The organism is Curtobacterium sp. MCLR17_051, assembly GCF_003234395.1.
Lineage (GTDB): Bacteria > Actinomycetota > Actinomycetes > Actinomycetales > Microbacteriaceae > Curtobacterium > Curtobacterium flaccumfaciens.
Map to the genome: position 1 here is coordinate 1 of NZ_QKTA01000024.1, position 47,932 is coordinate 47,932.

The window sequence follows — 47,932 nt, forward strand, 5'->3', positions numbered from 1 at the left end:
GCGCCCGCCGCCCCCTCCACCACCCACACGTCCGGCCGCGACGACGCGACCGAGGAAGCGAGAACCGCATGACCTCCACCCAGCGCACCAGCGTCCTGCTCGGCACCCAGGACCTCACCGTCGAGGACCGCCCCGTCCCCGCTGTCGACCCCGGCGACGTGCTCGTCCGGGTCGCCGCCGTGGGTGTCTGCGGCTCCGACGTGCACTACTTCCGCCACGGCCGCATCGGCGACTTCGTCGTCGAGGAGCCCCTCGTCCTCGGGCACGAGCTCTCCGGCACGATCGAGGCCGTCGGCGAGGGCGTCGACCCGTCCCGCGTGGGGGAGCGCGTGGCCATCGAGCCGCAGCGCCCCTGCCACCGCTGCGCGCAGTGCCTGGCCGGCCGCTACAACCTCTGCCCGCACATGCGCTTCTACGCGACGCCGCCGGTCGACGGGGCCTTCACCGAGTTCGTCACCATCGAGGCCGAGTTCGCGCACGTCCTGCCCGACGCCGTCTCGTTCGAGGCCGGCGCGCTCCTGGAACCCCTGTCCGTCGGCATCGCCGCCGTCCGCAAGGCCGGCATCGTCCCCGGTTCGTCGGTGCTCATCGCCGGCGCCGGTCCCATCGGCATCATCTGCGCCCAGGTCGCGAAGGCCTTCGGTGCCTCGCGCATCGTCGTCAGCGACCTGGTGCCGGAGCGCCGTGCGCGGGCTCTGGAGTACGGCGCCACCGAGGTCGTCGACCCCACCGCCGTGTCCGTCGCGTCGGACATCGTCCCCGTCGACGCGTTCATCGACGCCAGCGGTGCACCCCGAGCGGTGTCGGACGGCATCAAGGCGGTCGGCCCGGCGGGTGCCGCGGTGCTGGTCGGGCTCGGCAACTCCGAGATGACCCTGCCGGTCGAGCACATCCAGAACCTCGAGGTCACGGTCACCGGGATCTTCCGGTACACGAACACGTGGCCGGTCGCCATCGAGCTGGTCGCGTCCGGGCAGGTCGACCTCGACTCGCTCGTCACCGGTCGCTTCGGGCTCGACGACGTCCGCGAGGCCCTCGAGAGCGACACCGACCCGGAGTCGCTCAAGTCCGTCGTCTACCCCGGCGGTGTCCCCGCCTGAGCGGGCACGGTGCGGGCTTCGCCGGTCCGGGCCGCGTTGCGCGCCTGGTGCGGCGTTGCCGCCGGGCACGGTGCGCGGAAGCTCGCACCGGGTGACGACGCACGCACGGTGCGGACTGGAGGCGCGGGGCCGGGCCGCCCCGCGCCTCCCGTCCGGCACGGTGCACGGTCTGTCGGACGGTGCGGGCTGAGCCGCCTGGTGCGGCGTTGCCGCCGGGCACGGTGCGTGGAAGCTCGCACCGGGTGACGATGCACGCACGGTGCGGGCGGGAGGCGCGGGGCCGGCCCGCCCCGCGCCTCCCGTCCCGCACGGTGCACGGCTTGTCGGACGGTGCGGGCTGAGCCGCCTGGTGCGGCGTTGTAGCCGGGCACGGTGCGTGGAAGCGCGCACCGGGTGACGACGCACGCACGGTGCGGACGGGAGGCCCGGGGCCAGGCCGCCCCGTGCCTCCCGTCCGGCACGTGACCCGGAACGGGGCCACCGCCGCGTCACCGGGACGCGCTACGGTTCGCGCATGACCGCTTCACCGGCCGCCGTCGTGCCGCAGCGCACCGACCGGCGCGCGCTCGTCTCCTGGGCGCTCTGGGACTGGGGTTCCGCCGCGTTCAACGCGGTCGTCACCACCTTCGTGTTCAGCACGTACCTGGCCAGCCGGGCGTTCGTGGACCCGGCGCTCGTCGGCGACACGTCCGCGGCCGGCAAGGCGATCGTGGAGCGGGAGCTCGCGCACAACGCGGCCGTCGTGTCCACCGCACTGACCATCGCGGGGATCGTCGTGGCCCTGGTGGCACCGGCCATGGGGCGGCTCGCGGACTCGTCCGGACACCGCCGCCGCTCCGTCCTCATCGCCACCATCGGCGTCGCGCTGTCGATCGGGGGCATGGTCTTCGTCGCGCCGAGCCAGCCGTACCTGCTGCTCGGAGCGGCCCTGCTCGGCATCGGCACCGTCGCCTACGAGATCGCGAGCGTCGGCTACAACGCCATGATCGGGCAGGTCGCCTCCGGGGAACGCACCGGCCGCGTCTCCGCCATCGGGTGGGCGGCCGGGTACTTCGGCGGGATCGTGCTGCTCGTCCTGCTGCTCGTGCTCTGCATCCAGGACTTCCGGGGCGACGGGGTCGTCGGCGGGCTCCTGCAGTTGCCGGCCACCGTCGCCACGGGGCAGTGGGACGTCCGCGTCGCGATCGGCATCGCCGCCGTCTGGCTGGCCGTCAGCTCGATCCCGCTGTTCCTCACCGTGCCCGAGGCGGTGCCCGACCGCACCCGCGGCGGCGGCGTGTTCAGTGCCTACGCGGACCTCGGCCGGGACATCGCGCGGCTGTGGCGCGAGCGCCGCAACGTCCTCGCGTTCCTGCTCGCCAGCGCGGTGTTCCGCGACGGTGTCGGGGCCGTCTTCACGTTCGGCGGGATCGTCGCCGCGCAGGTGTTCGGGTTCACGCCGTCGCAGGTCATCCTGTTCGCCATCGCCGCGAACGTCGTGGCCGGCATCGCGACGTTCGTCTCCGGACGCCTCGACGACCGGTTCGGGTCGCGTGCGCTCATCATGGTCTCGCTCGTCGGTCTCGCCGTGTGCGGGGTCGGGGTCTTCGCCGCCGGCAACGAGACGCAGGGGTTCTGGGTGCTCGGGCTGACCCTCGCCGTGTTCGTCGGCCCGGTGCAGTCGTCGTCCCGTGCGTACCTGGCGCGGCTGACGACCCCCGGCCGCGAGGGCGAGCTCTTCGGCCTCTACGCCACCACCGGCCGGGCCGCGTCGTTCCTCGCGCCGGCGCTGTTCGGCGTCGCGGTGACCGTCGGTGGGTCGACCCGGTTCGGGATCCTCGGCGTGGTCGTCGTGCTCGTCGCCGGGCTGGTGCTGATGGCGTTCGTCAAGCGGGAACCGCAGGGCGCGCGGGCCTGATCCTCGGCCTGCGGGGTCCGCCAGAGCTCCCCGTCAGGCGGCCTGGAGGCGCGGTTCCCGTCCGTCCACAGGCTGCGGTTGTGCGCACGGTTCCGCACAGGGCCGTGGTCGCGTCGGGCGGCCCGGGTCGGGGTGCGCCAGGATGGGTGCATGACCGACCAGCGCATCGCCGTCGTCGTCCTCGCCGCCGGGCAGGGCACGCGCATGAAGTCGTCCACGCCCAAGGTGCTGCACCGGCTCGCCGGACTGCCGCTCATCGGGCACGTCCTGCGCACGGCGTCGTCGCTCAGCCCCGAGCACGTCGCCGTCGTCGTGCGGCACGAGCGTGACCTCGTCGCGGCCGAGGTCGTCGAGCGCGCCCCCGACGCGATCGTCGTCGACCAAGACGACGTCCCCGGCACCGGCCGTGCGGTCGAGGTCGCGGTCGAAGCACTGCCCGCCGACTTCGACGGCGCCGTCGTCGTGCTGTCCGGCGACGTCCCGCTGCTCGACGCCGCATCGCTCCGGCTCCTCGTCGACGCCCACGTCGGCGGCGGCAACGGCGCGACCTTCGTGAGTGCCATCGCCCCGGACCCGACCGGCCTCGGACGGATCGTGCGCGATGCCTCCGGCGCCTTCGTCAGCGTCGTCGAGCACAAGGACGCGACAGCCGAGCAGCTGACCATCACCGAGGCGAACGCGGGCATCTACGCGTTCGACGTGGCACGCCTCCGGGCGGCCCTGCCGTCGCTCACCACGGCGAACGCCCAGGGCGAGAAGTACATCACCGACGCTCCCGCGCTGATCAGCGAGCGCGGCGGGCGCATCGACGTGGTCACCCTGACCGACCCGTGGCTCGTCGCCGGCATCAACGACCGTGCCCAGCTCTCCGACGCCGCGCGTGAACTCAACGCCCGCATCGTCCGCCGCCACCAGCTCGCCGGCGTCACCGTGCAGGACCCCGCGTCCACCTGGATCGACCTCGACGTCACCATCGAGCCCGACGCCGAGGTCCTGCCCGGCACCCAGCTCATCGGCGCCACCGCGATCGCCGCCGGTGCCGTCGTCGGACCGGACACCACGCTGCGCGACACCGAAGTCGGCGCCCGCGCCACCGTGAACCGCGTCGACGCCACCCTCGCCGTGATCGGGGACGGTGCCTCGGTGGGCCCGTTCGCCTACCTGCGGCCGGGCACGATCCTCGGTGACGACGGCAAGATCGGCACCTTCGTCGAGACGAAGAACGCCCGGATCGGCCGGGGCAGCAAGGTCCCGCACCTGTCCTACATCGGCGACGCCGAGGTGGGCGAGGACTCGAACATCGGCGCGAACACCATCACCGCGAACTACGACGGCGTGCACAAGCACCGCACCGAGGTCGGCTCGAACGTCCGTACAGGCTCGCACAACGTGTTCGTCGCCCCCGTTAGGATTGGTGACGGTGCGTACACCGGCGCCGGGACCACCGTCCGCAAGGACGTTCCGGCAGGATCGCTCGCGATCAGCTACGCCCCACAGCGCAACACCGACGGATGGGTCGAGGAACACCGACCCGGCACACCGGCGGCCGAGGCTGCTCGGCTCGCGAACGGCGAATAGATCCCGGCGACCACCCGTCGCCGACATCGACCCCTCGTGGGTCAGGGAGTGAGCACCGCACTTGTCCGGAATCAAGACAACCGGCCAGAAACGACTCGTCCTCGTCTCGGGGCGAGCACACCCGGCGCTCTCTGCCGAGATCGCGGAGGAGCTCGGGGTCGACCTCGTGCCGACCGATGCCCGGACCTTCGCGAACGGTGAGCTCTACGCCCGCTTCGACGAGTCGGTCCGTGGCTGCGACGCCTTCGTCATCCAGTCGCACACCGCGCCGATCAACGAGTGGCTCATGGAGCAGCTCATCATGGTCGACGCGCTGAAGCGTGCCTCGGCGAAGCGCATCACGGTCGTGGCGCCGTTCTACCCCTACGCGCGCCAGGACAAGAAGGGCCGCGGCCGCGAGCCGATCTCGGCCCGCCTCGTCGCCGACCTGTTCAAGGCCGCCGGCGCGCACCGCATCATGAGCGTCGACCTCCACGCCGCGCAGATCCAGGGCTTCTTCGACGGCCCCGTCGACCACCTGTTCGCCATGCCGGTGCTGCTCGAGCGCTTCCGCCAGATCCTCGACCCGAAGACGCTCACCGTCGTGTCGCCCGACATGGGCCGCGTCCGTGTCGCCGACATCTGGTCCGAGAAGCTCGGCGCCCCGCTCGCCATCATCCACAAGCGCCGCGACCCGCTCGTGCCGAACCAGGTATCGGTGCACGAGATCGTCGGAGACGTCAGCGGCCGCGTGTGCCTGCTTGTCGACGACCTCATCGACACCGGCCGCACGATCGCCAAGGCTGCCGAGGCGCTGAAGAACGCCGGCGCCACGGGAGTCGTCGTCGCCGCGACCCACGCCGTGTTCTCCGACCCGGCCACCGAGCTGCTGCAGAGCGAGTTCATCGACCGCGTGGTCGTGACGGACACCCTGCCCCTGCCGATGGACAAGCGCTGGGACCGCCTCGAGGTCCTGCCGATCGCCCCGCTCATCGCCCGTGCCATCCACGAGGTCTTCGACGACGGTTCCGTGACGTCGATGTTCGACGGCGCCGCTTGACACATCCCGCGCGTGACGCCCTCGCGGCCCGGCTCCGGGCCGCGGGGAGCGTCTTCGCCGACGACGAAGCCGACCTGTTGCTCGAGGCAGGTGACGGTGAGCCGGTGCGACTCCGGAGCCTCGTGCAGCGTCGGCTGGCCGGTGAGCCGCTCGAGTACGTGCTCGGCTGGGCTGCCTTCGACGGGCATCGCATCCGGGTGACGCCCGGGGTCTTCGTGCCGCGAGCCCGCACCACCGTCGTCGTCGAGCAGACTGCGCGTCGGCTGCAGCGCTACGACCGCGTGGTCGACCTGTGCTGCGGTGCCGGTGCGATCTCGGTCGCCCTGTTCGGCCGCGTCGGCGCGCTCGACCTCGTCGCCACGGACATCGACCCCGACGCCGTCGACGTCGCAGCCGAGAACATCGGTGACCGCGGCATCGTCGTCGCGGGTGACCTGTTCGCGCCGCTGCCCGATCGGTTCCGCGGGGCCGTGGCGGTCATCGCGGTGAACGCCCCCTACGTGCCGACGGCCTCGATCGAGCTCATGCCGACCGAGGCCCGGGAGCACGAACACCGCGTCGCCCTCGACGGTGGTGCGGACGGCCTCGACCTGCACCGCCGGATCGCTGCGGGTGCGGGGGAGTGGCTCCGCCCCGGTGGTGCTGTCGTCATCGAGGTGTCCGAGGCCCAGGCCGAGGCGTCCGCCGCTGCGTTCACGGCCGCCGGCTTCTCCGCCGTGGTCGAGCGGGACGCCGAGGTCGACGGCACCTGCGTCGTCGCGACCCTGCCCGCCTGACCCCGGTCTGCCCGCCTGGCCCTGGTCTGCCTGGCCGTGGTGCCGAGTGGTCACGACATGCCGCTCAGGTCCACCGAGGTGGCACGAAGTGTCGCCTGCGCGCCCACGAACCGACGCTTTCTGCACCCCCGGCGTGACGCACGTGGCGTGTCGCGCGACCGGGGCGAGGGGCGAGGCGGGCCGGCACCGGGCCTCCAGGCCGTCGGGTGACCGGAGCGCGCCGGCGGCGGGCGGTCACGACATGCCGCTCAGCTTCGCCGAGGCGGCACGAAGTGTCGCCTGCGCGTCCGCGAACCGACGCTTTCCGCCACCTCGACGGCAGTCAGCGGGCGTGTCGCGGACCCGCTCCAGGACGGTCAGCGCGCGTCGACCGTCACCGTGTGCCAGCCCGTCGCACCGTTGGGCGCCGGCGGCCGGTCCACGCTCGTCTGCACCTCGCCGTCCGCACTGGTCGCGCGCACCTCGATGCGGTGCGAGCCGGCGGTCGGCGTCCACCGCACCACCCACTGCCGCCAGGTGTCCGCGGAGACCGAGTCGGCGAGTTCGGCGCGCTGCCAGTCGCCGCCTCCGACGCGGACCTCGACGGCCTTCACGCCCTTGTGCGGCTGCCACGCGACCCCCGCGATCGCGACCGGCTTGCCCGCGGTTACGGTCGACCCGTCCCGCGGGGTGTCGATGCGGGACTCGAGCTTGACCGGGCCACGCTCCGACCAGCCACGCGGGGTCCAGTAGCCCTGCGCGTCGGCGAACCGGGTGACCTCGAGCTCGGTGACCCACTTCGTCGCCGAGACGTACCCGAACAGGCCCGGCACGACCATCCGCACCGGGAACCCGTGCTCGGTCGGCAGGGGCTCGCCGTTCATCCCGACCGCGAGCAGCGCCGCGGTGCCGTCGTCCTGCAGCACGTCGAGCGGGGTGCCGGCGGAGAACCCGTCGATGCTCCGTGAGAGCACCATGTCGGCATCGCCCGTCGGACGTGCCCGGGCGAGGAGCTCCCGGATGGGGTAGCCCAGCCAGCGGGCCGTGCCGATGAGGTCACCGCCGACCTCGTTCGACACGCAGCTCAAGGTGGCCACGTGCTCCTCGAGCGGCAGTGCGAGCAGCTCGTCCCACGTCAGCGTGATCTCGTTCTCGACCGCACCGTGGATGCGGAGCGACCAATCGGCGGGGTCGACCTGCGGCACCCGCAGGGCCGTGTCGATCCGGTAGAAGTCGGCGTTCGGCGTGATGTACGGGGTGATGCCGTCGACGTCGACCGACGCACCCGCGGGGACCGCCGGTGCAGCGGTCGCCGCGGCGGGCAGCCGGATGGCCCGCCTGGCAGCGGCGGCCGCCTGTATCGCTGACGACCCCAGCCGGGAGGCGGTGCCCACCACGACCGCGACGGTCGCCGTCGCGACGCCCCAGACCAGGAACGTCCGCCGCTCCGTCGACGCCGGTCGCGGTGCCGCCGTCGGCACGGTCGCCGCGGCCTCCCACCGGCGCAGCCGCTGGAGCAGCAGGCGCAGGACGACCACCGCTGCCGCGATGCCGAGGACCGTCGGGGCGCCGTCGAGGGTCCCGCTGCCCGAGCGGGTGCTGACGGCAAGCAGCGCCAGCACACCACCGGCGGCGAATACGAGGGCACCGAAGGGCGGTCGTGCACGTTCGAGGACACCGGCACCGGCGCTGAACGCGATGACGATCACCGTCATGAGCACGAACAGGGCGACCTTGTCCCCGGTGCCGAACACGGCGACCATGAAGTCCTTCGCACCCGGGGGAGCGAGGTCGATGACGGCGGATCCGACGGCGACCAGGGGGCTGCCCGCTCCGCCGAGCAGCAGCGCGCCGAACTCGGCGACACCGAGGAACGCGGCGGCGGCCACGACGCCGACGATCGCGGCGATCAGCGTCCAACGTCGGGTCGAAGGGGCATCGGGCCCGCCCGGGCCGTCCGACGGACCCGCCGTCGGTTGGCCGATCGGTTCGTCCGTCGTCTCGGTGGTCACCGCCCGAGCGTAGGTCGCCCGGCCGCTCGTGGGCTGTGTGTGCGCGCTTCCCCGCGCGTTCATCGGGTTCGGCCAGCAGGTGGCGCGCGGCTCGTGGGAGGATCGGATCGTGCTGCAGCGTCCGGATGGTGTCCCGCGGTCCGGTCGTGCCCGCGGTGCACGGCGGACACCGATGTCTCCGGCACGTCGACTCGCCACCCTGCGCTGGGTCATCGTCGCCGTCTGGCTGGTCCTCCTGATCACCCGGATCGTCGTCGTCTCGACGGCGCCGGGCGTCGACCTCTCCTGGTACGGCATCGTGGAGTTCGGCGCGATCGCGCTCGGCGTCGTGGTCATCGTGGTCGCCGTCGTGCGGACCGCGACGGCACGGCGGCGGCAGGCGGACGAGGCCCTCGCGCTCGCCATCCGGCGGATCGACCCGACGGTGTGGCTCGTCCCGGCGGCGCCGACACCGGAACTCCGTGGCATCGTCGACGAGGTCCGCCCGGACACCCACCTCGGTTCGCGCGTGACGTGGGCCTTCGGCGCCACCGAGGCCTCCCTGTGGGAACTCGACGAACGGCGGGCGACCCGGCTGCTCGTGATCCGGTGGAGTCGTGTCGTGCACGTCGGACTGGAAGACGTGGCGGACGGCGTCGACGGCTCGGACGGCTCGGACGGCTCGAGGCGAGACGGTGGCTCCGAGCGCCCTGGCGGTTCCGCTGGTGCTCGCCGCGCGTGTGCGGTGGCGATCCACCACGTACGACCGGACGACACCCCCGCGGTGGCGACGTTCTTCGTCCGGACCGCCCCCGGTTCGCGTCGGCTGCTCGGGCGCGGTCCACGGCTGGACCGGCTCGTCGCCGACCTGGCACGGGAACGCATCGTCGCCTGACGCAGCGGAGGGCCCCGGGTTCAGCGAGGCCCTCCTTGCCGATCCCGCACCGACCTCCGTGGTCGGCAGCGGGTGCGGTCGTCAGTGCGTGGACGGCTCCTGCTCGACCTCGCGGCGGTCGTCGTCGGACCACAGCGTGTGGAAGGTGCCGTCCTTGTCGATGCGCTGGTAGGTGTGCGCGCCGAAGAAGTCGCGCTGGCCCTGGATCAGCGACGCGGGCAGACGGTCGGACGCGAGCGAGTCGAAGTACGACAGCGCGGACGAGAAGCCCGGAGCGGGGACGCCCGACGCAGCCGCGATGCCGACGATGCGGCGCCAGGCGGCTTCGCCCTCGGCCACCGCGTTCGCGAAGTACGGGTCGACCAGCAGCGACTCGAGCTTCGGGTTCTCGGCGTACGCCTCGACGATGCGGTTCAGGAACTGAGCGCGGATGATGCAGCCACCCCGCCAGATCTTCGCGACGTTGCCGAGGTCGATGTCCCAGCCGTACTCCTTCGCCCCGGCGATGATGAGGTCGAAGCCCTGTGCGTACGCGACGACCTTCGAGGCGTACAGCGCCGCACGCACGTCGTCGGCGAAGGTGTCCGGCACCTCGGCGATCTGCGGACGGTTCTTGACCGACTGCTGCACGGCGGCACGCTGCGTCGGCTTCGACGACACGGCGCGGGCGAACACGGCTTCGCCGATGCCCGAGACGGGGATGCCCAGGCCCACGGCGTTCTGCACGGTCCAGACGCCGGTGCCCTTCGAGCCGGCCGCGTCACGGATGACGTCGACGAGCGGCTTGCCGGTGTCGGCGTCGCGCTGCTTGAGGACCTCGCCGGTGATCTCGATCAGGTAGGACTCGAGGTCGCCCTTGTTCCACTCGTCGAAGACCTGCACCAGGTCCTCCACCGAGAGCCCGCCGACGCGACGGAGCAGGTCGTACGACTCGGCGATGAGCTGCATGTCGGCGTACTCGATGCCGTTGTGCACCATCTTGACGAAGTGCCCGGCGCCGTCGGTGCCGATGTGGGTCACGCACGGTTCACCTTCGGCCACCGCGGCGATCGACTTCAGGATCGGCCCGAGCGTCTCCCAGGCCTCCTTCGAGCCACCGGGCATGATCGACGGGCCCTTGAGTGCGCCCTCTTCTCCACCGGAGATGCCGGTGCCGACGAAGTTCAGGCCCTTCTCGCGCAGGTCGTGCTCACGTCGGATGGTGTCGTGGAAGTTCGCGTTGCCGCCGTCGACGATGATGTCGCCCGGTTCGAAGCGTTCGGCGAGCTGTCCGATCACGGCGTCGGTGCCCTTGCCGGCCTGCACCATGATGATGGCGGTCCGGGGCTTCGACAGCGAGGCGACGAACCCGTCGATGTCCTCGGACGCGATGAACCCGGCGTCGCCGTGCTCCTGGAGCAGCTCCTCGGTGCGGGCGTAGGTGCGGTTGTAGACCGCCACCGTGTTGCCTTCGCGCGATGCGAGGTTGCGGGCGAGGTTCGAGCCCATCACTGCGAGTCCGACGACTCCGATGTTCGCCTGACCGTTGTTGTCTGCCACGAGGGCCTCCTTTGTCCTGACGTTGGCGCCCAACCTACGACCGGCGGTCTGGGATCGCACAGGTGTTGCGGGAACTGGGGACCAGAGTTCACCGGATCAATACTGTGGAGGGATGAGCGAGCTCGCTGTCCACCCGCCCGTCCTCGTGATGGGGGTCTCCGGCTCCGGCAAGTCCACCATCGGCCAGGCGCTCACCGACGCCCTGGTCGCGCAGGGCGAACCGTGCGTCTTCGTCGACGCCGACGACCTGCACCCGGTCGCCAACAAGGAGAAGATGCGGCAGGGGATCCCGCTCACCGACGAGGACCGCTGGCCGTGGCTCGCCGCCTGCGCCGAGCGGATCGCCGCGGTCGAATCGGACGGCTCCCGGTGCGTGATGGCGAACTCGGCGCTGAAGCGTGCCTACCGGGACCGGCTGCGCGAGTCCGCGCCGGGTCTCGTCATCGCCTTCCTCGACGGGTCGCGCGACCTGATCGCCGAACGGCAATCCCACCGCCAGCACGAGTACATGCCGACGACGCTGCTCGACTCGCAGTTCGCGACCCTCGAGCGGCCGCAGCCCGACGAGGCCGCCGTCGCGGTGTCGATCGACGGCTCGGTCGACGACACCGTGCGGGAGATCCTCGCCGCGCTCGCGGTCACCACCGGCTGACGGACGTCGACGACCTGCGACTGATCCGGGCAGTTCCTCCACAGGGCGCAGCGCGGTCGTCGCCGTCCCCAACCGATCCCCGGTCCCGTCCGCGTCGAGGGGGACGCTCGTACCGTCGCTCCATGACCACGATCACTGCCGCCCGTTCAGATACCACTCTTGATACCATCGACCCCATGGCCATGACCCTCCGACTCGACGACGACGAGGCAGCGGCGTTGCGCAAGCGTGCTGACCTCGAGGAGCGCTCGATGCAGGACGTTGCGCGCGCCGCCATCCGCGAGTACGTCGAGCAGCACAGCCGCAGCGATCTGATCGACGGCATCCTCGACCGAGAACTCCCGCGCTACGCCGAGGCGCTCGAACGACTCGGCAAGTGATCCACCTCACGACCGACGAGGCGTTGCACGTCGCTCGTCGGACCCTGGGAACTGACTACGCGATCCGCGACGTCGGACTGCTCGAAGCGGCGGTCGCGCGACCCGCCGCGTCGGTGGGCGGGAACGACGCCTACCCGACGCTGGTCGAGAAGGCGGCGGCGCTCGTCCACTCCGCCGTCCGGAACCACGCCCTGGTCGACGGCAACAAGCGCCTCGGGCTGATGCTGCTCGTGGTCTTCCTCGGCGTGAACGGCGTCCGGCTCCACGCCTCGAACGATCAGGCGTACGACTTCATCGTCGCGATCGCCGAGGGGGAACTCGATGCCGTGCCGGAGATCGCTGCTGCTCTGACCTCGATGGTCTCGGACGCCTGATCGACAGGGCGGCGGCCGTCAGCCGTCGCCGATCAGCGGCGCACTGAACTGATCGCCCCGTGCGGCCGGTGCCCCGGATCCGTGCGGGTGTGGACGTCCACGGCGTCGAAGCCCGCTCCGTCCAGCAGCGCCGCCAGGGACGCGACCGGCCAGCGGTAGGCGGTGACGACCGCGTGGTCGAAGGCCTCGACCGCGGGACCCTCGAAGAACCCGAGCAGCAGCCCACCGCCGGGCGCGAGCACCCGACGGAACTCGGCGAGTGCCCCACCGATCTGCGACGGTTCGTGGTGGATCACCGAGTACCAGGCCAGGACCCCGTCGACGCTGCCGTCCGCGAGCGGGAGCGCGTCGAGCGACCCGACCCGGAAGTCGATGTCCGCGTCCACCGCGCCGTGCGTCCGTCGTGCGTGCTCGACGAACTCCGGCACCGCGTCGATGCCGCTGACACGGTGCCCCTGCCGTGCGAGGTACGCCGTCCAGTGACCGGGGCCGCACCCGGCGTCGACCAGGGGGCCGCTGCGACCGGCTGCCCAGGCGTCGACGAGGGCTCGGTCGTCGGGGTGGACGGTGTCCATCGACCCGAGCAGCGCCGCGTACTCGTCGGCCCGAGCGCTGTACGCCGCCGTCACCCGCTCCGTCATGCGCCCGACCGTACCGCCGCAGCGCCGAACCGTGCGAGGTTCCGTGTTCCGTGCGACCCGGCAACCCTCGCACCAGGCACGGAACCTCGCACCACGCGGCAGTGCGGCCGCCGCCAGCGTCAGAGCTTGAACGTCGCCTTCGGGATGTCGGACACGATCCGGCGGGCGGTGCGGACGGCGTCCTCCTCGGAGATCTGGTGCGTGACCACGAGCGACGCCAGGTACGCCGCGTCCGCCCGCCGCGCCATGTCGTGCCGTGCGGGGATGGAGCAGTACGCGCGGGTGTCGTCGATGAACCCGGAGGTCTTGGTGAACGACGCGGAGTCGGTGACGGCCGACCGGTAGCGCCCGATGGCCGCCGGGGTGTCGATGAACCACCACGGTGCGCCCGCGTACACGGCGGGGTAGAAGCCCGCGAGCGGCCCGATCTCGCGCGAGAAGACGGTCTCGTCGACAGTGAAGAGCACGAGGTGGAACCCGGGAGCGGTGCCGAAGGACTCGAGCAGCGGCCGGAGCGGCTCGGTGAAGGACCCGACGGCCGGCAGGTCGTGCCCGGTGTCCGGCCCGAAGCGCTCGAGCGTCGGGGTGTGGTGGTTCCGGATCACCCCGGGATGCAGCTGCATGACGAGGCCGTCCTCCACGCTCATCTCCGCCCAGCGGTAGAGCATGTCGTGCCGGTACGCCGTCGCTTCGGCCTCGGTGACCGACGACGCGTCGCGCAGCGCCGCGGCGTGGATGCGTTCCCGCTCGCTCGACGGCAGGGGAGCGGAGCCCGCGTCGAGCACTCCGGTGTCCGTGGCGGTCGCACCGTGCTCGATGAAGTAGTGGCGACGTGCGCGGAGAGCCGCCAACAGCCCTGCGTGGGTGCCCGTGTCGATGCCGGCGGCCTCGCCGATCGACGCGACCGCGGGCCTCCAGTCCGACCGCGTCGGGTCGAACACGGCGTCCGCGCGGAACGTGGGGAGCACCCGGCCGGTGAAGCCGGGATCCGCCGCGAGCTGCGCGTGCGCAGCGAGGTCGTCCGCCGGGCCGTCCGTGGTGGCGAGGACCTCGATGCCGAAGGCGCCGAAGAGCGCGCGTGGCCGGAAGGCGGGCGACGCCAGCAGGCCGGCGAGGTGGTCGTACTGGTCGTCCGCGTTCGCCGCGGACGGCGCCTGGTCGAGCCCGAACACGTCGTGCAGCTCCGTCTCGAACCAGTAGCGCACGGGGGTCCCGAGGAAGTCGTCCCAGTGCTCCGCCAGCTGCCGCCAGATGGCGCGGCCTGGCGGCGTCGGCTCAGCGGCATCGCGCCAGCGATGCGCCGACGCCGCCGGGCGAGCCTGCGAGCCCGGGCGGGGCCCCGACAGGTCCGCGCGTCCCAGCGCGGCCAGGTCCACCCCGTTCGCGTGCAGCAGGCGGAGCACGTAGTGGTCGGGCGTGATGAGCAGCGACGCAGGGTCGCTGAACGGCTGGTCCGAGGCGATCAGCGCCGCGTCGACGTGCCCGTGCGGCGAGATGATCGGGGCGTCCTTGACCGCCTCGTACACGGTGCGTGCCACGGCTCGCGCCCCAGGGTCGGCGGGGAACAGCCGGTCGGGGTGCGGTGCGAGCCGGGTGGGGGTGCTGGTGCGGGTCATCATCGACTCCTTCGGGGACGGCGAGTTCGGGTGGTGCGAGTGTGGGGCGGCGGGATTTCCGGATCAGGCGGTTCCGGCACGGGGCGCCGGTCCGGTCGACTCGCGCACGGTCAGGTGGGTGGGCAGGGCGACGGCGCCGGACATGTGCTCCCCGGGCAGTTCGTCGGCGGGTAGCGCGCCGAGCCGTCCGAGCAGCATCCGGATCGCGACCCGGCCGGCCCGCTCGATCGGCGAGGTCATCGTGGTGAGCGGCGGGTTGCAGAAGTCAGCGCCGAAGATGTCGTCGCAACCGACGATGCTCATGTCCTCGGGGACGCGGACTCCGCGCTCCCGCAGCCGGGCGAGCATCCCAATGGCGATCAGGTCGTTGAAGGCGATGCACGCGGTCGCACCGGCGTGCACGGCGGCGTCGGCGGCCGCGGCGCCGGAGTCGACGAAGGGTGCGTGCGGCCCCACTCGGGCGACGCGGATCCCCAGGCGCTTGGCGACCTGCACGAGCGCGCGCCACCGACGCTCGTTCGACCACGAGCTGTCCGGCCCGGCGACGTACAGGATCTCCCGGTGTCCCAGCGACACCAGGTGCTGCACCGCCTGCTCCACCCCGCCGGGGGTGTCGATGAGCACCGAGGGCACGCCGGTGGGTCGGCGGTTCACCACGACCAGGGGGATCCGCTCGGCGAACCGTGCGATCTGCGCGTCGGACAGTCGTGACGCCGTGAGCACGACCCCGTCGGCCTTCGCCCCCACGGCGGTGAGTGCGGCCATCTCGGCGTCGGCGGACTCCTCGGTGTCGACGAGCAGCTGCGTCCAGCCGGCCCCGGCGAGCTGGTGCTGGGTGCCGCGGATGACGTCGAAGTAGAACGGGTTCGTGATGTCGGACACGAGCACGGCGACGGCGCGGGTGCGGCCGGAGGTCAGCGCCCGTGCCTGCGAGTTGGCGACGTAGCCGAGCTCGCGGGCCGCCCGCTGGATGCGCTCCTGGGTGACGGGGTTGACCCGGTCGGGCAGGGACAGGGCGCGGGAGACGGTGGACGCGGCGACCCCGGTGGCGTCGGCGATGTCGCGGATGGTGACGCGACGCGCGGCACCAGCGGCGGCGCCGGCAGCGCGAGCACCAGCGGCGGCGCCACCAGCAGTGCCTGCGGCACCGCCCGTTCGCCCGCCGCCGTCCGTCGAGAGGTCCTTCACGAGGCCGAACGTATTCGCGTCTGGCAACAAGTGGCAACCGGTTGCCGCATGTTGCCAACGGCGGAACAGTGGTGCCACCGAGCAGCGCCGCTCGGAGGAGGTCTCGAGGAGGAAACCCCCGTGAAGACGCGAAGACTGCAAGTCCGCACCCTCGTCGGTGCCGTCGCCGTGGTCGCCCTCACCGCACTGTCCCTGCAGGGATGCGCTGTGGTGAACGGCAGCGGCGACGACCCGAACACCCTCCGCGTGATGATGGGCGCGGACACCACCTACCCCAAGGAACGCAAGCAGTGGCAGCAGGAGACCGCCGCCGAGTTCAAGCGCACGACCGGTGCGGACATCCAGTGGGAGACCTACTCGTCCGCGCAGGAGGAACTGACCGCGATCCAGACGAGCGTCATCTCCGGCCAGGGCCCCGACGTCTACGCGATCGGCACGACCTTCACCCCGACCGCGTACGCCACCGGTGCCTTCGTCGAGATGGGCACGAAGGAGTGGGACGCGATCGGCGGCAAGGACCAGTTCGACCCCGCGTCGTTCGGCATCTCCGGTCCGAGTGCGTCGAAGCAGATCGGGATCCCGTTCGCCAGCCGTCCGTTCGTGATGGCGGTGAACAAGGACCTGCTCGCCAAGGCGGGGATCACCGACGTGCCCACGACGTGGGACGAGCTCACCGCCGATGCGAAGGCCACCACGGGTGACGGACGCCACGGGATGGCGATCGCCTACGCCGACGGCTTCGACCCCTGGAAGTTCGTGTGGGGGATGGCCCAGAACGCCGGCAACACGATCGTCGACGGCTCGAAGGCCGAGATCGACAGCAAGGCCGTCGAGAACGCCTACCGCACCTACTTCGACTGGGTGACGAAGGACGGCGTCGTCGACCCGGCCGCGATCGGTTGGAACAACGCCCAGGCCCTCGCGCAGTTCACCGAGGGCAAGGCCGCGTTCTTCCCGATGACGACCACCACCGCCATCAACTCCTTCAAGGACACCAAGGTCGACGGCAAGTACGAGTTCGCCCTGCTGCCCACCGTCCCGCCGGGGGCGTCCGAGCGGCCGTCCGACGGCATCGAGGCCGCCAGCATCCTGTCCGGCGACAACTGGGTCGTCGCCGACTACGGCAGCAAGCAGGAGCTGTCGTTCGCGTTCGTCAAGCAGCTCAGCGCCCCGAAGGCCCAGCTCGAGTACTACGACCTGTTCGGCAACCTGCCGACCAACGCGTCGGCCGCCGCCGACCTTGCAGCCGACAACCCGCAGCTCAAGCCGATCATCGACGCCGGCCGCCTGTCCAAGCCGACCGCGTTCACCGGCGCCTGGTCCGACATCCAGCTCGCCCTGGTCGACGTGGTCGTGCAGTCGATCCCGTCGCTGAAGTCTGGCGAGGTCACCGACGACCAGCTCCGCAAGCGACTGCAGGACGCCCAGAAGGACGCCCAGGCCACCCTCGACCGTCAGAAGAACGGAGGTCTGTGATGACCAGCACGCAGACCAGGCCCCGCACGGACGCGGCGCCGCCCCGGCCGGTCCGCCCGGCCGGCAAGACGCCCCTCTACAAACGCGAGCGCCCGCTGTGGATGCTCCTGCCCGGCGGCGTCCTCATGCTCGCCGTCATCGTGGTGCCGCTCCTGGTGGGCTTCTGGATCGCGATGCTCGACCTCGACCAGTACACGCTCCGCCAGTGGTTCAGCGCCCCGTTCGTCGGGTTCGCGAACTTCACCGAGGCGTTCACGAACTCGCCGCTGCTGCACTCCATCTGGATCTCGGTGTCGCTGTCGGTGCTCGTCACCGCGGTGACCGTGCCGATCGGGGTCGCCGCCGCGATCTCGACGCAGAACCGGTTTCCCGGTCGCGGGCTCGTCCGATCGATCTACCTGATCCCGTACGTGCTCCCCGCGTTCGTCGTCGGTACGTTCTTCCGCACGATGCTCCAGCCGCAGGGGGTCGTGAACTCGATCCTGCACACCGACGTGCTGTGGCTGAACGGCTCGGCGTCGTACTGGGCGCTCGCCGGCGTGATGATCTGGACGAGCTGGCCCTTCGTCTACCTGCTGTCCCTGGCCGGACTGCAGGCCGTGGACAACGAGGTGCACGAGGCCGCCGCACTCGACGGGGTGACCTGGTGGGCGAAGCTGCGGTACATCATCTTCCCGTACCTGCGCGGACCCCTCAGCCTCGCGGTGATCATCTCGATCCTGCACAACATCAACAACTTCACGCTGCCGTTCGTGCTGTTCGGCATCCCGCTGCCGTCCAGCGTCGAGGTGATGCCCGTCCTGACGTACATCGCGAGCTTCCAGTCGTTCCGCTTCGGCCTGTCCGCGGCGATGGCGATCTGCTCGCTCGTGATCGTCGCGATCCCGCTGTTCGTCTACCTGCGGGCGGTCAAGCTCGACACCGGCGACGACGCCGGCCCCAACCGGAAGCAGCGTCGCGCCGACCGCGCCACGCTCGCCGCCGCCCCGACCGCCGCCGACATCGACGGAGCACGCGCATGACCACCCCGAGCACGTCCTTCAGTACCCGCACCCGCCCCACCGCGACGCTCACCGAGAGCATCACGACCGGCAGCGGCGGCCGACGGAGCAAGCGTCCCTACGACACCGACGTCACCCGGCTGCTGCCGCGCTGGCTGCTCGTCACCGTCATCGCGGTGATCATCGCGTTCATCGCCGTCCCGGTGCTCTACATCCTGTTCGGCTCGGTCAACTCCGACGTCGCGGTCGCTCGCGGCGAGTACTTCCCGTCCGAGTTCACCCTGTCGAACTACGTCGAGATCTGGTCCACCGTCGCCCTCGGCGAGGGACTGGTGAACTCGATGCTCACCGCCGGTGCCGTCGCCGTCGCGAGTGCCGCGCTCGCAGTGTCCACGGCCTACGTGCTCGTCCGGTTCCGGTTCCTCGGGCGCCTGACGATCCTGCGTGGGCTCCTCGCCCTGCAGTCGATCCCCGGCACGCTCCTGCTCCTGCCGGTCTTCGTGGTGTTCTCGAACATCGCCAGCGCCACCGGCGTGCAGATCATCGGCACCCGCTGGGGCCTGTTCGTCACCTACCTGACCTTCGCCCTGCCGTTCTCGACGTGGGTGATGGTCACCTACCTGCGCGGCCTGCCGAAGGAACTCGAAGAAGCGGCGCGCATCGACGGCGCAAGCTCGACGAAGATCCTGACGAAGATCGTCCTCCCGCTGTCGTGGCCGGGCATCGTCGTGTCCGCGATCTTCGCCTTCCTGCTCGGCTGGAACGACGTCCTGTTCTCCACGATCATGACGACCCCGAACACCCGGACGGTCGCCGTGGTCCTGCAGGTGCTCGGCACCACCCAGGAGGGCGGCGCCGTCCCGATCTACGGCCAGATGATGGCCGCCTCGATCGTCTGCGCCGTCCCCGTCGTCGCCCTGTACCTGATCTTCCAGCGCTACCTGGTCGGCGGGCTCACCGCCGGCTCCGTCAAGTAGCGCTGTGCAGTCTGCCGACTTGTCCACAGACTGCCTGGAGGCGCGGTGCCAGCCCGCCCCGCGCCTCCAGGCTGGTCGCATGAAGGGAATGCAATGACCCAGCCCAGTTGGGAACTCTCCGGTTTCGGCGACGAGATCGACGCCGATCCGGTCGTCCAGGTCGCGGTCCTCCAGGCGCTCGGCGCGAGCGCCATCGAGGTCCGCAGCGCCTGGGGCGTCAACGTCGTCGACCTCGACGAGGACCAGCTCGCCGAACTCCACCGGCTGCTCGACGAGCGGGGGCAGACCGTGTCCGCGATCGCCTCGCCGATCGGCAAGGTGCCCGTCGACGAACCCGTCGAGCACGAGGTGTCTCGGCTCGCCCGTGCGATCCGTGCCGCGCACGCCCTCGGCACGACGAACATCCGGATCTTCTCGTTCTACTTCGAGGGCCGCAGCCCCGAGGACGTCCGCGGCGACGTCCTCGTCCGGATGCGGGCGCTGGCCGACCTCGCCGAGCGTGAGGGCGTGACCCTGCTGCACGAGAACGAGAAGGACATCTACGGCGACGTCCCCGCGCGGGTGCTCGACATCGTCGAGAGCGTCGGTTCGTCCGCGCTCCGCCTGGCCTGGGACAACGCGAACTACGTGCAGTGCGGCGTCCGGCCCTTCACCGACGGCTGGGAGCAGCTCGCCCCGTACGTCGACTACCTGCAGGTCAAGGACGCCCTCGCCGCCGACTCGTCGGTGGTCCCGGCGGGCGAGGGTGACGGCGAACTCGTCGAGACCCTCACCGCGCTCCGCGACGCCGGCTACTCCGGGTACGCCTCGCTCGAGCCGCACCTCAGCGACTTCACCTCCCTCGGCGGGTTCTCCGGCCCCGCGGCCTTCGGTCGTGCCGGCCGGGCCTTCCGCACCCTCACCGACCAGATCGGAGTCACCCTGCGATGACCGAACCCACCAACCCGCTCCGCCTGGCCGTCGTCGGCGCCGGTGTCATCGGACGCCACCACGCCACCGTCGCCGTCCACCACCCCGACCTGCAGGTCGTCGCCCTCGTCGACGCCGTGCCCGAAGCCGCCACGAGCGCAGCCGACGCAATCGAGGCGATGGGCGTCGCCCGCCCGATCACGACGCCCACCATCGAGGAGGCGATCGACCAGACCGACATCGACGTCGTCGCGATCTGCTCGCCGTCCGGCATGCACGTGCAGCTCGCCGAGGCCGCCCTGGCCGCCGGCAAGCACGTCGTCATCGAGAAGCCGCTCGACACCACGATGCCCAGGGCCCGGCAGATCGCGGCGCTCGCCGCAGCCGCTCGTGACCGCGGGCTCGTCACGAGCGTCATCAGTCAGCACCGCTTCGACCCGGCGTCGGCGGCCGTCGCCCGGGCCGCGCACGACGGCGGGTTCGGCACCGTGACCTCGGGGCTCGCGAGCGTCGCGTGGTACCGGTCGCAGGGGTACTACGACTCCGGTGACTGGCGCGGCACCTGGGCGCTCGACGGCGGCGGTGCGGTGATGAACCAGGGCGTGCACACCGTCGACCTGCTCGTCTGGGCCCTCGGTCGTCCGGTCGAGATCTCCGCGCAGACCGGCCTGCTCGCGCACGACCGGATCGAGGTCGAGGACACCGCCGTCGCCACCGTCCGGTTCGCCGGCGGGGCGCTCGGGGTCGTCCACTGCACGACCGCCGCGTACCCGGGGCTCTCCGCCCGGTACGCCGTGTACGGCACGCACGGCTCCGCCATCGTCGACGACGACCGGCTCGCGTACTTCCACATCGCCCCGGACACCGCCACGCTCGAGTCCGCGTCCACCACGTCGAACGCCACCGCGGTCGCCGGAGCGGTCGACCAGAAGGACCAGGTCGTCCCGCCCGAGCACGTCGTCGGCGGCCCGGCCGAACCCGACCACTTCGCCGCGGGGCACGCTCGGCAGTACACGGACATCGTCGACGCGATCCGGCAGGGACGCGAACCGGGTGTCACCGTCGACGCGGCCCTCGTGTCGCTCGCCACCGTCCGCGGGCTCTACGTCAGCGCGACGCTCGGGCGACCCGTGCGCATCGACGACGTGATCGAGGGAACGTACGACGATGTGGTGCCCGTCGTCGGCACACCCGCCACTGCCAGCGCGACCGAAGGAGCCACCCGATGAAGTTCTCCGTGTTCACCGCCTCGACCCCCGACTGGACCCCGTCCGAAGCCGCCGAGACCCTGGCGGCGCAGGGCTGGGACGGCATCGAGTGGCGCATCGTCGACGACCGCCCGGCCGACGGCACCGAGGTCCCCGCCGAGCGGTCGTTCTGGGCGGGCAACAACTCGACCTGGCAGTACACCGGCATCCGCGACCGGGTCGGCGAGATCGCCCGGGTCACCGACGCCGCCGGGCTCGAGTACTCGGGCATCGGCGGCTACCAGCCGGCCGCCGACCACGACGGTGTCGAGACGATGCTGCGCGTGACCAGCGAACTCGGCGCCCGGCAGGTCCGCGTCACGATGCCGCACTACCGGGCCGAGCAGGAACGCACCGGCGAGACCTACCCGCAGCTCTTCGACCGCACCCGCGCCGACCTCGAGTGGGTCGCGGCGCGTGCGTCGGAGCTCGGCGTGAAGGCACTCGTCGAGCTGCACCACATGACGATCACGCCGTCGGCCTCCGCGGCACTGCGACTGATCGACGGTCTCGACCCCGCACACGTCGGCGTCATCCACGACCTCGGCAACCTCGTGATCGAGGGGTACGAGGACCACCTGGCCGCGTTCGAACTGCTCGGGCCGTACCTGGCGCACGCCCACGTGAAGAACGCCCGCTGGGTCGACACCGGCGACACCCGTGCCGACGGCAGTTCGATCTGGCAGCACGAGTGGGCACCCCTGCGCACCGGCCAGGCGTCGGTGTCCGAGTACCTCGACGCGCTCCGCCAGGTCGGGTACGACGGATGGGTCACCATCGAGGACTTCTCCACCGACCTCCCGCTCGAGGCCCGCACCGCCGACAACCTGGCGTACCTCCGCTCCCTCGTACCGGTGTCGGCATGACCGATCGGCGTCCGGGCATCGTCCACCTGGGGGTGGGCGCGTTCGCTCGTGCCCACCTCGCCTGGTACACCGCCCACACCACGGGGGAGCCGTGGGGCATCACCGCCTTCACCGGCCGCTCGCCCGCGGCCGCGGACGCGTTGGCCGCGCAGGACTGCCGGTACACGCTCGTCACCCGAGCCGCGTCCGGCGACGGAGCCGCGGTGGTCGACACGATCGTGGCCGCCCACCCGGGCAGCGACGACACGGCCTGGAGGCACGTGGTCGCGTCCCCGGAGACGACCATCGTCACGCTGACGGTCACCGAGCAGGGCTACCGGCCCGGTTCCGACGTGCCGTCGCGGCTGATCGCGGGGCTCGACGCCCGCCGTGCCGCCGGCTCCGGGCGCATCGCGCTGGTCAGTCTCGACAACCTGACGCACAACGGGGCGGTCCTGCGCGACGCCGTGCTCGACGCCGTCACCGACGACGCCCTGCGCGACTGGATCGAGGCGAACGTCACGTTCCCGAGCTCGATGGTCGACCGGATCACCCCGGCCACCACCGACGACGACGTCGTGCGCCTCTCGGAACTGCCGGGTGCGCTCGCCGGAGACCGGGTCCCCGTCGTCACCGAGCCGTTCGCCGAGTGGGCGCTCGAGGACGCCTTCGACGGGATCGACCGACCGGCGTGGCAGACGGCCGGCGTCCGGATCGTCGACGACGTCACGCCGTACGAGCAGCGGAAGCTCTGGCTGCTGAACGGCTCGCACTCGCTCCTCGCCTACCTGGGGTTGCAGCTCGGCCACGACACCGTGGCCGAGGCGATGGACGACCCGGTCTGCCGCACCGCCGTCGAGCAGCTCTGGGACGAGGCCGTGCTCGAACTCCCGCTGCCCGAGGCCGAGGTCTCCGACGCGCGCGCGGCCCTGGTCGAGCGGTTCGCCAACCCGCGCATCCGGCACACGCTGCGGCAGATCGCGTCCGGCGGTTCGCAGAAGCTGCCCGTCCGTGTCGTCGACGTCGTGCGGCACCGGCTCGCCCGCGACCCCTCGGCCGGCATCGGCACCGGAGCGGCCACCGCCCTCGCCGCGTGGTGGTTGCACGTCACCGAGCAACCCGACCTGGTGGACGACCCCGGTGCCCCCGGGCCAGACTCGGACGTGCACGACGTCCTGGCCGTCGTCGCGCCCGAACTCGACACCACCCCCGTGGTCGCCGCCGTGACGGCGGCGGCCGACCGCATCCGCACCGCCGCGGCACGCGCCCGCGAACGCTCCAACGGAGGAGTCCACGCATGACCGACACGAACACCACGAACCCCGCGGCCCCGGTCCCCGGTGCCACCGACAGCGGGCCGGCCGAGACCACCGCCGGCCGTCCGGACACCTGGGCCTCGGCGGACCGCGGCCAGCTGATCGAGCGGGCCGAGGTCATCGTGACCAGCCCGAACCGGAACTTCGTGACGCTCAAGCTCACCACGGCCGACGGCGTCACCGGGCTCGGCGACGCCACCCTGAACGGCCGCGAGCTCGCGGTCTCCGCCTACCTGTCCGAGCACATCGTCCCGCTGCTCGTCGGCCGTGACGCCAGCCGCATCGAGGACGCCTGGCAGTTCCTCTACCGGTCGTCGTACTGGCGCCGTGGTCCGGTCACGATGGCCGCGATCGCCGCCGTCGACATGGCCCTCTGGGACATCAAGGCGAAGGTCGCCGGGATGCCGCTGTACCAGCTGCTCGGCGGGGCATCGCGCACCGGGCTCATGGCGTACGGCCACGCCTCGGGCAAGGAGCTGCCCGAGCTGTTCGACTCCATCCGCGAGCACCAGGAAGAGGGCTACCGCTCCATCCGGGTGCAGACCGGTGTCCCCGGCCTCGAGTCCATCTACGGCATCGCCTCGAACAGGACCACCGAGGGCAACGCCGGCGTCCGCTACGACTTCGAGCCCGCCCAGCGCGGGGCGTACCCGGCGATGGAGGACTGGGACACCCGCGCCTACCTGCGCCACGTGCCCACCGTGTTCGAGGCCGTCCGCAACGAGTTCGGCCCCGAACTGCCGCTGCTGCACGACGGCCACCACCGGATGACCCCGCTGCAGGCCGCCAAGCTCGGCAAGTCGCTCGAGCCCTACGACCTGTTCTGGCTCGAGGACTGCACCCCCGCCGAGAACCAGGAGGCCCTGAAGCTCGTCCGGCAGCACACGACGACGCCGCTGGCGATCGGGGAGGTCTTCAACACCATCTGGGACTTCAAGGACATCATCCGCGACCAGCTCATCGACTACGTCCGCGGTGCCGTCACGCACATGGGCGGCGTCACGCCGCTCAAGAAGACGATGGAGTACGCGGCGCTGTACCAGGTCAAGTCCGGCTTCCACGGACCGACCGACATCTCCCCGGTGGGCCTTGCCGCGCAGATGCACCTCGGGCTCGCGATCCACAACTTCGGCATCCAGGAGTACATGCAGCACGGACCGCAGACCAACCAGGTGTTCCACCAGACGTTCACGTTCACCGACGGCTACCTGCACCCGGGGGACGAGCCGGGCCTCGGGGTCAGCCTCGACGTCGACGAAGCCGGCAAGTACCCCTACGAGCAGGCGTACCTGCCGTTCAACCGCCTGGCCGACGGAACCGTCCACGACTGGTAGTCCCCGGCGCCGTGGAGGGCACAGTGGTCGCATGGAGTTCGTCGACGTCGCCAGGGAGCTGCTGCTCGTCGCGCCGCAGGCCTTCGTCGCCGAGCGCACCGCACGGCAGCGCGCGGTGCGCAAGGACGACCGTGCCCTCGCCACGGCGATCGGGAAGCTCCGGAAGCCCTCACCGGCCGCCTGGGTGATCGACCTGCTCGCCCACGACGGTGCCCTCGACGACGCCGTCGACCTCGGACCGGCGCTCCGGAAGGCGCAGGCCGACGCCGACCCCGACGCGATCCGGACCCTCCGTCGGCAGCGGACCGAGGTCGTCGACGCCCTCGCACAGGCCGGTGCGGACCTGGCGTCCGACGCCGGACACCCCGTCACCCCGGCGGTGCTCGAGCAGGTCCGGTCGACGATCGAGGCGGCGATGGCAGACCCGCACGCCGGCGCGGCCGTCCGGTCGGGGCTGCTCGTGACGGCGCTCGAGAGCGTGGGGTTCGACGCGGTCGACCTCGACGGGGCGCTCGCGGATCCGGACGCGGTGCCCGATGCCTGGTCCGGCAGCGATGCCCCACCCATCCCCATCTCCCGGGCGAGGGGTGCGCGGAAGGCGAGCCGCGCCTCCAGGCCCGCGCAGCGCGACGCCCCGGAGCCGGAGCCGGAGCCGGAGCCGGACGCCGAACCCGAACCGAAGCGCGACCCGGCCGCCGACCGGAAGGCCGCGCGCCAGGCCGAGACCGCAGCGCGCACGGAGTCCCGCGACGCCGACGCAGCACTCGACACCGCCGAGGCCGATCTCGAACAGGCGGAGGAGCGCCGCGCGGAGCTCCAGCGTGCCCTCAAGCAGGCCGAGGCCGAGATCACCCGGCTCGAGGCAGCCCGCGACGAGGCCGAGGCAGCGAGCGACCGGGCGCGCGACGTCCTCCACGCCGCGCAGGAGCACCGGCGGGAGGTCGGCCGCTGAGCCGTCCGGCGCGACCTCATCACCTCGGATGAAAAGCGGCCGCACGGCTCGGTCCCCGTCCGGCGAGGCCCATACGCTCGCGTCATGACCTCCCTCCTCCGCCGGTACCGGCACCTGCTGGCCCCCGCCGCCGGCGCCGTGTACCTCGTGCTCTGGATCGTCGCCGAAGCCGGACGCGCGGGGCTCGCCGACCACGTCGTCGTGGTGTCGGCCTTCGCCGTCGCCATCAGCCTCGCCGCGTGGATGCCCGCGACCGCGCTCGGACTGGTCGTCGGCATCCCGCTCCTGCAGGCGGCCCGGCTGCTCACCCGACCGACCGACACGACCTGGCCGGAATACCTGGCGATCGCGATCGTCGTCGGCATCGTCGGCGCCGGTCGGTCCGACCTGCTCCGCTACGTGGCGGTCCCCGTGCTCCTGCTCGCGAGTGCGGCATCTGCCTGGGCGATGGCGGTCCCGACCGCTGCCGACCAGGACGTCTGGGGCAGCTGGGTGGGGAACTCCGGCGGGACCCGTTCCGACCTCGTCACGATCACCTTCGCGTTCGTCGGGGTCAGCGGTGTCGCCTGGGCGGTCGGCGTGGCCATCGGTGCCGCGTGGCGGATCGGCCTCGCCCGGGTCCGGGTGGTCGAGGCGCAACGCCGCACCGAGGTGACCACCACCGAACTCCGGGCCGAGCAGGACCGCGCGCGGATCGCCCGCGACGTGCACGACTCGCTCGCCCACTCACTGGCCGTCGTCGTGTCCCAGGCCCAGGGTGCCGCGGCCATCGCCGTGCGGGACGAACACGCCGCCCGGGCGCTGCAGGACATCGCCGACGTGAGCCGCTCGGCACTGGGTGACGTCCGGTCCCTGGTGGAACGCATCCAGGCGAGCGACGACGCCGACCGCCACGGGCTGTTCGACGTCCCCGACCTGGTCGAGGACATGCGGGAGCTCGGGATGACCGCGACGTTCGAGGAGCACGGCGCCGGACTCCTGCCCGCGGGCAGTGCCAGCGCGGTGCACCGGATCGTGCAGGAGAGCCTGACGAACGTGCTGAAGCACCAGGGGCGGACAGCGACGGCCCGGGTGGCGCTCGATTGGCGCGGCCCGGGGCTCGGCGTCGTCGTGACGTCACGGGGGACCGAACCCCTCGTCGAGCTCGACGGTGTCGGGTCCGGTGTCGCCGGGATGCAGGAGCGTGCCCGACTGGCGGGCGGCTGGCTGCGTGCCGGTGTCGGCGACACCCCGGACGAGTGGGTCGTCACCGCGTGGCTGCCGACGACCGCCGCGGTGCCGACCACTGCGACGGCGGACACCGACACGGACACTGAGGCCGTCCTGCCGGAGCACGTCCGATGAGCGCCGTCCGCGTCGCCGTCGCCGACGACCAGCGGCTGTTCGCCACCGGGATGCAGATGCTCGTCGACGCCCAGGACGACATGACCTGCGTCGGGACCGCCGGCGACGGTGCCGCCGCCCTCGAGCTCTGCGCCGCCGAACACCCCGACGTGCTGCTGCTCGACCTGCGGATGCCGGTCATGAACGGCATCGAGACCCTGACGCGGCTCGCCGGGTCGACCCAGGACCGCCCGCGGGTCGTCGCGCTCACGACCATCCGCCGCGACGACGCCGTCCTCGCAGCACTCCGTGCCGGCGCCGCAGCGTTCCTGACGAAGGACGCCCTGCCCGAGGTCGTCACCGCGACCATCCGCGACGTGCACGCGGGCCGACCGGCACCGACGGAAGCGGAGGCGCTCGAGCTGCTGCGCGCCCAGGGCACCCCGGCCGTCACCGACCGACGCGACGAGGTGCTCGACGCGCTGACTGCGCGCGAGCGCGAGGTCTTCCTGCTCGTCGCGAAGGGGCTCAGCAACGCCGAGATCGCCGAGTCGGTCTTCCTGAGCGACGCCACCGTGAAGACCCACGTCCGCGCCGTCCTGACGAAGCTCGGACTCCGGAACCGGATCCAGGTCGTCATCACCGCACACGAACGCGGCCTCGTCCGCGCCTAGGGGGAACCATGCAGATCACGAACCGCGTCGCGAAGACCGGCACCCTCGTCGTCGTCCTCGCCGGACTGGCCACCGCCGTCGTCCACGGCCTGCCCGACCGTGCCGACGTCGCGGTCGCACCCACCGTCGAACAGGACAGCACGGCGTGGGCGATGCCGCTCGACGCCTTCGTCGCACCGGCCTCGTCGAAGACCACGTACGCGGAGGACCTCGTGGCCGAGCCCTGCCTGCGGAAGGCCGGCATCGACGACCCGGCTCCCTGGGCGACCGCGGCCGGGCTGCAGGCCGACGACGACGCGGCCGACACCGCCGCCCGCGCGAACCCCGCACCCGCACTCGCGACCACCCGGCCCCTCACCACGGCGCTCGCCGAGGCCCGCGGCTACCACGGGCCGTCCGCCGCCGGTGCGAACCAGGAGGGCATGCGGAAGTGGGGGTACGACCCGGACCGCCAGGCCGCGTTCGCCGCGCTCCCGGACGACGTGGCCGCCCGCTGCTGGAAGGCAGCCCGGAAGACGCTCGGCACCACACTGCGCGGCACCGAGCAGACCGCGTCCGAACTGGCCCAGCGCCTGACGTACCTGGCGGCGCTGGACGCACGCCAGGACGACCCGGTCCGCACGGCCGCGGCCGGGTGGCGCACCTGCATGGCGCCGTCCGGTGTGCCGGACCTGCCCGAGGGTCCGGAGGGCATGCCGACCCCCTCGATGCACATCAGCGCCCATGACGGCGACCAGGTCGTCCTGTTCTCGGACGATCCGGGGAAGGCCGAGGTCGCCGTCGCCGAACGGGACGTCGCGTGCCAGGAGTCATCCGGCTACCGCAGCGCGCTGTACGCGGCGGAGTGGGAACGGCTGCTGCACATCACCGCGACCGACGCGGCCGTGCTCCGGAAGGGTTCGACGCGGCAGCCGCAGGTGGAGGCCCGCCTCGACCGGGTGATCGCGCGGCTCGCGCCGGCGGCACCGACGGACGTCGACTGACGCGGCGGTCGCGGGGAGCGGTCGTGGGGGGAGCGCCCCGCGCCCGCCGCGTGCGGACGACGGACGGGAGGCCCGTGGCAGGACCGCCACGGGCCTCCCGTCCGTCCCGGTGTGCGTCCGGATCGTGACGCGCGACACGCCCGGACGGCCCTGCTAGACTCAGTCCCTGACTTCGGCGAGGGCTGCGTACGCGCGGCCGTGATCGACGCGGTGGGATACCCGGCAAGACCCTGGGATCGTTCCTCACGCGTGCACGCGTTCGAGTTGCAACACCACAGACCCCCACGATGCCGGCACCCCGGCGTCGTCCCGACACCAGGAGGCACCATGGCCGACTACACCAAGCTCGCAGCGGAAGTCCGCACCAAGTTCGGCAAGGGCGCTGCTCGCAAGCTCCGCGCGGCCGACAAGATCCCCGCGGTCGTCTACGGCCACGGCACCGAGCCGAAGCACATCTCGCTGCCCGGTCACGAGACCATGCTGCTCGTCCGTACCGCCAACGCGGTCGTCGACCTCGACATCGAGGGTGCTGCGCAGCTCGCCCTCGTCAAGGACGTCCAGCGTGACCCGGTGCGCCAGATCATCGAGCACATCGACCTCGTGGTCCTCCGCCGCGGCGAGAAGGTCACGGTCGACGTGCCCGTCGTCATCGAGGGCGAGTCCTTCTCGGGCACCATCCACGTGCAGGACCTCAACACGATCTCGCTGCTCGTGCTCGCCACCGACATCCCGGAGCACGTCTCCGTGAACGTCGAGGGCCTCGAGGACGGCGTGCAGATCCACGCCGCGCAGCTCGAGCTCCCCGAGGGCGCCGAGCTCGAGACCGACCCCGAGGCGCTGGTCGTCGCGATCGTCACCCCGCGTGGCACCGCTGACGACGACGCTGCGGACGAGGCCTCGGCCGAGGCCGGCGCCGAGTCGGGTGCCGAGGGCGCCGCGGACTCCGAGTAACACCCCTTCGAAGACATCTGGTCGACGCTGTGACGGACAACATCCTCGTGGTGGTCGGGCTCGGGAACCCCGGGCCCGACTACGCAGGCAACCGTCACAACGTCGGCCAGATGGTCCTCGACGAACTCGCCTCCCGCATGGGAGCGACGTTCAAGAAGCACAAGACGCCGAACCAGGTCGCCGAGGGGCGCCTGGTGCCCGGCGGCACCCGACTCGTGCTGGCGAAGCCCGGGTCGTTCATGAACACCTCGGGCGGACCGGTCTCCTCGGTGCTCGGGTTCTACGGCGCCACCCCGGCCGACCTCGTCGTCGTGCACGACGAGCTCGACCTGCCGTTCGACACCGTCCGCCTGAAGGGCAGTGGCGGGCACGGTGGGCACAACGGGCTGCGCGACATCATCAAGGCCACCGGGACGAACGAGTTCATGCGCGTCCGGGTGGGCATCGGTCGTCCGCCCGGTCGGCAGGACCCGGCCGACTACGTGCTGCGTGACTTCTCCGCAGCCGAGAAGAAGACGCTGCCGATCCTGCTGGCCGACGCCGCCGACGCGGTCGAGGCGATCGCCGAGGTCGGGCTGCTCGCCGCACAGCAGCGCGTGCACGCTCCGTCCTGAGCGCTCCGTGCCGGGCGTCGGCGCTGTTCGCCCGTCGCGCACGTCGCGGCCGGTGTCGGTGGCGGCCGGTACCATCTCCTGAGTGACGATCTCGGGCATCATCCCTGCGCTCTCGCGCGCCTCCGCCTTCGATCGCGTGCTGCGCGCCGCACCGCGCGACGCCGACTTCTCCGTCGTGGACGGCCTGCGCGTTCCGCTGCTCGGCGCGCTGCTCGCCGAGCGCAACGGCCCGCAGTGCGTCCTCGTCATCACGGCGACCGGGCGTGAGGCCGAGGCGGTCCGTGAAGCGTTCGGCAGCTACGTCCCCGACGCCGACGTGCTCGAGTTCCCGGCGTGGGAGACCCTGCCGCACGAACGCCTCAGCCCGAGTGCCCAGACCGTCGGCACGCGCATCGCGACGCTCCGGAAGCTCGCGGCGTGGCAGGCCGCGGACCCGGCCGAGCGTCGCCAGACCATCGTCGTCGCGAGCGTCCGCGCCGCGCTGCAGCCGATCGCGAGCAACCTGACGTCCCTGGCGCCCGTGGTGCTGCGCACCGACTCGCGGGGCAACGACCTGGCGGCGATCGCGTCCCAGCTGGTGGACCTCGCCTACTCGCGCGTCGACCTCGTCACCCGCCGTGGTGAGTTCGCGGTGCGCGGTGGCATCCTCGACGTCTTCCCGCCGACGGCCGACCACCCGGCACGCGTCGACTTCTTCGGCGACGAGATCGAGGCGATCAAGGCGTTCTCCGTCGCCGACCAGCGCACGACCGAGGACGACCTCGGCTCGGTCGAGCTGACCGCCTCGCGCGAACTCCTGCTCAGCGACGGCGTCCGGCAGCGGGCGCGCGAGATGCTGCACGAGTTCCCGAACCTGTCGCAGATGCTCGCGAAGATCGCCGAGGGCGTCCCGGTCGAGGGCATGGAGTCCCTCGCTCCGGCGCTCGTGCAGGACCTCGTGCCGATGACCTCCTACCTGCCGGACGACGCCACCATCGCGGTGTTCTCGCCCGAGCGGGTGAACGGCCGCGCGAACAGCCTCGCCGAGACGAACACCGAGTTCCTGCAGGCGGCCTGGAGTGCAGCGGTCGCCGGTGCCCAGGCCCCGATCGACCTCGATGCGGGCAACTTCCTGACCGTGCAGCAGCTCAAGAACACCCGGGGGCAGCGCACCTGGTGGACGGTGTCGCCGTTCGACTCCGGCCTCGACGAAGGGGACACCGAGCGCGTCCTCACCGACGCCGAGGCCGCTGCCGAGGCCGGCGAGTACATCCGCGTCCGGGCCGAGGCCGTCCCGAGCTTCGCCGGCAGCGCCGACGGGGCGATCGCGCACGTCAAGTCGCTGACCGACGACGGGTGGGCCGTCGTGGTGACCGCGCAGGGCCAGGGCCTCGTCGAGCGGGCGGTGCAGGTGCTCGCCGACGCCGGGGTCGCCGCCCGTGCCGCAGCGGTCGACGCGCCGCCCGAGCCGGGGTTCGCCGTCGTGACGACCGCGACCGTCGAGCACGGCTTCGCGATCCCCGACCCCCGCATCGCGGTCCTGAGCGAGGCGGAGTTCTACGGCCGCAGCGTCCAGCAGGGTGCCCGCACCGTCAAGAAACTCGCGAGCCGCCGCAAGAACGTCGTCGACCCGCTGCAGCTCAAGCCGGGCGACGTCGTCGTGCACGCGACCCACGGCATCGGCAAGTTCGTCGAGCTCGTCAGCCGCGAGGTCTCCAGCGGCGGCCGCAACGCCGTGAAGACGCAGCGCGAGTACCTCGTGCTCGAGTACGCGCCGTCGAAGCGCAACTACCCGGGCGACAAGCTCTTCGTGCCGACCGACCAGCTCGACCAGCTGTCGCGCTACGTCGGTGGCGACTCCCCGACCCTGTCGAAGATGGGCGGCTCGGACTGGTCCGCCGCCAAGTCGAAGGCCCGCAAGGCCGTCCGCGACATCGCCGTCGACCTGGTGAAGCTGTACTCGGCGCGCATGGCGTCGAAGGGGCACGCGTTCGGTCCGGACACCCCGTGGCAGCGCGAGCTGGAAGAGGCGTTCCCGTTCGCCGAGACCGCCGACCAGCTCACCACGATCGACGAGATCAAGCGCGACATGGAACGCCCGATCCCGATGGACCGCCTGCTGTCCGGCGATGTCGGCTACGGCAAGACCGAGGTCGCGATCCGTGCCGCGTTCAAGGCCGTGCAGGACGGCAAGCAGGTCGTCATGCTCGTCCCGACGACCCTGCTCGTCCGCCAGCACATGGAGACGTTCCAGGAGCGCTTCGCCGGGTTCCCCGTGCACCTGCGCGCCCTGAGCCGGTTCCAGACCGAGAAGGAGTCGAAGGAGACGATCGCCGGGCTCGCCGACGGCACGGTCGACATCGTCATCGCGACCCACCGGATCCTGTCGCAGGGCATCACCTTCAAGGACGTCGGGCTCGTCATCATCGACGAGGAACAGCGGTTCGGCGTCGAGCACAAGGACCAGCTCAAGAAGTTCAAGACGAACGTCGACGTGCTGGCGATGTCGGCGACCCCGATCCCGCGCTCGCTCGAGATGGCGGTCACGGGCATCCGTGAGATGTCGACCCTCGCCACCCCACCGGAGGACCGCCACCCCATCCTGACCTTCGTCGGGCCGCAGTCCGACCTGCAGGTGGCGGCGGCGATCCGCCGCGAGCTGCTGCGCGAGGGCCAGGTGTTCTACGTGCACAACCGCGTGAAGGACATCCAGTCGGTCGCGGCACACCTGGCCGAGATCGTGCCGGACGCCCGCATCGCCGTCGCGCACGGGCAGATGTCGGAGACCGCCCTCGAGCAGGTCATGGTCGACTTCTGGGAGCGCCGCTTCGACGTCCTCGTCTCGACGACGATCATCGAGACCGGCCTGGACATCGCGAACGCGAACACGCTCATCATCGACAAGGCGGACAAGTACGGCCTGTCGCAGCTGCACCAGCTGCGCGGACGTGTCGGCCGTGGGCGGGAGCGGGGGTACGCGTACTTCCTGTACGACTCCGAGAAGCCGCTGTCCGAGACCGCACAGGACCGCCTCGAGACGATCGCCGCGAACAACGAGCTCGGCGCGGGCATGCAGGTCGCCATGAAGGACCTCGAGATCCGCGGGGCCGGCAACCTGCTCGGCGGGGAGCAGTCCGGCCACATCGCGGGCGTCGGCTTCGACCTGTACCTGCGGATGATCGGCGAGGCGGTGTCGCAGTTCCGTGGCGACGTCGCCGAGGGGCAGACCGAGCTCCGGCTCGAGATCCCCGTCGACGCGCACATCCCCGAGGACTACGTCGAGTCCGAGCGACTCCGGCTCGAGGCGTACCAGAAGCTCTCGGCGGCCTCGGCCCCGACGGCCCAGCCGAACGCGATCGACATGGTGCTCGACGAGCTCACCGACCGCTACGGGCAGCCGCCGCAGGCCGTGCAGACCCTGGTCGAGGTCTCCCGCCTCCGTCGCATGGCGCAGCAGGTCGGCCTGTCCGACGTCGTGGTCATGGGCTCGAACCTGCGGGTCGCCGGCAAGGAGCTCGCCGACTCGTCGCAGGTGCGCCTGAAGCGCATGTTCCCGGGTGCGCGCTGGTTCCCACAGCAGAACGCGACGAGCATCCCGATGCCGCGTCCGCACGACCAGGCGCTGCCGGACGACGCCCTCATCCAGTGGGTGGAGAGCATCCTCACCGCCGTGTACGGGGCGACGACCCCGGCCGAGGCGCCGGCCGCGTAGACGCGAGCGGAGACGGCCTGGAGGCACGGTGCGGGCCCGCACCGTGCCTCCAGGCCGTCCGTGGCCACGTCCACGGCGCGCACGCCGTCCGCGACGATCCACGCGTCGAACGACGCGTGGCCTGTCGTGGAACGGGTGCGAACCGCGGGCCGCGACCCGCTACTCGGTGTCCTCGGCCTCGGACAGCTCGCGGCGCGCGCGGTACGCCCGCGCCCGCAGCGTGACGACGACCGCCGACGCGACGATGGCGATGCCCGAGCCGACGAGCACGGCGAGGACGCCCTCGTCGAGGATCTCCTCGTTGCGGGCGAACGCCAGCTCGTTCATGAGCAGCGACACCGTGAACCCGATCCCGCCGAGCACACCGACGGTGATGATCGAGAAGAACGACAGCGACGAGCGGCCGGGCGAGCGGAAGATCCGCGTGGCGATCGTGCCGAACAGCGTGATGCCGATCACCTTGCCGACCGGCAGCGCGAGGACGACCGCCCAGAACGTGGGGGAGAGCTCGCTGATGCCGACCGAGGGGATGATGACGGCGGCCGACGCGAACGCGAACACCGGCAGCACGATGGCGTTCGACCACGGCTCGACGTTCTCGTGCAGGGTGTGGCCCGGGCGGCGGGGCAGCACGAGCCCGAGGGCGACGCCGGCGATCGTGGCGTGCACACCGGAGTGGTAGACGAGCCACCAGGTCAGGAGCCCGACCACGATCATGGCCACGATGATCAACGTCTGCCCGCTGCGCCCCGGACGGAGCATCCGGCCGAGCAGCCAGAACACCGCGAGGGTGACGACGGCACCGGCGAGGGCCAGGAAGTCGGTGTCGTGGGCGAACACCACGGCGATGATGATGATCGCGATGAGGTCGTCGAGCACGGCCAGTGCGAGCAGGAACACCCGGATGCCGCTCGGCAGCCCGCGACCGAACATGGCGAGCACCCCGAGCGCGAACGCGATGTCCGTCGCCGTCGGGATCGGCCAGCCGTGCGTGTACTGCGTCCCCGCGGTGACGAGCAGGAAGATGCCGGCCGGGACGAGCACGCCGCCGACCGCCGCGATGGCGGGGATGATCGCGGTCTTGGGGTTCGACAGCTCGCCGTCGACGAGTTCCTGCTTCAGCTCGATCGCGACGAGCAGGAAGAAGACCGCGAGCAGGCCGTCGCTGATCCAGTGCGCGATCGACAGGTCGAGGCCGAGGGCACCGAGCGGCAGGTGCGCGTCGAGCAGCCGTTCGAGGCCGGGGCCGATCGGGGAGTTCGCCACGACCAGGCCGAGCACGGCGGCGGTGAGGAGCGCGATGGCGCTGAAGCGGGGGGAGCGGACGAGGGACGACATGGATCTCCGTCTCGAGGGGTCGGGTGAGTGTCCGTCGACCAGACTTCCCGACACACCACGACCAGTCTACGCGGGTGGCACGATGACGTGATGACCGCCGTACCGGACCTCGTGACCGTCGTCGACCGCCTGCTCGCCGAGGACGGCGGGTGCGTCTGGAACCGGGCGCAGACCCACGCCTCGCTCGCCCGCTACGCCGTCGAGGAGTCGTACGAACTCGTCGACGCCATCGACGACGGCGACCCGGACGACGTCCGCGAGGAACTCGGCGACCTGCTGTACCAGGTGGTCCTGCACGCGGGGATCGCCGCCCGGGCGGGGGACTTCACCCTCGAGGACGTCGCTGCCGGCGTGCGTGACAAGATGACCAGGCGGCACCCGCACGTGTTCGGCGACGAGACGGCGGACACCGTCGAGGACGTCGTTCGGGTCTGGCGTGCGGCCAAGGCGGCCGAGAAGGCGAGTCGGCGGAGTGCGTTCGACGGGGTGCCACGGGCGATGCCGCCGCTGGAGCGCGCGGTGAAGCTGCTGGAACGCCTGGAGGAACGTGGGGACGCCGACGCGGTCGTCGCGTCCGTCGTCGGGGCTGGTTCCGGCGTCGGCCTGGAGGCCCGTGGTGCGTCCGCCGCGCCCGCTGCGGACGACGGGGTCGGCACGGTCGACGCCGAGTGGGGGCGAGCGGTGCTCGGGGAGGTCGCGGCTGCGGCAGGACGCGGGGTGGACCCGGTCGCGAGTCTGCGGGCCGCGGTGTCGGCGCTCGAGGAAGCCGGTCGCGCCGTGGAGTGATCCCCGGTCGTGAGAACGGGCGCCCTCCCAACCCGAAAAAGAGAGGGCGCCCGTGAGCGGGCGTCGGCTCCACCAGGGAGAGGGGCCGACAGGGAAGCCCGCTCGAACCGCGGGACGCACTGCAGCACGTCGCCCCGCGAATCGGTCCGGAGCATGGATCAGGCACGATCCGGACCGAGGTTCTGCATGCAGTATGCCAGTGGGCCGGCGGGCGCGCAAGCCGGAGACGCCCGTCTGCCAGAATTGACCGCATGGCAACGACCGTGACGGCACCCCGTGGCATGCGTGACTTCCTCCCGGCGGACAAGGCCCGGCGCGAGCACGTGCTCGGTGTCGTGCGGGACGTCTACTCGCGGCACGGTTTCGACGAGATCGAGACCCCGGTGGTGGAGGATGCTGCGCGGCTGCACTCCGGGCTCGGCGGCGACAACGAGAAGCTGGCGTTCGCGGTGATGAAGCGCGGCCTCACCACCGAGGACCTGCAGGCGGCCGAAGCGCCGCTGGACCTCGCCGACCTCGGTCTCCGGTTCGACCTGACGGTCCCGCTGGCCCGGTTCTACGCCTCGCACCGTGCGGAGCTGCCGTCGGTGTTCCGATCCGTGCAGATTGCGCCGGTCTGGCGTGCCGAGCGCCCGCAGAAGGGTCGCTACCGCCAGTTCGTGCAGTGCGACATCGACATCCTGGGGGAGCCCGGGCAGCTCGCCGAGATCGAGCTCATCCGCGCGACGACCGCGGCCCTCGACGCCCTCGGGGTCCGCGGCACGACGATCCGGATCAACGACCGCCGGATCCTGCTGGCGCTCCTCGCGTCGTGGGGGATCACCGAGCCGGCCGCCGCGGACCGCGCGCTCATCACGATCGACAAGCTCGACAAGATCGGTGCGGACGGCGTCGCGGCGGAGCTCCGCAGCACCGTGGGTGCCGACCTGCCCGGGCTCGAGGACACCATCCGCGCGCTCGAGGCCGCCGACTGGACGTCGGTCGCGGGGGCGCCGTGGCTCGACGCCGAGGCCTTCGCCGACCTGCTCCTCCTGCGCGAGGCGCTCCCAGGGGTGGACCTGCGCTTCGACCCGACGCTCGTGCGCGGCATGGGCTACTACACGGGCACGATCTTCGAGGTCGCGCACCCCGACTTCGGCTACAGCCTCGGTGGCGGCGGCCGGTACGACGGGATGATCGGTCGGTTCCTCGGGCAGGACGTCCCCGCGGTCGGGTTCTCGCTCGGGTTCGAGCGGCTCGTCGACCTCGTGACCCTCCCGGAGTCCGCCGAGGCCGACGCCGTCGTGCTCGTGTACGACAAGGACGTCGATCCGGTCCGGCTCGCCGCGCTGAAGACCGAGGCGCTGGCGTCCCACCGACGCGTCCGGCTCGAGCGCCGCACGAAGAACACCAAGAACCTGCTCGCCGGCCTCGCTGCCCAGGGCTTCACGGCGTTCGCGACCGTCTCGGCGGACACCGCGTCACTCGAGGGCGTCGAGTTCCGCCCGCTCGACTGAGCACCCAGTCCTCGTTCCAGCACGGACTCGTCCACAGCGGGGCGTCACGGCCGACGTCGTGTTCACCTCCGCTCGCTAGGATCGACACCGCAATCACCACAACCAATGTGTAGGGAGTACCCCGTGGCCCTGATCGATGCCGTAGGCGCACGCGAAGTCCTCGATTCCCGAGGCAACCCGACGGTCGAGGTCGAGGTCCTCCTCGACGACGGCGTCGTGTCCCGCGCGCTCGTCCCGTCCGGTGCATCCACCGGCGCGTTCGAGGCGTACGAGCTGCGCGACGGCGACGCCTCGCGCTACGGCGGCAAGGGCGTGCTCAAGGCCGTCGACGCCGTCCTCGACGAGATCGGCCCGGCGCTCGAGGGCTTCGACGCCACCGACCAGCGCCTCGTCGACGCCGCGCTCATCGAGCTCGACGGCACCGAGAACAAGTCCCGCCTCGGGGCGAACGCGATCCTCGGCGCCTCGCTCGCCGTGGCCCGCGCCGCAGCCGACTCGGTCGACCTGCCGCTCTTCCGCTACCTCGGTGGCCCGAACGCGCACACGCTGCCCGTCCCGCTGATGAACGTCGTCAACGGTGGTGCCCACGCGGACACCAACGTCGACATCCAGGAGTTCTTCCTGGTGCCCTACGGCGCCGAGTCCTTCTCCGAGGCACTCCGCTGGGGCGTCGAGACCTACCACGCCCTCAAGGGCGAGCTGAAGAAGCAGGGCCTGGCCACCGGCCTCGGCGACGAGGGCGGCTTCGCGCCGGAGCTCGCGTCGAACCGCGCGGCGCTCGACTTCCTGCTCACCGCGATCGAGAAGGCCGGCTACACGCCCGGCAAGGACATCGCCGTCGGCCTCGACGTCGCGTCCACCGAGTTCTTCTCGGACGGCAAGTACCAGTTCGAGGGCAAGCAGCTCTCGAGCCAGGAGTTCACCTCCTACTTCGCCGAGCTCGTCGCGAACTACCCCCTCGTCACCATCGAGGACCCGCTGGCCGAGGACGACTGGGAGGGCTGGTCGCACCTGACCGCCGAGCTCGGCGACAAGGTCCAGATCGTCGGCGACGACCTGTTCGTCACCAACCCGAAGCGTCTGCAGCGGGGCATCGACGAGAAGGCCGCGAACTCGATCCTCGTCAAGGTCAACCAGATCGGCACGCTCACCGAGACCCTCGATGCGGTCTCGCTCGCGCACCGTCACGGCCTGACCTCGATCCTGTCGCACCGCTCCGGCGAGACCGAGGACACCACGATCGCGGACATCGCGGTCGCGGTCGACGGTGGTCAGATCAAGACCGGCGCCCCGGCCCGCTCGGACCGCGTCGCGAAGTACAACCAGCTGCTCCGCATCGAGGAAGAGCTCGGCGACGCCGCTGTGTACGCCGGTCGCTCGGCCTTCCCGCGCGCCGCGTCGCTGTAACCAGCCGCTCAGCAGTACCCGCACCACCGAGACGCCGTCCTCCTCCAGGAGGGCGGCGTCTCGTCGTCTGCGCCGCCCCGAGGTGCCGAGCGGTCAGCACCTGCCGAGCGGTCAGGACATGCCGCGCGCGCTGCGTCGAGTGGTCACGAGTCGTCGGTCGGCCCGGGCCCGGCCGACAGGACGTGACCACCGGACGTGCGTCGGGCGGTGTGTGGTGACCACTTCGGGTGCGGGACGGAGGGGACGGGCCGGAGCCGTGCCTCCCGGCTGCCCCGACCGGACGACGCGGACGCTGGGAGGGCGCCGAACGGCCGCGTGCCGGGCGGCCCGACTGACCGTGCCGGGTTATCGTCGGACCGTGCCCAGCCAGAAGCCCCGCGTCCGCCGCGTCCCCGTGGCGATGCCCGACGGCAGCACACCCGCGCAGCCCTGGTACCGCTCGATCCACTTCTCCGGGTTCAGCCTGCTCATGCTCGCGATCATCGTGCTGTTCGTGGTGGTGCTCGCGCCGTCGCTCCGGACGCTCATCCAGCAGCAGGAGCAGATCGCCCAGCAGCAGCAGGAGGTCGCGAGCCAGAAGGCCGACGTCACGCAGAAGAAGCAGGACGTCGCACGCTGGGACGACCCGGCGTACATCGAGGCGCAGGCCCGCGACCGACTGCTCTACGTGTACCCGGGCGAGGAGAGCTACCTCGTGATGGGCACCGAGGACAAGCGGGCCGAGAAGACCCCCACCACCGACTCCGGCACCCCCGTGAGCGCGAAGGTGCAGACGCCCAAGGTCGACTGGGTGCAGGCGATGCTCTCGTCGGTGCTGCAGTCCGGACTGACGGACGAGCGTGCCGCCGACCTCGTCGCCCCCGACGTCTCCGGCACGGGCGGCAGCAAGTAGTCCCGGACCGCAGGGCGCGGAGCCGTCCGGCCCGACGGTGCGAGGGGTTCCGCTTCTCCGGTAGGCTCACGTTCCCGTGACGACCCCTCCCTTCGACCCGCCCTCCGACCGCGACGTCCAGGTCGTGTCGGCGCAGCTCGGCCGACCGGCACGTGACGTCATCGGGATCGCGGCACGCTGCGTCTGTGGCAACCCCACCGTCGTCTCCACGAAGCCCCGGCTGTCGAACGGCACCCCGTTCCCGACGTTCTACTACCTGTGCCACCCCGCGGCCACCGCTGCGGTCAGCACCCTCGAGGCCAACCAGGTGATGCCCGAGCTGGCAGCCCTGCTCGAGGACCCCGAAGTCGCCGCGCAGTACCGCGCGGCCCACGAGTCCTACCTGGCCGATCGCGAGTCGATCGAACACGTCGACGAGATCGACGGCATCAGCGCCGGTGGCATGCCCACCCGCGTGAAGTGCCTGCACGCCCTCGTCGGCCACGCCCTCGCCGCCGGACCCGGCGTCAACCCCATCGGCGACCTCGCGCTCGAGCGCGCGGACTGGTCGCCCTCCCGGTGTGAGTGCCGGGCGTATGATGACGGTGCAGACGCTGGAGTCGGGGCGGGTGGCGGCGAAGTCTGACCCGACTCCCGCACACCCCCATCCAAGGAGATCATCCCCCGTGCCCAAGATCCTCGTCGTCGGCGGCGGTTACGCCGGTTTCTACACCGCATGGAAGCTCGAGAAGCACCTTCGCCAGGGCGAAGCCGAGGTCGTCATGGTGGACCCGCTGCCGTACATGACGTACCAGCCGTTCCTGCCCGAGGTCGCCGCCGGTTCCATCGAGCCGCGTCACGCGGTCGTCGCGCACCGTCGTCACCTCAAGAAGACCCGCGTCGTCACGGCGAAGGTCACCAAGGTCGACCACGCCACCAAGACGGCGACGATCACCCCGACCGAGGGCGAGGCGTGGGAGGAGTCCTACGACCAGATCGTCATGACCGCCGGCGCGGTGTCGCGCACGTTCCCGATCCCGGGCGTCGCGGACGAGGCCATCGGCCTGAAGACCATCGAGGAAGCCGCGTCGATCCGTGACCGCATCCTCAGCAACTTCCACAAGGCGGCGAACCTGCCGGCCGGTCCCGAGCGCGACCGCCTGCTCACCGTCGTCGTCGTCGGTGGTGGCTTCGCCGGCATCGAGGTGTTCGCCGAGCTCCGCTCCTTCGTCACCGACCTGCTGAAGAGCCACCCGCAGCTGTCCTTCGACGACACGCACTTCCACCTGGTCGAGGCGATGGGCCGCATCATGCCCGAGGTCTCGCTCGAGACCTCGCACTGGGTGCTCAAGAACCTCGCCGAGCGTGGCGCGACCGTGCACCTCGAGACCCAGCTGGCCTCGGCCGTGGGTGGCGTCTGCGAGCTCAAGACGAGCGACGGCGCGATCGAGACCATCCCGTCCGACCTCATCATCTGGACCGCCGGCGTCATGGCGAACCCGATGGTCAAGGGCACCGACTTCCCGCTCGAGCAGCGTGGCCGCATTCGCGTGCAGCCCGACCTGCGCGTGGTGGACGACAACGGCGTGATCGCCGATGCATGGGCCTGCGGCGACGTCGCAGCCGTGCCGGACCTGACCGGTGGCGGTGTCGGCGGGTTCTGCGTGCCGAACGCCCAGCACGCCGTGCGCCAGGCCAAGCAGCTCGCGAAGAACGTCGTCGCGACCATCCGTGGCGAGGCGACGACCGACTACAAGCACGAGAACCTCGGCGCCGTCGCGGGTCTCGGCCTGGGCACCGGCGTGTTCCAGTCCGGCAAGTTCGCCATGAAGGGCTTCCTGGCCTGGGGCGCCCACCGCGGCTACCACGGCCTGGCCATGCCGTCGTGGGAGCGCAAGTGGCGCGTCATCGGCGACTGGGTCGGTGGCTTCTTCCTGGGCCGCGACATCGTGTCGCTCGACGACCGCGAGACCCCGCGCGCCGCGTTCGAGGCGTTCGCGTCCCGTCCGAAGCCCGCTGCCGAGGCCCCGGCCGCGCCCGCCGCAGCCCCGGCTCCGGAAGAGGGCAAGGTCGCCGGTGCCGCCGGTCCCGTCTACGGCGAGCCCGCGAAGGACGTCTCCAACGCCCCCGAGCCGGTGACGGCCCCGGCCGACGCCAAGTAGCAACGCTCGTCACGAAGGCGGTCACCTGCGAAGGGTGGCCGCCTTCGTGCATCGGTAGGCTGTTGCGGCCCGCCCCCGTGGCCCAATCGGTAGAGGCACGCGACTTAAAATCGCTGAGTTGTGGGTTCGAGTCCCACCGGGGGTACCGCCGAGGCTCTGGCGTGGCGCCCGCCGCGTGGCGCCCGCCGCGTGCCGCTGCGAAAGCGACAGAACTCTGCGAACAGTTCGCGTCGTTCTGTCGCTCCGGCCGCACAGTCCGAGCGATGGTCCTGCCGTCTGTCGCTTCGACGGTGGGATCGGGTCGCCCTGGGCATCGGACTGGAGGCGTGGCACCGGCCCGCCACGTGCCTCCCGGCCCGCGGACCGTCGCCTTCCCGCGAAGACGGCGCGACTGCACGACCGGCTCGCCGCCCAGTAGCATCGACGATCGTGGTCGGACTCGGAAGCGCACTCGCCAACCTGCAGAACGCCCTCCGCCGACCGGAGGCCCACGTCGAGGTCGTCGACGGCGAGAGCGTCCCGGTCGGCATGCTCCTCGGCACCCTCGGAGCCCTGCTCCTGGACGCCGGCAGCTCCGTCACCGACGTCCGGTCGGCGCTCGAGAAGGCCCGGGACGCCGCCGGGGTCGGACCGACGCTCGCGATCGGCGTCCTGCCCGCCCTGGTGATGGTGAGCGAGGTCTCGACGGGCGCCGCCACCATCGTCAACGCCGAGGGCGTCGAACTGTCCTCCCGCCAGGCCGCCCGCGCCAACCGCGTCGTGCTCGGGCTCGAGAGCGGCTCCATCGCCCTCGCCGAGATCCCCGCCCGCGTCCGGGCCATCCGGGCCGGCACCGTCCCGCCGCCCGCGCTGCCGTGGATCCTCGGCAACGCCCTGACCTCGGCCGGCCTGGCCGTCGTCTTCCGCTGCCCCTGGTGGGCGATCGTCCTGGCGCTCGTCGTCGGCGGCCTGGTCGGCGTGATCGGACTGGTCCTCCGGCGCTTCCGCGAGGCCGTGGCGATCATCCCGTTCCTGGCCGCGTTCGTGTCGACGGCGATCGTCGGCCTGGTCGCCGCGGGCACCGGGTTCGAGCAGGTCCCGCTCTTCGCGGTCTGCGCCCCGGTGGCGGTGTTCGTCCCGGGCGCGCTCATCACCAACGCGTTGCTCGAACTCACCGCCGCCGACATCGTCACCGGGTCGTCGCGACTGGTGCAGGGGCTCATCATGCTCGGCTTCATGGCCGCCGGCATCGCGTCCGGCAGCGCCCTGACCGGGTTGCACGTCGACCCGTCGTCGGCCGCGCTCGTCGGCGAGGTCGCGGGGGTCGGCACCGACCTGGCCGGCTGGGAGTCCGTGCCCGCGTACTGGGTGTCGTGGGTGGCCGTCGTGGTGCTCGCGGTCGGGCTCGGTCTGGTGTTCCGGTCCGGGTGGCGCCTGACGCTCGTGTCGGTGGCGGTCATGGTCACCGCCTACGCCGTGGTGAGCACGACGACGCCGCTCTGGGGCAGCGTCGTCGCGACCGGGGCCGCAGCGGCGCTGCTGTTCGTCGCGACCCGGTTGCTCGAGCGGCTCGTGCCGGCGATCCCGGCGACGGTGTCGTTCTTCCCGGCGTTCCTGCTGCTCGTGCCGGGGACGGTCGGGCTGGTGGCGGTGGCCACCTTCGATCCCGAGGCGCTCGCGACCCCGCTCGCGACCTTCGTCAGCCTGTGCATCGGGACGAAGATCGGCGGGCTCCTGCCCGGCCTCTTCGCCCGCAACGCGCCCCGGCGCGCGGTGGACGCGACCAGCTGACGGACGGGAGGCCCGTGGCGGCGCCGCCACGGGCCTCCAGGCCGTCACCGGCCGGGTACCGGGCCCGCTACGGCTCGATCAGCCGGCCCGCTGCCTGGTCCGCCGCGGCCGTGTCCTTCGCGAGGTAGTGCACCTTCTTGCCGGTGGCGTTGTAGGGGACGTCCGGGACGAAGCGGTACCGCCGCGGGCGCTTGTACCGGGCGAGGCCCGGGTGGGAGCCTGTCCACTCCTCGAGCGCGGCCGCTGCCTCGGCGTCGTCGGCCGGCAGCCGGTCGCCGGCGCGGACGACGTACGCCGTGACGACCTCGCCCCACCGCGGGTCCGGCACGCCCACCACGATGGAGTCGGCGACCCCGGGGTGCTCCTGCAGCACCGCCTCGACCTGGACGGGGTGCACGTTCTCGCCGCCGGAGATGACCATGTCGTCCTTGCGGCCCACGATCGTCACCCGCTCGTGCTCGTCCCACGTGGCGAGGTCGCCGGGGTAGAACCAGCCGTTCGCGAACTTCTCGGCCTCGAGCCCGGGGTTCCGGTACGAGTAGCCGGACTTCACGGTGCGGACGGCGAACTCGCCGATCTCGGTGCCGTCCTTCGCCACCGTGTCGGTGGGGTCGGCCGGACGGTCCTCGTGCACGCGGACGACGGCGACGTCGTCGTCGGTCGATGCGCGACCGGTGGAGCCGGCGCCGTCCGGGAAGTCCTCGGGGCGCAGGAACGTGTTCCAGAAGGTCTCGGTGGTGCCGTAGCCGTTGAAGATCCGCGGCGACAGCAGCTCCTGGTACCGCAGTGCCGCGGCACGGTCGAGCGGCGCGCCCATCGTGACGATGCCGTTGAGGCTCGACAGGTCCCGCGCCCGGCGTTCCTGCGCGTCGACGAGCTGCACCAGGTTCGGCGGGGCCCCGATCAGGAACGTCAGGCGTTCGGACTCGACCAGGTCGAGCACCCGGTCGGCGTCGAAGTGGCGCAGCGTCGTGAGTTCCGCGCCGACGTAGAACACCGGGTTCGGGCCGCCGGAGTACAGGCCGCCGCGGTGGAACAGCGGCGACATGTTGAGCGTCTTGTCGAACGGGCTGAGCGGGAAGTGCATGACCACGTCGTGCGCGCTGAGCACCTCGACCAGGCTCGGCAGCGGGACGGGCTTCGGCCGACCGGTGGTGCCCGAGGTGTAGAGCCGGGTGGACTCGTCGTAGGTGCTGCGCGGGCCGATCGCCGCGAGTTCCTCGGGGGAGACGGGATCGGACGCGAGCAGCTCGGCGAACCGATCGTGGTCGCCGCCGACCGGGACGACGTGGTCCGGCCGGTGCGGCGAGGACTCGATCGCGGCGGCGATCGCACTCGTCCGCTCGGTGTCGTGCACCAGGACGGCGGGTGCGGAGTCCTCGATGATGAACGCGACCTCGTCGGGGGCGAGCCGGAAGTTCGTCGGCGAGAACACCGCGCCGATGCGGTGGCAGGCCAGGTAGAGCATCGCGAACTCGGGTGTGTTGAACAGCTCGACCATCACGACCGAACCCCGTCCGCCACCGTGCCGGACGAGCCACCCGGCGACCCGGTCGACGACGTCGCCGAGCTCGGCGTAGGTCCACGAGCGGTCCGTCTCCGGCTCGCGCAGCGCGGGTCGGCCGGCGAAGCGGTGGGTGTTGCGGGCGAAGCCGTTCGCGTAGGTGAAGCTGCCCTCGAACACCTCGCGGAAGCGTGTCGCGTCGTAGTCGGACCGGGTGTCGGTGCGGGGTTCCGGGTCGGACCGGGTGTCGGTGTGGGGTTCCGGGTCGGGTCGGGTGTCGGTCATCATTGCTCCTGCCGCGGTCGTGCGGTGCACACCGTCGATGCTGCGCGGGCACCGGTCGTGCGGCACTGCTGCACCGCTGGTCCGGTGCGGCGTCGGTCGTCCGTGCGGGACGGCGAACGTCCTCCGTGCGGTGCGACCAGCACCGATCGTCACACTAGCCCGCTGTCCGCGAACCGGCCCGGAAGTGCGTCTTCTGTCCGACGGGTGGTACGGCGCGCCGCTCTGGAGGCCCGGCTCGGGTCAGACGCGGGCCGCGCGCCGGTCGGTGCGCAGCCAGACCAGGGCCGCGATCGCGGCCGTCACGCAGGCCGCGGCGATGCCGACGAGCAGGGCCGGTGCGGCGTGCGTGCCGGTCGTCCCCGAGTAGACCGCGGTGGTCAGCGCGACGGCGACCACCGCAAGCGCGACGTACCGACCGCGGGAGGCGGCGAGCAGCGCGCTGCCTGCGGACCCCGCGACGGGCAGCAGGGTCGCGACGACGGCACCGAGGCCGCCGACGCACAGCGTGATGGCGAACTCCGACCCGAGCGACACCCAGAAGCCACCGCCCGCGAGCAGGCTGTGCAGCACCCAGCCGGCCGCGGCAAGTCCGAGGAGGGCCAGCACCCGCCAGGTCGCACCCCGGGCGCTTGCGGCGATCCCGGTACCGAGGCGGAGTGGGCCGGTCCCCAGTCCGGGGCGGACGGACGGCACGAGGACGACCCCGACGATGAGCGCGGGGGACAGGTCCGCCGCGCGGGTGACGCCGCACGCCACGAGGGCTGCGAGCACGAGCCACGGCGACACCCGGAACCCTATGGTTCGGTGGTCGCTGCCGGCTGCCCACCGCGTGGCGAACACGACGGCGGCGGTCAGGACACCGGTCCCGGCGAGGACGGCGATCGCCAGACGGGCGTACCGGGCCTCGAGCTCGACGCCCACCCCGAGCAGGGTGCACAGCGCCGCGACGGACACCGCGATCGTGATCGACGCCCAGGTCGGCAGGACGTCGTCGCCGCGTGCGCGGTCCGACCGCGAGCGGTTGCGGCCGAGCAGCCCGGCGAACGGCGAGCGGAGGCGACCCCGGGTGACCGCGGCCACGAGGGCGAGTGGCGCGGCGATCAGCAGGAGGAACCCGGCGGCGACGGCGGTGGCGACCAGGACGGTCCGCCACGAGAACGCGGCCTGGATGGTCGGGACGGTGCGGTCGTAGGTGGTTGCCGCGGTCCAGTCGCCGGCGGGGCCGGACCAGTCGGGGTGGCCTCCGGCGCTGCCGACGCCGGCCGGGGTGCTGCCGGTGCCGTCGCTGGGGCCGTTGCCGTTGCCGTTGCCGGTGCCTGCTGCGCCGTCGTTGCCGTTGCCGTTGCCGCCGTCGCCCCCGTGGCCGGCGGCGTTCGTGCCGTCGCCGTGACCGCCGGCGTTCGTGCCGTTGCCGGTTCCGCCGTGGCCGGTCGTACCGGGGGTGCCCGTCGTCGCGCCGGACCCCGGCGTCGACGTGCCCGGCGTCCCCGGGGTGTCCGTGGCGCCCGGGGTCGGTGTGGCGGTCGGAGCCGTGGTGGTGGACCACACCGTGACCCGGACGGCGGTCGACGACCGGGAGTAGTTGCCGGCGACGTCGTGCTGCGTCGCGGTGAGCTGGTGCCCGCCGGCGCGCAGCGTCGACCCCGCGGTGGAGCACGACCACGAGGCGTCCGACGCGACCACCACGCCGCACACCGGCGCACGGTCGACGTACACGGTCACGCGGGCGCCCGGCTCACCGGTCCCGGCCACCGTCGTCGAGCGGGTGCCGATCCGTTGGCCGTCGTCCGGTGTCGTGATGCGCGGGGCAGCGGGCGCCGTGCGGTCGACCGTGATCGTCACGGGAGCGGAGGCCGCGCTCCGCAGGTCCGACCGGTAGCCGCGCGCCGTGCTGGCGGTCTGCGACGCGGTGACGGTGAACCGGCCGTCGGCGACCGACCCGAGGGCGGCCACCCACCGACCGTCCGCACCGACCCGGGCGGTCTGCTGGGCCGAGGAGCCGGACACCGACAGCAGCACCGTCGATCCGGGGTACCCCGTGCCGGAGACCGTGCCGCCGGTGGGCCCGGCGGCCGCCAGGGTCGGCGGGACGATGACGTCCGAGGCCGGTGCACTCGCGACGGGCAGCGCGGCGACGAGGTCGCGCACCGTGAAGACCTGTTGCGGGCCGGAGCGGACGGTGCCGAGGCAGGCCCAGGAACCGTTCGGGTCCACCCGGGTCGTGCACCCGGACGAACCCGTCGCGGCCGGGCCGGTCACCCGGACGGTGTGCCCGGGGGGGCCGGTGCCGTGGAAGCGCGTCGTCCCCGTCGTGACGTCACCCGGGTCGGCGATGGTGGGCCGAACGGCGGGACGCGTGGGGGTGGGCGTCGGGG

39 protein-coding genes and 1 tRNA gene are annotated in these 47,932 nt (G+C 72.0%); 32 read left to right on the top strand and 8 right to left on the bottom strand.

The window, feature by feature from the left end; all coding sequences use genetic code 11:
• The first annotated feature begins 68 nt into the window (after window positions 1-68).
• The 5 genes from DEJ06_RS16165 (at window position 69) to DEJ06_RS16185 (ending at window position 6,390) form a co-directional block, all read left to right on the top strand.
• A complete protein-coding gene (locus DEJ06_RS16165) occupies window positions 69-1,100 on the top strand; it encodes an NAD(P)-dependent alcohol dehydrogenase (protein WP_111029621.1) in 1,032 nt (343 codons plus the stop codon).
• 514 nt (window positions 1,101-1,614) lie between these two features.
• Complete coding sequence (locus tag DEJ06_RS16170) at window positions 1,615-2,997, top strand: MFS transporter (RefSeq protein ID WP_111039992.1); 1,383 nt, start codon at window positions 1,615-1,617, stop codon at window positions 2,995-2,997.
• 150 nt (window positions 2,998-3,147) lie between these two features.
• Window positions 3,148-4,575, top strand: coding sequence for a bifunctional UDP-N-acetylglucosamine diphosphorylase/glucosamine-1-phosphate N-acetyltransferase GlmU (gene glmU / locus DEJ06_RS16175; protein WP_071405222.1), 1,428 nt, complete (start codon window positions 3,148-3,150; stop codon window positions 4,573-4,575).
• 61 nt (window positions 4,576-4,636) lie between these two features.
• Window positions 4,637-5,614, top strand: a complete 978-nt coding sequence (locus tag DEJ06_RS16180) for a ribose-phosphate diphosphokinase (RefSeq protein ID WP_027464468.1) — start codon at window positions 4,637-4,639, stop codon at window positions 5,612-5,614.
• Window positions 5,611-6,390: a putative protein N(5)-glutamine methyltransferase gene (locus DEJ06_RS16185; protein ID WP_111039993.1), complete on the top strand. Its 780-nt coding sequence runs from the start codon at window positions 5,611-5,613 to the stop codon at window positions 6,388-6,390. The genes DEJ06_RS16180 and DEJ06_RS16185 overlap by 4 nt, the downstream gene beginning before the upstream one ends.
• Before the next feature lie 356 nt (window positions 6,391-6,746).
• Here DEJ06_RS16185 and DEJ06_RS16190 read toward each other — a convergent pair whose 3' ends face one another.
• On the bottom strand, window positions 6,747-8,381 hold the full coding sequence (locus DEJ06_RS16190) for a molybdopterin-dependent oxidoreductase (RefSeq protein ID WP_111039994.1): 1,635 nt from the start codon (window positions 8,379-8,381) through the stop codon (window positions 6,747-6,749).
• Window positions 8,382-8,553: 172 nt separating this feature from the next.
• On the opposite strand from DEJ06_RS16190, the gene DEJ06_RS16195 reads away from it, so the two are divergent.
• A complete protein-coding gene (locus DEJ06_RS16195) occupies window positions 8,554-9,255 on the top strand; it encodes a hypothetical protein (protein WP_146245892.1) in 702 nt (233 codons plus the stop codon).
• Between the two features lie 81 nt (window positions 9,256-9,336).
• Here DEJ06_RS16195 and gndA read toward each other — a convergent pair whose 3' ends face one another.
• Window positions 9,337-10,794 (bottom strand): NADP-dependent phosphogluconate dehydrogenase, encoded by a 1,458-nt coding sequence (gene gndA, locus DEJ06_RS16200; RefSeq protein WP_027464472.1) that lies wholly within the window; start codon window positions 10,792-10,794, stop codon window positions 9,337-9,339.
• A 112-nt stretch (window positions 10,795-10,906) separates the two neighbouring features.
• Between gndA and DEJ06_RS16205 the strand changes: the two genes are divergently transcribed.
• From DEJ06_RS16205 to DEJ06_RS16215, 3 genes are all read left to right on the top strand, one after another.
• On the top strand, window positions 10,907-11,446 hold the full coding sequence (locus tag DEJ06_RS16205; protein ID WP_111039996.1) for a gluconokinase: 540 nt from the start codon (window positions 10,907-10,909) through the stop codon (window positions 11,444-11,446).
• A gap of 122 nt (window positions 11,447-11,568) precedes the next feature.
• Window positions 11,569-11,826 carry a ribbon-helix-helix protein, CopG family gene (locus DEJ06_RS16210; protein WP_254699648.1) on the top strand — a complete coding sequence of 86 codons (258 nt, stop codon included), beginning with the start codon at window positions 11,569-11,571 and terminating at the stop codon, window positions 11,824-11,826.
• On the top strand, window positions 11,823-12,200 hold the full coding sequence (locus DEJ06_RS16215) for a type II toxin-antitoxin system death-on-curing family toxin (RefSeq protein WP_111039997.1): 378 nt from the start codon (window positions 11,823-11,825) through the stop codon (window positions 12,198-12,200). Before DEJ06_RS16210 ends, DEJ06_RS16215 begins: the two co-directional genes overlap by 4 nt.
• A 32-nt stretch (window positions 12,201-12,232) precedes the next feature.
• On the opposite strand, the gene DEJ06_RS16220 is transcribed toward DEJ06_RS16215, so the two are convergent.
• The 3 genes from DEJ06_RS16220 to DEJ06_RS16230 form a co-directional block, all read right to left on the bottom strand.
• Window positions 12,233-12,841 (bottom strand): class I SAM-dependent methyltransferase, encoded by a 609-nt coding sequence (locus DEJ06_RS16220; protein ID WP_111039998.1) that lies wholly within the window; start codon window positions 12,839-12,841, stop codon window positions 12,233-12,235.
• A 119-nt stretch (window positions 12,842-12,960) separates the two neighbouring features.
• Window positions 12,961-14,457, bottom strand: coding sequence for a glucuronate isomerase (uxaC, locus tag DEJ06_RS16225; RefSeq protein ID WP_111040014.1), 1,497 nt, complete (start codon window positions 14,455-14,457; stop codon window positions 12,961-12,963).
• Between the two features lie 63 nt (window positions 14,458-14,520).
• Window positions 14,521-15,645, bottom strand: coding sequence for a LacI family DNA-binding transcriptional regulator (locus tag DEJ06_RS16230; protein WP_181436885.1), 1,125 nt, complete (start codon window positions 15,643-15,645; stop codon window positions 14,521-14,523).
• Window positions 15,646-15,765: 120 nt separating this feature from the next.
• Here DEJ06_RS16230 and DEJ06_RS16235 point away from each other — a divergent pair, with 120 nt between their 5' ends.
• The 15 genes from DEJ06_RS16235 (at window position 15,766) to mfd (ending at window position 33,938) form a co-directional block, all read left to right on the top strand.
• Window positions 15,766-17,121, top strand: a complete 1,356-nt coding sequence (locus DEJ06_RS16235) for an ABC transporter substrate-binding protein (protein WP_181436884.1) — start codon at window positions 15,766-15,768, stop codon at window positions 17,119-17,121.
• Window positions 17,121-18,143 carry a carbohydrate ABC transporter permease gene (locus DEJ06_RS16240; protein ID WP_027464479.1) on the top strand — a complete coding sequence of 341 codons (1,023 nt, stop codon included), beginning with the start codon at window positions 17,121-17,123 and terminating at the stop codon, window positions 18,141-18,143. The genes DEJ06_RS16235 and DEJ06_RS16240 overlap by 1 nt, the downstream gene beginning before the upstream one ends.
• Window positions 18,140-19,099: a carbohydrate ABC transporter permease gene (locus tag DEJ06_RS16245; protein ID WP_206647628.1), complete on the top strand. Its 960-nt coding sequence runs from the start codon at window positions 18,140-18,142 to the stop codon at window positions 19,097-19,099. The genes DEJ06_RS16240 and DEJ06_RS16245 overlap by 4 nt, the downstream gene beginning before the upstream one ends.
• 93 nt (window positions 19,100-19,192) lie before the next feature.
• Complete coding sequence (locus DEJ06_RS16250; protein WP_111039999.1) at window positions 19,193-20,029, top strand: sugar phosphate isomerase/epimerase; 837 nt, start codon at window positions 19,193-19,195, stop codon at window positions 20,027-20,029.
• The gene (locus tag DEJ06_RS16255; RefSeq protein WP_111040000.1) at window positions 20,026-21,237 is read left to right on the top strand and encodes a Gfo/Idh/MocA family protein; all 1,212 of its coding nucleotides are present in this window, start codon (window positions 20,026-20,028) and stop codon (window positions 21,235-21,237) included. The genes DEJ06_RS16250 and DEJ06_RS16255 overlap by 4 nt, the downstream gene beginning before the upstream one ends.
• Window positions 21,234-22,121, top strand: coding sequence for a sugar phosphate isomerase/epimerase (locus tag DEJ06_RS16260; RefSeq protein WP_111040001.1), 888 nt, complete (start codon window positions 21,234-21,236; stop codon window positions 22,119-22,121). Before DEJ06_RS16255 ends, DEJ06_RS16260 begins: the two co-directional genes overlap by 4 nt.
• Entirely contained in the window at window positions 22,118-23,401 is a 1,284-nt protein-coding gene (locus tag DEJ06_RS16265; protein ID WP_111040002.1) for a mannitol dehydrogenase family protein, read from the top strand. Before DEJ06_RS16260 ends, DEJ06_RS16265 begins: the two co-directional genes overlap by 4 nt.
• Window positions 23,398-24,750: a D-mannonate dehydratase ManD gene (gene manD / locus DEJ06_RS16270; protein WP_258372528.1), complete on the top strand. Its 1,353-nt coding sequence runs from the start codon at window positions 23,398-23,400 to the stop codon at window positions 24,748-24,750. Before DEJ06_RS16265 ends, manD begins: the two co-directional genes overlap by 4 nt.
• Before the next feature lie 31 nt (window positions 24,751-24,781).
• Window positions 24,782-25,702 (top strand): hypothetical protein, encoded by a 921-nt coding sequence (locus DEJ06_RS16275; protein WP_111040003.1) that lies wholly within the window; start codon window positions 24,782-24,784, stop codon window positions 25,700-25,702.
• An 84-nt stretch (window positions 25,703-25,786) separates the two neighbouring features.
• Complete coding sequence (locus DEJ06_RS16280) at window positions 25,787-27,046, top strand: sensor histidine kinase (RefSeq protein ID WP_111040004.1); 1,260 nt, start codon at window positions 25,787-25,789, stop codon at window positions 27,044-27,046.
• A complete protein-coding gene (locus tag DEJ06_RS16285) occupies window positions 27,043-27,699 on the top strand; it encodes a response regulator transcription factor (RefSeq protein WP_111040005.1) in 657 nt (218 codons plus the stop codon). The genes DEJ06_RS16280 and DEJ06_RS16285 overlap by 4 nt, the downstream gene beginning before the upstream one ends.
• An 8-nt stretch (window positions 27,700-27,707) precedes the next feature.
• Window positions 27,708-28,682 carry a hypothetical protein gene (locus tag DEJ06_RS16290; RefSeq protein WP_111040006.1) on the top strand — a complete coding sequence of 325 codons (975 nt, stop codon included), beginning with the start codon at window positions 27,708-27,710 and terminating at the stop codon, window positions 28,680-28,682.
• Window positions 28,683-29,009: 327 nt separating this feature from the next.
• Complete coding sequence (locus tag DEJ06_RS16295) at window positions 29,010-29,633, top strand: 50S ribosomal protein L25/general stress protein Ctc (protein ID WP_071405234.1); 624 nt, start codon at window positions 29,010-29,012, stop codon at window positions 29,631-29,633.
• A gap of 29 nt (window positions 29,634-29,662) precedes the next feature.
• Complete coding sequence (pth, locus tag DEJ06_RS16300) at window positions 29,663-30,247, top strand: aminoacyl-tRNA hydrolase (protein WP_111040007.1); 585 nt, start codon at window positions 29,663-29,665, stop codon at window positions 30,245-30,247.
• An 82-nt stretch (window positions 30,248-30,329) separates the two neighbouring features.
• On the top strand, window positions 30,330-33,938 hold the full coding sequence (mfd, locus tag DEJ06_RS16305; protein WP_111040008.1) for a transcription-repair coupling factor: 3,609 nt from the start codon (window positions 30,330-30,332) through the stop codon (window positions 33,936-33,938).
• Window positions 33,939-34,097: 159 nt separating this feature from the next.
• Here the strand turns inward: mfd and nhaA are convergent, their stop codons facing one another.
• Window positions 34,098-35,276 carry a Na+/H+ antiporter NhaA gene (gene nhaA / locus DEJ06_RS16310; protein ID WP_111040009.1) on the bottom strand — a complete coding sequence of 393 codons (1,179 nt, stop codon included), beginning with the start codon at window positions 35,274-35,276 and terminating at the stop codon, window positions 34,098-34,100.
• 90 nt (window positions 35,277-35,366) lie between these two features.
• Between nhaA and DEJ06_RS16315 the strand changes: the two genes are divergently transcribed.
• From DEJ06_RS16315 to DEJ06_RS16350, 8 genes are all read left to right on the top strand, one after another.
• The gene (locus DEJ06_RS16315) at window positions 35,367-36,062 is read left to right on the top strand and encodes a MazG family protein (RefSeq protein WP_111040010.1); all 696 of its coding nucleotides are present in this window, start codon (window positions 35,367-35,369) and stop codon (window positions 36,060-36,062) included.
• Window positions 36,063-36,313: 251 nt separating this feature from the next.
• Window positions 36,314-37,558 (top strand): histidine--tRNA ligase, encoded by a 1,245-nt coding sequence (gene hisS, locus DEJ06_RS16320; RefSeq protein ID WP_111040011.1) that lies wholly within the window; start codon window positions 36,314-36,316, stop codon window positions 37,556-37,558.
• Window positions 37,559-37,681: 123 nt separating this feature from the next.
• A complete protein-coding gene (eno, locus tag DEJ06_RS16325; RefSeq protein ID WP_027464494.1) occupies window positions 37,682-38,965 on the top strand; it encodes a phosphopyruvate hydratase in 1,284 nt (427 codons plus the stop codon).
• Window positions 38,966-39,323: 358 nt separating this feature from the next.
• A complete protein-coding gene (locus DEJ06_RS16330; RefSeq protein ID WP_111040012.1) occupies window positions 39,324-39,857 on the top strand; it encodes a septum formation initiator family protein in 534 nt (177 codons plus the stop codon).
• A 76-nt stretch (window positions 39,858-39,933) separates the two neighbouring features.
• Complete coding sequence (locus DEJ06_RS16335; protein WP_071406119.1) at window positions 39,934-40,482, top strand: DUF501 domain-containing protein; 549 nt, start codon at window positions 39,934-39,936, stop codon at window positions 40,480-40,482.
• A gap of 40 nt (window positions 40,483-40,522) precedes the next feature.
• Window positions 40,523-41,998, top strand: coding sequence for an NAD(P)/FAD-dependent oxidoreductase (locus DEJ06_RS16340; protein ID WP_017886746.1), 1,476 nt, complete (start codon window positions 40,523-40,525; stop codon window positions 41,996-41,998).
• A gap of 71 nt (window positions 41,999-42,069) precedes the next feature.
• A tRNA-Leu gene (locus DEJ06_RS16345) sits at window positions 42,070-42,143 on the top strand.
• Window positions 42,144-42,427: 284 nt separating this feature from the next.
• Window positions 42,428-43,768, top strand: a complete 1,341-nt coding sequence (locus DEJ06_RS16350) for a threonine/serine exporter family protein (protein WP_027464496.1) — start codon at window positions 42,428-42,430, stop codon at window positions 43,766-43,768.
• Between the two features lie 67 nt (window positions 43,769-43,835).
• Here DEJ06_RS16350 and DEJ06_RS16355 read toward each other — a convergent pair whose 3' ends face one another.
• Window positions 43,836-45,557, bottom strand: a complete 1,722-nt coding sequence (locus tag DEJ06_RS16355) for a class I adenylate-forming enzyme family protein (protein WP_111040017.1) — start codon at window positions 45,555-45,557, stop codon at window positions 43,836-43,838.
• 240 nt (window positions 45,558-45,797) lie between these two features.
• Window positions 45,798-47,932: Ig-like domain-containing protein (locus tag DEJ06_RS18425; protein WP_181437349.1), on the bottom strand; the 2,135-nt coding region annotated here is incomplete at its 5' end.

What these genes read in the sequence shown, in the direction of transcription:
- DEJ06_RS16280 (WP_111040004.1), top strand. Translation starts at nt 25,787, where the DNA reads ATGACCTCCCTCCTCCGCCGGTACCGGCACCTGCTGGCCCCCGCCGCC.
- DEJ06_RS16275 (WP_111040003.1), top strand. Translation starts at nt 24,782, where the DNA reads ATGGAGTTCGTCGACGTCGCCAGGGAGCTGCTGCTCGTCGCGCCGCAG.
- glmU (WP_071405222.1), top strand. Translation starts at nt 3,148, where the DNA reads ATGACCGACCAGCGCATCGCCGTCGTCGTCCTCGCCGCCGGGCAGGGC.
- DEJ06_RS16195 (WP_146245892.1), top strand. Translation starts at nt 8,554, where the DNA reads ATGTCTCCGGCACGTCGACTCGCCACCCTGCGCTGGGTCATCGTCGCC.
- DEJ06_RS16355 (WP_111040017.1), bottom strand. Translation starts at nt 45,557, where the DNA reads ATGACCGACACCCGACCCGACCCGGAACCCCACACCGACACCCGGTCC.
- DEJ06_RS16260 (WP_111040001.1), top strand. Translation starts at nt 21,234, where the DNA reads ATGAAGTTCTCCGTGTTCACCGCCTCGACCCCCGACTGGACCCCGTCC.
- DEJ06_RS16245 (WP_206647628.1), top strand. Translation starts at nt 18,140, where the DNA reads ATGACCACCCCGAGCACGTCCTTCAGTACCCGCACCCGCCCCACCGCG.
- DEJ06_RS16255 (WP_111040000.1), top strand. Translation starts at nt 20,026, where the DNA reads ATGACCGAACCCACCAACCCGCTCCGCCTGGCCGTCGTCGGCGCCGGT.
- DEJ06_RS16220 (WP_111039998.1), bottom strand. Translation starts at nt 12,841, where the DNA reads ATGACGGAGCGGGTGACGGCGGCGTACAGCGCTCGGGCCGACGAGTAC.
- DEJ06_RS16205 (WP_111039996.1), top strand. Translation starts at nt 10,907, where the DNA reads ATGAGCGAGCTCGCTGTCCACCCGCCCGTCCTCGTGATGGGGGTCTCC.
- DEJ06_RS16210 (WP_254699648.1), top strand. Translation starts at nt 11,569, where the DNA reads ATGACCACGATCACTGCCGCCCGTTCAGATACCACTCTTGATACCATC.
- DEJ06_RS16165 (WP_111029621.1), top strand. Translation starts at nt 69, where the DNA reads ATGACCTCCACCCAGCGCACCAGCGTCCTGCTCGGCACCCAGGACCTC.
- DEJ06_RS16240 (WP_027464479.1), top strand. Translation starts at nt 17,121, where the DNA reads ATGACCAGCACGCAGACCAGGCCCCGCACGGACGCGGCGCCGCCCCGG.
- DEJ06_RS16250 (WP_111039999.1), top strand. Translation starts at nt 19,193, where the DNA reads ATGACCCAGCCCAGTTGGGAACTCTCCGGTTTCGGCGACGAGATCGAC.
- DEJ06_RS16265 (WP_111040002.1), top strand. Translation starts at nt 22,118, where the DNA reads ATGACCGATCGGCGTCCGGGCATCGTCCACCTGGGGGTGGGCGCGTTC.
- nhaA (WP_111040009.1), bottom strand. Translation starts at nt 35,276, where the DNA reads ATGTCGTCCCTCGTCCGCTCCCCCCGCTTCAGCGCCATCGCGCTCCTC.
- DEJ06_RS16290 (WP_111040006.1), top strand. Translation starts at nt 27,708, where the DNA reads ATGCAGATCACGAACCGCGTCGCGAAGACCGGCACCCTCGTCGTCGTC.
- DEJ06_RS16170 (WP_111039992.1), top strand. Translation starts at nt 1,615, where the DNA reads ATGACCGCTTCACCGGCCGCCGTCGTGCCGCAGCGCACCGACCGGCGC.
- DEJ06_RS16285 (WP_111040005.1), top strand. Translation starts at nt 27,043, where the DNA reads ATGAGCGCCGTCCGCGTCGCCGTCGCCGACGACCAGCGGCTGTTCGCC.
- DEJ06_RS16315 (WP_111040010.1), top strand. Translation starts at nt 35,367, where the DNA reads ATGACCGCCGTACCGGACCTCGTGACCGTCGTCGACCGCCTGCTCGCC.
- uxaC (WP_111040014.1), bottom strand. Translation starts at nt 14,457, where the DNA reads ATGACCCGCACCAGCACCCCCACCCGGCTCGCACCGCACCCCGACCGG.
- manD (WP_258372528.1), top strand. Translation starts at nt 23,398, where the DNA reads ATGACCGACACGAACACCACGAACCCCGCGGCCCCGGTCCCCGGTGCC.
- hisS (WP_111040011.1), top strand. Translation starts at nt 36,314, where the DNA reads ATGGCAACGACCGTGACGGCACCCCGTGGCATGCGTGACTTCCTCCCG.
- DEJ06_RS16295 (WP_071405234.1), top strand. Translation starts at nt 29,010, where the DNA reads ATGGCCGACTACACCAAGCTCGCAGCGGAAGTCCGCACCAAGTTCGGC.